This window comes from Desulfobacterales bacterium, from assembly GCA_028704555.1.
Lineage (GTDB): Bacteria > Desulfobacterota > Desulfobacteria > Desulfobacterales > JAQWFD01 > JAQWFD01.
The window spans coordinates 1-57,473 of the sequence record JAQWFD010000025.1 but is presented as its reverse complement, the minus strand read 5'-3'; the positions used below and the strand labels follow the sequence as shown (position 1 = coordinate 57,473).

Annotated in this window: 45 protein-coding genes; 30 read left to right on the top strand and 15 right to left on the bottom strand. The window is 52.5% G+C overall.

What is annotated here, in order from left to right:
• Positions 1–426: 426 nt before the first annotated feature.
• The 15 genes from PHQ97_10570 to PHQ97_10500 all read left to right on the top strand — a co-directional run bounded on the left by PHQ97_10570 (position 427) and on the right by PHQ97_10500 (position 20,837).
• The gene (locus PHQ97_10570; GenBank protein ID MDD4393177.1) at positions 427–2,661 is read left to right on the top strand and encodes a vitamin B12-dependent ribonucleotide reductase; all 2,235 of its coding nucleotides are present in this window, start codon (positions 427–429) and stop codon (positions 2,659–2,661) included.
• An 89-nt stretch (positions 2,662–2,750) separates the two neighbouring features.
• Positions 2,751–3,188, top strand: a complete 438-nt coding sequence (locus PHQ97_10565) for a DedA family protein (protein MDD4393176.1) — start codon at positions 2,751–2,753, stop codon at positions 3,186–3,188.
• Positions 3,189–3,622: 434 nt separating this feature from the next.
• Complete coding sequence (locus tag PHQ97_10560; GenBank protein MDD4393175.1) at positions 3,623–5,032, top strand: ammonium transporter; 1,410 nt, start codon at positions 3,623–3,625, stop codon at positions 5,030–5,032.
• A gap of 341 nt (positions 5,033–5,373) precedes the next feature.
• A complete protein-coding gene (locus PHQ97_10555; GenBank protein MDD4393174.1) occupies positions 5,374–7,020 on the top strand; it encodes an ATP-binding cassette domain-containing protein in 1,647 nt (548 codons plus the stop codon).
• Positions 7,021–7,456: 436 nt separating this feature from the next.
• Complete coding sequence (locus tag PHQ97_10550) at positions 7,457–8,122, top strand: hemolysin III family protein (GenBank protein MDD4393173.1); 666 nt, start codon at positions 7,457–7,459, stop codon at positions 8,120–8,122.
• Between the two features lie 116 nt (positions 8,123–8,238).
• Complete coding sequence (locus tag PHQ97_10545) at positions 8,239–8,865, top strand: hypothetical protein (GenBank protein ID MDD4393172.1); 627 nt, start codon at positions 8,239–8,241, stop codon at positions 8,863–8,865.
• Positions 8,866–8,886: 21 nt separating this feature from the next.
• Positions 8,887–11,289: a homocysteine S-methyltransferase family protein gene (locus PHQ97_10540; protein ID MDD4393171.1), complete on the top strand. Its 2,403-nt coding sequence runs from the start codon at positions 8,887–8,889 to the stop codon at positions 11,287–11,289.
• 647 nt (positions 11,290–11,936) lie between these two features.
• Positions 11,937–12,452: a YfcE family phosphodiesterase gene (locus PHQ97_10535; GenBank protein ID MDD4393170.1), complete on the top strand. Its 516-nt coding sequence runs from the start codon at positions 11,937–11,939 to the stop codon at positions 12,450–12,452.
• A 47-nt stretch (positions 12,453–12,499) separates the two neighbouring features.
• Positions 12,500–13,642, top strand: coding sequence for an MFS transporter (locus PHQ97_10530; GenBank protein MDD4393169.1), 1,143 nt, complete (start codon positions 12,500–12,502; stop codon positions 13,640–13,642).
• A 42-nt stretch (positions 13,643–13,684) separates the two neighbouring features.
• A complete protein-coding gene (locus PHQ97_10525) occupies positions 13,685–14,233 on the top strand; it encodes an HD domain-containing protein (protein MDD4393168.1) in 549 nt (182 codons plus the stop codon).
• A 327-nt stretch (positions 14,234–14,560) separates the two neighbouring features.
• On the top strand, positions 14,561–15,766 hold the full coding sequence (locus tag PHQ97_10520; protein MDD4393167.1) for an NAD(P)/FAD-dependent oxidoreductase: 1,206 nt from the start codon (positions 14,561–14,563) through the stop codon (positions 15,764–15,766).
• Positions 15,767–16,127: 361 nt separating this feature from the next.
• On the top strand, positions 16,128–16,901 hold the full coding sequence (locus PHQ97_10515) for an SDR family NAD(P)-dependent oxidoreductase (GenBank protein MDD4393166.1): 774 nt from the start codon (positions 16,128–16,130) through the stop codon (positions 16,899–16,901).
• A 624-nt stretch (positions 16,902–17,525) separates the two neighbouring features.
• Entirely contained in the window at positions 17,526–17,798 is a 273-nt protein-coding gene (locus PHQ97_10510; protein MDD4393165.1) for an RNA-binding protein, read from the top strand.
• Between the two features lie 487 nt (positions 17,799–18,285).
• Complete coding sequence (locus tag PHQ97_10505; GenBank protein ID MDD4393164.1) at positions 18,286–19,986, top strand: 2-oxoacid:acceptor oxidoreductase subunit alpha; 1,701 nt, start codon at positions 18,286–18,288, stop codon at positions 19,984–19,986.
• Positions 19,983–20,837: a thiamine pyrophosphate-dependent enzyme gene (locus PHQ97_10500; protein MDD4393163.1), complete on the top strand. Its 855-nt coding sequence runs from the start codon at positions 19,983–19,985 to the stop codon at positions 20,835–20,837. Before PHQ97_10505 ends, PHQ97_10500 begins: the two co-directional genes overlap by 4 nt.
• 11 nt (positions 20,838–20,848) lie before the next feature.
• Here PHQ97_10500 and PHQ97_10495 read toward each other — a convergent pair whose 3' ends face one another.
• From PHQ97_10495 to PHQ97_10480, 4 genes are all read right to left on the bottom strand, one after another.
• Positions 20,849–21,196 (bottom strand): response regulator, encoded by a 348-nt coding sequence (locus tag PHQ97_10495; GenBank protein MDD4393162.1) that lies wholly within the window; start codon positions 21,194–21,196, stop codon positions 20,849–20,851.
• A gap of 35 nt (positions 21,197–21,231) precedes the next feature.
• Positions 21,232–21,651, bottom strand: coding sequence for a hypothetical protein (locus PHQ97_10490; protein MDD4393161.1), 420 nt, complete (start codon positions 21,649–21,651; stop codon positions 21,232–21,234).
• 157 nt (positions 21,652–21,808) lie between these two features.
• Positions 21,809–22,540, bottom strand: a complete 732-nt coding sequence (locus tag PHQ97_10485; protein ID MDD4393160.1) for a response regulator transcription factor — start codon at positions 22,538–22,540, stop codon at positions 21,809–21,811.
• A gap of 88 nt (positions 22,541–22,628) precedes the next feature.
• A complete protein-coding gene (locus PHQ97_10480) occupies positions 22,629–23,591 on the bottom strand; it encodes a HAMP domain-containing sensor histidine kinase (protein ID MDD4393159.1) in 963 nt (320 codons plus the stop codon).
• A 383-nt stretch (positions 23,592–23,974) separates the two neighbouring features.
• Between PHQ97_10480 and PHQ97_10475 the strand changes: the two genes are divergently transcribed.
• Positions 23,975–25,873, top strand: coding sequence for a hypothetical protein (locus tag PHQ97_10475; GenBank protein ID MDD4393158.1), 1,899 nt, complete (start codon positions 23,975–23,977; stop codon positions 25,871–25,873).
• Positions 25,874–26,128: 255 nt separating this feature from the next.
• Positions 26,129–26,944 carry a lysophospholipid acyltransferase family protein gene (locus PHQ97_10470; protein ID MDD4393157.1) on the top strand — a complete coding sequence of 272 codons (816 nt, stop codon included), beginning with the start codon at positions 26,129–26,131 and terminating at the stop codon, positions 26,942–26,944.
• A gap of 32 nt (positions 26,945–26,976) precedes the next feature.
• Here PHQ97_10470 and PHQ97_10465 read toward each other — a convergent pair whose 3' ends face one another.
• Positions 26,977–27,438 (bottom strand): NUDIX hydrolase, encoded by a 462-nt coding sequence (locus PHQ97_10465; GenBank protein MDD4393156.1) that lies wholly within the window; start codon positions 27,436–27,438, stop codon positions 26,977–26,979.
• 519 nt (positions 27,439–27,957) lie between these two features.
• Here PHQ97_10465 and PHQ97_10460 point away from each other — a divergent pair.
• From PHQ97_10460 to PHQ97_10415, 10 genes are all read left to right on the top strand, one after another.
• Positions 27,958–29,439 (top strand): FAD-dependent oxidoreductase, encoded by a 1,482-nt coding sequence (locus PHQ97_10460; GenBank protein MDD4393155.1) that lies wholly within the window; start codon positions 27,958–27,960, stop codon positions 29,437–29,439.
• A 298-nt stretch (positions 29,440–29,737) separates the two neighbouring features.
• Entirely contained in the window at positions 29,738–30,661 is a 924-nt protein-coding gene (gnd, locus tag PHQ97_10455) for a decarboxylating 6-phosphogluconate dehydrogenase (GenBank protein ID MDD4393154.1), read from the top strand.
• Positions 30,662–30,849: 188 nt separating this feature from the next.
• The gene (gene zwf / locus PHQ97_10450) at positions 30,850–32,427 is read left to right on the top strand and encodes a glucose-6-phosphate dehydrogenase (GenBank protein ID MDD4393153.1); all 1,578 of its coding nucleotides are present in this window, start codon (positions 30,850–30,852) and stop codon (positions 32,425–32,427) included.
• A gap of 3 nt (positions 32,428–32,430) precedes the next feature.
• Positions 32,431–33,135, top strand: coding sequence for a TVP38/TMEM64 family protein (locus PHQ97_10445; protein MDD4393152.1), 705 nt, complete (start codon positions 32,431–32,433; stop codon positions 33,133–33,135).
• Between the two features lie 237 nt (positions 33,136–33,372).
• Entirely contained in the window at positions 33,373–34,134 is a 762-nt protein-coding gene (pgl, locus tag PHQ97_10440; GenBank protein MDD4393151.1) for a 6-phosphogluconolactonase, read from the top strand.
• A gap of 99 nt (positions 34,135–34,233) precedes the next feature.
• Positions 34,234–37,062 carry a bifunctional transaldolase/phosoglucose isomerase gene (locus tag PHQ97_10435; GenBank protein MDD4393150.1) on the top strand — a complete coding sequence of 943 codons (2,829 nt, stop codon included), beginning with the start codon at positions 34,234–34,236 and terminating at the stop codon, positions 37,060–37,062.
• Between the two features lie 66 nt (positions 37,063–37,128).
• Positions 37,129–37,833 carry a ribose-5-phosphate isomerase RpiA gene (gene rpiA / locus PHQ97_10430; protein MDD4393149.1) on the top strand — a complete coding sequence of 235 codons (705 nt, stop codon included), beginning with the start codon at positions 37,129–37,131 and terminating at the stop codon, positions 37,831–37,833.
• Positions 37,834–37,880: 47 nt separating this feature from the next.
• A complete protein-coding gene (gene glk, locus PHQ97_10425) occupies positions 37,881–38,915 on the top strand; it encodes a glucokinase (protein ID MDD4393148.1) in 1,035 nt (344 codons plus the stop codon).
• A gap of 89 nt (positions 38,916–39,004) precedes the next feature.
• Entirely contained in the window at positions 39,005–39,637 is a 633-nt protein-coding gene (locus PHQ97_10420; GenBank protein MDD4393147.1) for an NAD(P)H-dependent oxidoreductase, read from the top strand.
• A gap of 125 nt (positions 39,638–39,762) precedes the next feature.
• Positions 39,763–40,800, top strand: a complete 1,038-nt coding sequence (locus PHQ97_10415; protein ID MDD4393146.1) for a radical SAM protein — start codon at positions 39,763–39,765, stop codon at positions 40,798–40,800.
• Positions 40,801–40,956: 156 nt separating this feature from the next.
• Here PHQ97_10415 and PHQ97_10410 read toward each other — a convergent pair whose 3' ends face one another.
• From PHQ97_10410 to PHQ97_10400, 3 genes are all read right to left on the bottom strand, one after another.
• Positions 40,957–41,589 (bottom strand): TetR/AcrR family transcriptional regulator, encoded by a 633-nt coding sequence (locus PHQ97_10410; GenBank protein ID MDD4393145.1) that lies wholly within the window; start codon positions 41,587–41,589, stop codon positions 40,957–40,959.
• Positions 41,590–42,225: 636 nt separating this feature from the next.
• The gene (locus PHQ97_10405; protein MDD4393144.1) at positions 42,226–43,464 is read right to left on the bottom strand and encodes a hypothetical protein; all 1,239 of its coding nucleotides are present in this window, start codon (positions 43,462–43,464) and stop codon (positions 42,226–42,228) included.
• Positions 43,465–43,612: 148 nt separating this feature from the next.
• Positions 43,613–45,598 (bottom strand): RNB domain-containing ribonuclease, encoded by a 1,986-nt coding sequence (locus PHQ97_10400; protein MDD4393143.1) that lies wholly within the window; start codon positions 45,596–45,598, stop codon positions 43,613–43,615.
• Between the two features lie 210 nt (positions 45,599–45,808).
• Between PHQ97_10400 and PHQ97_10395 the strand changes: the two genes are divergently transcribed.
• The 3 genes from PHQ97_10395 (at position 45,809) to PHQ97_10385 (ending at position 51,709) form a co-directional block, all read left to right on the top strand.
• Complete coding sequence (locus PHQ97_10395; GenBank protein ID MDD4393142.1) at positions 45,809–47,554, top strand: ABC transporter ATP-binding protein; 1,746 nt, start codon at positions 45,809–45,811, stop codon at positions 47,552–47,554.
• Positions 47,544–49,556: an ABC transporter ATP-binding protein gene (locus tag PHQ97_10390; GenBank protein ID MDD4393141.1), complete on the top strand. Its 2,013-nt coding sequence runs from the start codon at positions 47,544–47,546 to the stop codon at positions 49,554–49,556. Before PHQ97_10395 ends, PHQ97_10390 begins: the two co-directional genes overlap by 11 nt.
• Before the next feature lie 389 nt (positions 49,557–49,945).
• Positions 49,946–51,709 (top strand): formate--tetrahydrofolate ligase, encoded by a 1,764-nt coding sequence (locus PHQ97_10385; GenBank protein ID MDD4393140.1) that lies wholly within the window; start codon positions 49,946–49,948, stop codon positions 51,707–51,709.
• Between the two features lie 11 nt (positions 51,710–51,720).
• Here the strand turns inward: PHQ97_10385 and menA are convergent, their stop codons facing one another.
• From menA to PHQ97_10350, 7 genes are all read right to left on the bottom strand, one after another.
• On the bottom strand, positions 51,721–52,629 hold the full coding sequence (gene menA, locus PHQ97_10380; protein MDD4393139.1) for a 1,4-dihydroxy-2-naphthoate octaprenyltransferase: 909 nt from the start codon (positions 52,627–52,629) through the stop codon (positions 51,721–51,723).
• Positions 52,614–53,360: an ABC transporter permease gene (locus tag PHQ97_10375; protein ID MDD4393138.1), complete on the bottom strand. Its 747-nt coding sequence runs from the start codon at positions 53,358–53,360 to the stop codon at positions 52,614–52,616. Before PHQ97_10375 ends, menA begins: the two co-directional genes overlap by 16 nt.
• Positions 53,361–54,116: an ATP-binding cassette domain-containing protein gene (locus PHQ97_10370; protein ID MDD4393137.1), complete on the bottom strand. Its 756-nt coding sequence runs from the start codon at positions 54,114–54,116 to the stop codon at positions 53,361–53,363.
• On the bottom strand, positions 54,100–55,050 hold the full coding sequence (locus PHQ97_10365) for a MetQ/NlpA family ABC transporter substrate-binding protein (protein ID MDD4393136.1): 951 nt from the start codon (positions 55,048–55,050) through the stop codon (positions 54,100–54,102). The genes PHQ97_10370 and PHQ97_10365 overlap by 17 nt, the downstream gene beginning before the upstream one ends.
• A 21-nt stretch (positions 55,051–55,071) precedes the next feature.
• Positions 55,072–55,749: a TetR/AcrR family transcriptional regulator gene (locus PHQ97_10360; protein ID MDD4393135.1), complete on the bottom strand. Its 678-nt coding sequence runs from the start codon at positions 55,747–55,749 to the stop codon at positions 55,072–55,074.
• Between the two features lie 148 nt (positions 55,750–55,897).
• Positions 55,898–56,770, bottom strand: coding sequence for an agmatinase (gene speB, locus PHQ97_10355; GenBank protein MDD4393134.1), 873 nt, complete (start codon positions 56,768–56,770; stop codon positions 55,898–55,900).
• A 102-nt stretch (positions 56,771–56,872) separates the two neighbouring features.
• The coding region (locus tag PHQ97_10350) for a hypothetical protein (protein ID MDD4393133.1) at positions 56,873–57,473 on the bottom strand (601 nt) is incomplete at its 5' end.

The following is a 57,473-nucleotide window of genomic DNA, read 5'->3' as shown; positions in this document are numbered from 1 at the left end:
TATAACCTGTTGATAAGTTATGGGGCCTGTGCAGGACGCTTTTTTCGGAAGTATGCGGTAACGCGTCGCAATGGTGTATATCAGTTGAAGAAACGGTAATTCTGATGGAAAATAAAAAAAACCGTTAAGTGGCATTGCCCTGCAGTTTCGGGTACGGGGCTGGTTCGGGCAAAAATCTTGACAATCTCCACATGGTGTGGTTTGAACAGTCTTTGTTTCCATATGTTGGGTTGAAGCTTGATTTCTTCTTCAGGCATGGGGTGAAACTATCCCCCCACCCGGCATTTTGTATTTTCAGGATTTATATGTGAGCCCAACTCCAGCTGGACAGGTTCCGGATTCCACCGGGCAGGCGCGGAAGCATCTGAAATCAATCGTTTTCTGTCAGGTATAATATACAGTAAAAAAATTCAAGAGGGTACAGGAATGACCAAAAAAGTCGGATCAGCAGATCTGCCGTTGTCAAAAAATGCAATAACCGTTCTGAATCGTCGCTATCTGAAAAAAGACAACGAGGGCAGAACTCTGGAAACGCCTGCGGACATGTTTCGGCGGGTGGCAAAAACCATCGCTTCGGCCGAGACGCTGTTGGGAACCGGACAGGATGCAGGCGGCCTTGAGGAAAAATTTTATCAGGCGATGGTCTCTCTGGCGTTTTTGCCCAATTCTCCCACGCTGATGAATGCCGGACGTGAACTCGGACAGCTTTCGGCCTGTTTTGTCCTGCCGGTCGCAGACTCCATGGAAAGTATTTTCGAGGCCATCAAGCATACCGCCTTGATTCATAAAAGCGGTGGCGGAACGGGATTTTCCTTTTCCCGCATCCGCCCGGCCAACGATGTGGTCCAATCGACCAGCGGAGTGTCATCCGGGCCCCTGTCCTTTATGAAGGTGTTTGACATCGCCACGGAAACGATCAAGCAGGGCGGCACCCGGCGGGGAGCCAATATGGGTATTTTACGTGTGGACCATCCCGACATCATGGATTTTATCATGTCCAAACGTGATCAGACGGTCCTGACCAATTTCAATATTTCCGTCGGTTTGACCGAGCAGTTCATGGAAGCGGTGGATAACGACAGTGAATACAGCCTGATCAATCCCCGCAACGGTAAAGCGGTCAAAAAGCTTTCAGCCCGAAAGGTGTTTGACAATATTATCGACATGGCCTGGTCCAACGGTGAACCGGGCATTATTTTTCTCGATCGTCTGAACCGTGATAATCCGACACCCCATGTGGGGCAGATTGAAAGCACCAATCCCTGTGGAGAGCAGCCGCTGCTGCCCTATGAATCATGTAACCTTGGTTCGATCAATCTGGCGGTGATGGTCAGTGGCAATGAAGTCGACTGGGACAGGCTGCGCGACATGGTTCGTCTGGCGGCCCGGTTTCTGGATAATGTCATTGAGGTCAATCAATACCCCCTTCCGCAGATCGACGAGATGACCCGCGCCAATCGCAAAATTGGCCTTGGCGTTATGGGATGGGCAGACATGCTCATCTGTCTTGGCATCCCCTACAACAGCCTGCAGGCGATCCAGCTTGGTGAGAAGGTTATGGCATTTATCACGGATACAGCCCGAAAAATGTCTGTGGAGCTGGCTGCCGAGCGGGGACCCTTTCCGAATTTTTCCGGCAGTATCTTTGATCAGCATAACGCCGAACCAATCCGAAACGCTACCAGTACAACCATTGCACCGACAGGTACGATCTCCATTATCGCCAATGCCTCCAGCGGTATTGAACCGTTGTTTGCCGTCTCATTTGTACGTCAGGTGCTCGACAATGACATCCTGGTCGAAGTGCATCCCTTATTTGAAAAAATTGCAAAAGAACAGGGATTTTATTCGCCTGAACTCATGAAAAAAATTGCCGAAAACGGTTCGATTGCCAACATGGATGAGCTTCCCGAGAATATCCGAAAGCTGTTTGTGACGGCCCATGACATCAGGCCGGAGGATCACATCCGCATGCAGGCCGCTTTTCAGAAATACACCGATAACGCCGTTTCCAAAACGGTTAATTTCAGAAGCGGGGCCACCCGCGAAGATGTTTCCACCGTCTACCGGCTGGCCTGTAAACTTGGCTGCAAGGGCGTCACCATCTATCGGGATGGCTCACGCAACCGGCAGGTTCTTTCTGTCAGGAAAACCGATGCGGCCGGAGCAGCGCCCGAAAAAGCCCTGCCGATGGAAGCCCATAAGGCCGGACGCAAGCGGGAACGGCCGCGGGTCCTTAAAGGGGCCACATATCAAATGGAAACGGGCTGCGGGTCTTTGTATGTCACCATCAATGAAGATGACAGAGGGCTGTTCGAGCTGTTCACTACCATGGGTAAAGCTGGCGGATGTGCCGCTTCTCAGTGCGAGGCGATGGGGCGTCTGATTTCCCTGTCCTGGCGATCAGGGGTTCAGGCGCGGCAGACGGTCAAACAGCTGATCGGCATCACCTGCCACAAGTCTGCCGGATTTGGCGATAACCGCATCACCTCCTGTGCCGATGCAGTAGCCAAGGCCATCCAGCGGCACATGCTGCCCGGGGGAGAGGCCCCGGACCGGTTTGTCTCTAACGGGGGCGCCTGCCCCGATTGCGGAGGCCCGGTCGAGTACGAAGGCGGATGCTGCGTCTGCCGTGTGTGCGGATATTCCGAATGCGCGTGAGCCGGACATTTCCGTACATCGTTCAAAGCGGCGGCATTTCAGTGAGGGCAAATTCCCTGTCCTGTCACGATGGCGGGTCAGTTTGACCTATGGATATTTTTTTCGAGTATGGATATGTCGGGCTTTTCATTTCTTCGTTTCTGGCCGCAACCCTGCTGCCGGGCAGCTCGGAAATTGTCCTCAGTCTGTTATTGCTGAACCATTCAGATCCGCTTTTCGCCGTTTGCGTGGCGACATTCGGCAATGTTCTGGGTTCGGTGGTAAACTACGGCGTTGGCTTCAGGGGAAGTTATCTGCTGTTCAGAAAATGGCTGGGGTATTCCGAAAGGGATATCCTGGCGGCTGAACAGCGGTTTGCCAGATACGGCGTGTTGGGACTGCTCCTGGCGTGGGTGCCGGTGATCGGAGATCCGCTGACGGTCGTGGCAGGGATTTTGAAAATACATTTTGGTCTGTTTCTGGCGCTGGTGACGGTTGGAAAGCTGGCGCGGTATATTGTCCTTGCCGTATCGGTGCTGTCGCTTTAGCAGGCGGTTGAAAAACAGCCTTATTCCCCTCCCTTTTTGAAAACTCACAGTGAATCCAACCCGTTTTTTATCCCTCGTTGATGATTCTCCTTTGTTTCATCTTTTGCGTCCTCCTTTGTCCGCATTTTTATCTCTTACGAAGTCATTTTACGAAACCCTCGCCCCCCCGATCTGATTTCCGGGGAGGATGCCAATCAGAGATTTTTTTTGTGACAATTTAGTCGGGCGGGTATTATGTATATACAAAAATGTAGGTTTTGATGTTCCGCCCTGAAAATCCGAATTTATAGAAAAGTCTTAAAAAACAGTCATGTATAAAAATTCGAGCTCAGTTTGGCTGTTTTGGCACCCGCATTGCAACATCAATGTGTTACAAAATTGTGAAATTTGATAAAGAGACATTGCCAAAAAAAACAATGAGGAGAAATAACGCCATGAAACGAATTTTATTGTCCTTTGCTTTGTTTGCCATCGGGGTATCCTTTTCCTGGGCAGGTGACGGTGCCCCGACACCCGAATCCAATAAAGCAGCCATCGATCTGGTTCAAAGCCATGTCGATTACGTGTGGACTCTGATTGCCGCGGCGCTGGTGTTTTTTATGCAGGCCGGATTTGCCATGGTGGAAGCCGGGCTTACGCGGGCGAAAAATGCCATCAATATCATGATGAAGAATCTGATGGATTTTTCAGTGGGGTCGATCGCATACTGGGCCCTGGGCTTCGGCCTGATGTTCGGGGTATCGAAAACCGGGTGGTTTGGGACCACGGGCTTTTTCCTGAGTGATTTCAGCATCGGGGGGGATCCCTGGGTCCTTGCGTTCTGGATGTTTCAGGTCGTTTTTGCGGCGACGGCGGCCACCATCGTGTCCGGCGCCATGGCCGAGCGGACGAAATTTACCGGATATCTGGTGTACAGCGTGGTCATCAGCGCATTGATTTATCCGATTTTCGGCAGCTGGGCATGGGGCGGGCTGTTCAACGGCGGCGGGTGGCTGGAAAAGCTCGGTTTTATTGATTTTGCCGGATCGACCGTGGTGCATTCGGTAGGTGGATGGGCGGCGCTGGCCGGTGCCATTGTGCTGGGTCCCCGGATCGGAAAATACACCAGAGATGGAAAAATCAAGCCCATACTGGGGCATAACCTGCCTCTGGCCGCCCTGGGGGTTTTTATTCTGTGGCTGGGCTGGTTCGGATTTAACCCGGGTTCGACCACCGCTGCCAATAAAGATATCGCCATGATTTTTGTGAACACGAATCTGGCGGCCGCTGCCGGCTGTATTCTGGCCATGGTGGTCTCCTGGATCAAGTTCGGAAAACCGGAAGTGGGCATGAGCCTGAACGGTGCGCTGGCAGGCCTGGTGGCCATTACCAGCCCCTGTGCAAGCGTATCTCCGCTCAGTGCGGTGGTCATCGGTGCGGTTGCCGGTATTCTGGTGGTGCTCTCGGTTCTGTTTTTTGATCATATCCGCATCGATGATCCGGTCGGGGCCATCTCGGTTCACGGCGTCAACGGCGCCTGGGGAACGCTGGCCGCCGGGCTCTTCAATATGGGTGGCACGTCTCTGCATATCATCGGCGTTCAGGTGCTGGGGATTGCCGCCTGCTTTGTGTGGGTATTTCCAACCGCGTTTCTGGTATTCAAGCTGATCCAGCACACCATCGGTCTGCGCGTTTCGGCAGAAGAAGAACTCGAAGGCCTGGATGTGGCCGAACACGGCGGTCATGCGTACCCGGATTTTGAAGTGTCCTCTCATGGCGGCATGCGGGTGTCGGAAGGAAGCCCGGGCCAGCCGGCGATCGATGCCCTTCGGCACTATAATCTCAATCCCGCCAAGCCGATATAGTAGATTGTTTGTCGTTTCCCTCCCAATAAAGGCCGTTATCAGTGATTTAAAGTTTTCCCTCCCGGCCTGTCGGATCAGCTAATCGGTCCGGCAGGCCGCCCCCCCTTTTTCCAGGGGCTCACTTAAAATTGCGAACTTGTTTCTGAGCGAACCCTAAACATAAAAATAAAAAATTCGGGGTCAGACTCAGATTTTAATCCTGTTTTTTGGCGGGCACGGGCCGTCGGTTTTCGTGAAAAAAAGGATTGTCATTGAGGGGGCAATGGTGATAAAATGCAGAACATTATGTGAGCCACAGGGATCACCCCTGTGGTTTTTTTTATAAAAAGGAAATCAGACGTATGATCAACGCAACCAACGTCACCCTCTCCTACGGCAAGAGGGTGCTTTTCAAGGACGTAAATATAAAGTTTGCTCCGGGTAACTGCTACGGGCTCATCGGCGCCAATGGCGCAGGCAAATCAACTTTTTTAAAGATACTCGCAGGCGATGTGGAGCCGGATCAAGGGGAAATTTCGATGGGTCCGGGAGAGCGGATGGCCGTACTGAGGCAGGATCATTTTGCATTCGACGAGGAGACGGTCATCAACACCGTCATTATGGGGCACAAACGCCTTCATGAATTGATGGCCGAGCGGGAGGCCATCTACGCGAAGGCCGAGTTTACTGAGGCGGACGGGATTCGCTCCGGGGAACTGGAGATGGAATTCGCGGAGTTGAACGGGTACGAGGCAGAGGCGGAAGCGGCGGTACTCCTGAAGGGTCTCGGCATCCCCGAGGCGCTTTGCCAGAAGAAAATGAAGGAACTCGAGGGCGGGGAGAAGGTCAGTGTGCTTCTTGCACAGGCCCTGTTCGGCAACCCGGACGTGCTGCTTCTGGACGAGCCGACAAACCACCTGGATTTAAAGTCCATTGGTTGGCTGGAGGAGTTTCTTTTCCGGTTTAAAAACACCGTTATCGTTGTCTCCCATGACCGGCGTTTTCTCAACCAGGTCTGTACCCACACGGCAGATATCGATTTTGGGGCGATCCGGGTCTACGCGGGAAACTATGACTTCTGGTATCAGGCAAGCCAGCTTGTCCTGAAGCAGAAGCAGAACGAAAACCGAAAGACCACGGACAAGGCAAATGAACTGAAGGCGTTCATCCAGCGTTTCAGCTCAAACGCGTCCAAGGCCAGGCAGGCAACATCGAGGAAAAAACTTCTGGAAAAGCTTACCCTGGAGGATATGCCGGTCTCTTCGAGAAAGTATCCGTTCATTGTTTTTAAGCCCGAACGTCCATGCGGAAATGTCATTCTGGAAATAGAGGGACTGTCCAGGGCAATAGACGGTGTGCCGGTTTTGAAAGATCTGGATCTGACGGTAAACAGCGGGGACAAGATCGCCTTTGTGGGTGGCAACAGTCTTGCCAAGACGACCCTTTTCCAGATTCTGGCAGGGGAACTGGAGCCGGACAGCGGAAGCTTTCGATGGGGGACGACCATCTCTTACGCCTGCTTTCCGAAAGAAAACAGCGCGTATTTTAACAACGACTTGAACCTGCTTCAGTGGCTCGGCCAGTTCATTCCGCCTACGGAGGGTGAGAGCTTTTCCAGAGGGTTTCTGGGGAGAATGCTCTTTTCTGGGGAGGAAGTGTTTAAGAAAACGAGAGTGCTTTCCGGCGGGGAGCGGGTCCGCTGCATGTTTTCCAGAATGATGCTTACGGGCGCCAATGCCCTGATCATGGATGAGCCGACCAACCACCTGGACCTGGAATCGATTACCTCTCTGAATGACGCGCTCATCTCATTTCCCGAGGTGGTGCTGTTCTGCTCGCATGACCATGAGCTGGTATCCACCGTAGCGAACCGGATTGTGGAGATCACTCCCGGCGGCGTGATAGACCGGGTGATGGGCTTTGACGAGTATCTGGAAGATGGGGATGTGGCGAGGATCAGGAATGAGCTGTGCGGCCTCACCGAAGGGGGCACCCGTTTAGCCTCTTAACGCAGTTCAAAGGCGGTGCCATTTGAGCGATGCATTGATAAACCGGAGATGGGCTGTCCCCGCAGTACATCGATGTGTGCCAATGAGTCGTTTTTGCAATCTGTCAGATACGTTCGGACACTGCCCGATGTCATTTTACAGCGGATGCCGTCAAAGGAAGAATAAACCCCTTGAAAACGTTACGATCAGATCCGGTAATCCTGCCCTTGACGAGATTTGAAAAACTTTCTATAAGTTGATTCATGGGTCACCTTCTGTGCGGTTTGATGGTGATTGTGCCTCCATCTTCAGAGGGGCTCAATGGTCAGGCATTGAAGCCATCCGGCAAAGGAGGAGGGTCAAGCCGTTCAATATGAAAGACCCTTCAAAAAAGTTGAGGTAAATTATCATAAATTCGGACGCTCAACGATGTCAGGTAAAAAAATGAGGTCAAATCATGATCGCAGAAATCAGCCGGCCCAGATACAGTCTGGGCGAGGAGATTGCCAACAGCGTGACGCACGGTGTGGGTGCCGTGCTGTCGATTGCCGGACTGGCCGTTCTGGTCACCTTCGCATGCCTTTACGGAAACGCCTGGCACATTGTCGCCTGTAGCGTGTTCGGGGCCACCCTGGTTCTTTCCTACACCGCATCTACGCTGTATCACAGCATACAGCTGCCCGGAGCCAAGCGGGTGCTTCGGATTCTGGACCATTCGGCCATTTATCTTCTGATCGCCGGAACTTATACCCCGTTCATGCTGGTAAACCTGAACGGACCCTGGGGCTGGTCCCTGTTGGGGGCCATCTGGGGACTGGCGATTCTGGGGATTGCCTTTCAGTCGACGGTGCTTTGCCGGTGGGCCTCCGTGTCGTTGGCGCTTTACGTAGCCATGGGCTGGGCGGTCGTGATCGCCATTAAACCCCTGCTGGCTTCGGTTGCTACGGGCGGACTGGTGCTCCTGATTCTGGGAGGCATGGCGTATACCGCCGGGGTCGGGTTTTATGTCTGGCGGCGGCTGCCCTATAACCACATGATCTGGCATGTTTTTGTACTGGCCGGCAGCGTCCTGCATTTTTTTGCCGTTCTTTTCTACGTTATTCCTATAGCAGGGGGTGCTTGAACGGGCCTTGCGCATGCGGCATGTCGTCCCATCAACCCGTTGTGCAACAAGTCCGTTGACCTGGGACCGGTTCCCGCTTTTCCTTCCCCCTCAGCTGTTCCAGAAAGGACCTCGCGATGGTCTCTGTCGTATATTTCAATTCAATTCCCATAAACGCGCCGAAGCGGAAAATTTACCGGCGTCTCGGATATCGGGAGGGCGTGACGCTTGTGGGTGAGCAGCGGGGTCGGGAGATAGACGGTTATATCGATGATGCCAGCCAGCTGATTGACCTGAAGGGTGCTGCGTTGAGGATTCCGGTTACAAAGCGGATTGCGTCCGAAATGACACTGGCTGATGGTACGGTCTTTCAAAGCGAACAGCTGGTAAGGGTGCTCAAAAATTGTGATGAGATCGTTGTCATGTGTGTGACCGGAGGCCGGCGGATTATTGAGGCCATCGGGAGGGATACGGAGACGGAAAACCTTTCCCGTGCCGTGGTACTTGATGCGGCAGCCAGCGAAATCGTTGATGAGGCCCTTGAATGGATCATTGAATATTGGAATCGTCAGCTCCGGAGAGAAAATAGGGGATTACCGAAAAAACGGTTTTCGGCCGGTTATGGTGATTTTTTACTGGAAAATCAGAAAATAATTTACGAGATGCTGCATCTTGACCGAATCGGGATTCTCATTACCGGAAGCTGTGTGCTTATTCCCGAAAAATCAGTTACCGCAGTTGCGGGGATCGAACAAAAATCGTGAGATGAAAAGAGGAACGGATCATTGAATAAAAAGACTGCAATCACAGAACACTTGCAACATAATATATTCATCCTTGATGGCGCCACAGGAACCGAGTTTCAGAAACGGGGGATGCCAACCGGTGTATGCCCCGAAATGTGGTGCATCGAAAATGCCCGGGTCGTTCAGGCCGTTCATTCCGATTATCTGAAAGCCGGCGCTGATATTATTTATACCAGCACCTTTGGCGCCAACAGAATAAAGCTGGGACAGTACGGGGTGACCGATATTGTCGAAGTGAACAGAAAACTGGCCGGCATTGCCAGAAAGACAGCGGGCGATGAACGATTGGTTGGCGGGGACATCGGCCCGACAGGCCGCTTTGTCGAGCCTTTCGGGGATCTTGGCTTTGAAGAGGCGGTAGATATTTTCAAGGAACAGGCCAGGGGGCTTCTTGAAGGCGGTGTGGATCTTTTTGCTATCGAAACCATGATGGATATCCAGGAGGCCCGCGCCGCATTGCTTGCCGTCCGGGAACTGACCGACGCCTTTGTCATCGTCACCATGACCTATGAAAAAGACGGACGCACCCTCAACGGGACTGATGCGCTGAGCGCGTTGATCACCCTGCAGAGCCTTGGTGCCGATGCGGTGGGGTGCAACTGTTCGACCGGGCCACTGGAAATGATCAAACTGATCGCCACCATGAAACCCTATGCCACGGTTCCCCTGGTAGCCAAGCCCAATGCCGGCATGCCGCAATTGATCAATGATCAGACCGTCTTTGGTATGAGCCCTGAAGCATTTTCCTCGTATGGCAAAAGCTTTGTGGCCGAGGGAGTGAATTTTCTGGGAGGGTGCTGCGGAACGACACCGGAGCATATCCGGGCCTTGAAACAGAAACTGGCTCAAGGCCGGCCGATCCTGCCGGTCCGGCAGTCGATCAGCGCGGTTTCATCGGCGCGCAGGACCGTGCTGCTTGAGAAAAATCGACCGGTCCGGATCGTCGGGGAGCGGATTAATCCAACCGGAAAAAAGAAATTGCAGAAAGAGCTGCTTGCCGGGAATATGAATATCGTCCGGCAGATGGCACGGGATCAGGAAAAAAGAGGGGCGGATCTGCTCGATGTCAACATGGGGGTTCCCGGGCTTAACGAGACAGCGGCGATGAAAGAGGCGATCCGCCTGTTGGCGACCGCATCGTCACTGCCGCTGGTAATCGATTCCTCGAATATTGAAACCATTGAAACCGCCCTTCGCCTATATCCCGGTCGGGCGCTGATTAATTCTATTTCCGGCGAAGAAAAAAAGATCAGGGAGCTGATTCCTGTCGCCGCCCGGTACGGGGCCATGTTTATCCTTCTTCCGCTGGCAGATAAAGGGGTACCGGAGACCGCGGAAGAGAGAATCGGGATTATCCGCCGCGTATTTCGGGAAGCTGAAAAATATGGTTTTACCAGAGAGGATGTGGTGGTCGATGGCCTGGTGATGACGGTTTCATCCGATGCCCGTGCGCCGCAGGAGACCTTGAAAACGGTTGAATGGTGCGCTCGGGAATTCGCAAGTCACACCATTTTGGGGCTTTCCAACGTATCGTTCGGAATGCCGGAAAGAAAATGGATCAATTCCGCCTTTATGGCAATGGCCGTATCCAAGGGGCTTACCATGGCAATTGCCAATCCAGAGGCCGAGGAGCTGATGCACATGAAGGCGGCCAGTGATGTCCTGGCCAACCATGATCCGGATGCCGCTGCTTACCTGGCCCGTTTTGCAGGTGTATCCAAAGAAAAAGGTTCGCACCGGTCTGTTGAAAATCTGCTGACGCCGGCTGAAAAAGTGTCTGAGGGTATTCTGGAAGGAAACCGAGAGCAGATTGAACCGGTCCTTGAAGAGGCCCTTGGCATGGGGCAGACGGCCTCGTCTCTGGTGCATGATATCATGATCCCCGCCATAACGCGGGTGGGCGATTTATATGATAAAAAAACATATTTTCTTCCCCAGCTCATTGCCAGTGCCGAGACCATGAAAAAAGGCATCGCGTTTCTCGATCCTTATCTGAAGGTAGACAACTCTTCGGAAAGCAAAAAGGCGCGTCTGATCATTGCGACCGTTGAAGGGGATATTCATGACATCGGGAAAAATATCGTGGCGCTCATGCTGAGAAATCACGGTTTTGAGGTGCTCGATCTGGGGAAAAATGTCCCGACGGAAAAAATCATAGCAGAAGCAAAGCGGTTCCGTCCGGATATTATCGGGCTTTCTGCCCTGATGACGACCACAATGGTCAATATGAAAAAAGTGATCGAACTGGCCGGTCGGGAAGGGCTTGAATGCCGGTTCATGGTCGGTGGAGCCGTTGTCACCGAAGCATACGCCGGCTCGATCGGTGCCCATTATGCCAGAGACGGCGTGGCTGCCATCCGGGTAGCAGAAAAGCTTCTTTAAGGACTCTGCCTGCCCGACGACGTCTGCCTTTTCAAATGGTGTTTTATCTTCGAAATCTCGGCTTCCGGGAGCCTGTTTCCCGGTAGCCGGGGTATTGAATTAACGCCCTTCGGGCGGATTAAAGAGCGTTATCGCTTAAAGAGCACTTTGTTTAAGAAAAAAGACAAAAAACAAGAAGCTTTTATCTTAAAATCTTCCTCAAGAACGCAAAGCTCCCGGCCTTCAAATTGGTCACGATGCATCGTGCCTCTCACCGATAGCAATCAGGTTTTTTCTTTTTAATTCTCTGTGAACGCTGTGTGCTCTGTGGTTAAAAAGAGGTTTTAAATAAAATTTCGTGTCTGAATCAGCAACAGCTCCCTTTCCTGTTTTTAACCACGAAATACACAAAAAACAAAGAACGATTCGCGCTGATCCGCGTAAATCAGCGGCAAAAAATGAAAATTCCTATACTATCAAGGTAGCCGATGCCCCCGAGAGACTCCATCGACAGGGTGATATGACGCCTGCTGGGAATCTATAATGCATTGTAGCAATCCATCGCATATTTTTCCCCTCAGCCGGTTTCAGACCGGAAATATTCGTTTATCAAACGCATGATTTTTGATAGGTATGATAGAATTTATTGACAAGGCTGGGGGAGGCACATGTCCAGATTGCTGATTACCGGTGATATTCACGGCAGTTACCACACGTGGCAGCGGTTTAAAGAGATGATCATTCCGGAGGATACCATCGTTATCACCGGGGATCTGTTTGATACCCGGTGCGGCCGCAGGCAGAATTTCGATTTTCAGCCGGAACAGATACGAGATGAATTTGCCGGTCTGGCCAATCCGAAATACATTGTATACGGCAATTGCGACGAGGAATCGTTTTATCCTCAACAAGGTTATTCCTGCTTATTTTATTTTAATGGCAAAACGATTTTGCTGCGTCATGGACATGTAAAAGACAGTTTCAGTGCTGATATCGATGTGGTGATTCAGGGCCATACGCATGTTGGCAGGCTTGAAAAAACGGGGGGTATCATATTCTTAAATCCCGGTTCCATGGCGTTTCCGAGAGATGGCGTGGCCAGTTATGCGCAAATCGATCCGGATGAAATTTGTTTGATTCGTTATAAAACCGGCGCTGTTCAGAAGCGGATGAAGCTTGCGTGAAGGGGATGAAAAACAGTTGAAATTTTAACGGTACCGGTTGAGTGTTTATGAGAGAAAAATTTCAGGCCGGCAATGTAATTCTGATCTCCATTGCCCATATGGTTCATGATATCTATTCATCGTTTCTTGCACCGATCCTTCCGCTTTTGATTGAAAAACTGGGAATGACGTATACAATGGCAGGTTTTTTATCGGTCGCCCAGAGGCTTCCGGCGTTGTTGAATCCCTTTGTCGGGGTCATTGCCGATAAAGTGGGCCCGCGGTATTTTATCATTGCGGCGCCTTCCGTAACGGCCGTTTCCATGAGTCTTATGGGGGTTGTTCCCAGTTATACCATTCTGGTGGTCCTCCTGTTTGTCATGGGGTTGAGTTCGGTTATGTTACACGTCCCCGGGCCGGTCATGATCAGAAAGGTGGCCGGAGAAAGTATCGGCAAAGGGATGAGTTTTTACATGGTGGGAGGCGAGATCGCAAGGACTCTTGGCCCGCTTGTGATCCTGGGAGCCGTTTCGTTCTGGGGGCTTGAGGGCACCTGGCGGCTGATCCCCTTCGGGCTTGCCGCGTCTGCCATATTGTATGTCAAAATCAGGAAAATCAGAATTTCGGATGAATTCAAAAGGATCGATGAAAAAAACAACGGGAAAAAAGAAACCTTCATGGCGTTTTTGCCGCTTTTTTTAAAACTCTCCGGCATAACATTTTTTGCTTCGGTGATGAAAGGCGCTCTGACCACGTTTCTTCCAACCTATATCATCTCAACGGGCGGATCATTATGGCTCGGTGGTATATCTCTTGTGGTCCTGCAGGCTGCCGGGGTGGTCGGTGCATTTTGCGCCGGCACTATGTCGGACCGGTTCGGCAGGAAAAAAGTCCTTGTGACCGTGTCTATATTATCCCCTGTGCTGATGGGGCTGTTCATGGCGGCCGATACGATTTTTGCCATGCCGCTTCTGATTCTGCTCGGTATAACGGTTATTTCCACCGGCCCGGTCATACTCGCCGCCGTCAATGAGCGGAAAAGCGACTATCCGTCCTTCATCAACGGGATTTATATGACCATCAGCTTTATGGTCAGCGCGCTTACCGTCATGCTTACCGGTTACCTGGCGGACATATACGGGCTTGAGGTGACATTCAGACTTTCCGCGGGGCTTGCCCTGATTGCCATTCCGTTTGCCGTAAAGCTGTAGTCGGATCAGGCTCATGCGCCAGCGCAGGGATAAATCAATGCTATGAAACATTCAAATATGCTGCAATTATTCCGGTGGGCGGGAAAGCTTAAAACAATCCGGCGAACCGGTTGGGTCAATAACGGTATTCGGGATGCTGAATCCGTAGCCGATCACACATTCCGGGTTGCGTTCATGGCCATGATGCTGGCCGGAGAAATGGGGCTCGATCCGCTCAAACTGGTGCAGATGAGCCTGATTCATGATCTGGCGGAAACAAAAGTCGGTGATATCACCCCGTTTTGCGGTGTCAGTAAAACGGAAAAAAGACGCCGGGAGCAAATTGCCCTGGAAGAATTGCTGAAGGATATAGACGAAGGCGTCGCCTGGTTAGCGCTGTGGAATGAATATGAGGATCAGCATACCGCCGAAGCGGTTGCGGTCAGGAATATCGACAAGCTTGAAATGGCCATTCAGGCGGTGGAATATAGTTCCGGGTACCCGGATAAAGATCTGCAGGCATTTGTCTCAGCGGCCGGAAGCCATATTTGGCTGCCGGTAATCAGCGATCTGCTTGACGATTTGATTGACTCATCCGGGAATAAAAAATAGGGCTTGATCATAACTGCGGACACAATGTCACGGGGTCCGTCCCGCCCATTGCCGGCTTCTCCAGCACGATCCGGGGGATGCCGGGCCCATGAAGCTAAAGCGCAAAAACTCGGCACGCCTCAAACAGTTTGCGCTTCTTAACGCTTCATGGCCCCGACATCTTTTCCCCGGATCGCGCATGTCGTACGCCGGCAACGGGCGGGACTCAGAGGCTACGCACGGCAAAATATGGCCGCAGTTATGATCAAGCCCAAAAAATAAAACAAATCGGGGGGATCTTCCCGGTCGGGGCATCGGTTGCCTGAATTTTTGGAAGCAGGGGGGCGTTTGATCCATTTTGATGTCATCATCGTAGGTGCAGGTGCTTCCGGCCTGATGTGTGCTCTTACTGCGGGCCGGCGGGGGCGGCGGGTGCTGGTCGTCGACAGCAGCGATACGGCGGGTAAAAAACTTCTGATGTGCGGGGGCGGACGCTGTAATTTTACGAATCGGTTCGTTGCGCCGGACGGTTATATTTCGGCCAATCCGCATTTCTGCAAATCCGCGTTAGCCCGCTATACCCAGTGGGATTTTATTGCAATGGTGGAAAAGCACGGCATCTTTTATCACGAACGGGAGCATGGCCAGCTGTTCTGCAATGATTCCGCCGGAGATATTCTTGCCATGTTACTGGCCGAATGCAGTCAGGCCGGCGTCAGTATCCGGACCCGATGCAGGATAATGTCGGTTGATGCGATTGAAAAAAAAGACAGAGGAGCGGGCCGCTTCATGCTGGCAACCGATCAGGGAAAGCTGGCCGCAGATTCTCTGGTGGTTGCAACCGGAGGCCTTTCCATTCCCGAGATCGGCGCCAGCGGCTACGGGTATGATTTGGCCAGACAGTTTGGCATGCCGGTAGTGCCAACCCGTGCAGGTCTGGTGCCGTTTACCTTCAGTGGCTCCTTCAGGGAGGTTACCGGCCGGCTGTCCGGCATTGCGCTGGAGGCTGGGTTGCGTGCGGGCAATAAGAGGTTCCGTGAAAACGTGCTGTTTACCCATCGCGGTCTGAGCGGACCGGCGGTGTTGCAGCTGTCCAGTTACTGGCAGCCCGGAGATTCCATCCTGATGGATGTATTGCCCGGAACCGATCTGGCGAAGTGGCTCAAATTGCAGAAGCAGCATCACCCGAAATCTCTGCTGCGCAATCTGCTGGCACAGCGACTGCCCAAACGCCTGACTCTGGAACTGGAGGCTTTTTTCTGGCAGCCATGGGCGGATCAGCCGATAGCCGGGCTGCCGGATTCCGTGTTGCGCCAGGTTGCACAGGGACTGAGCCGCTGGCAGTTAAAGCCGTCAGGCACGGAAGGCTACCGGACCGCCGAGGTCACGGTGGGCGGGGTGGATACCGGGGGGCTGTCCTCCAGAACCATGGAGAGCAGGACCCGGCAGGGACTTTATTTTATCGGGGAAGTCGTCGATGTCGCGGGGCATCTGGGCGGCTTTAACCTGCAGTGGGCCTGGTCATCCGGATTTGCTGCCGGGCAGTTTGTCTGAAAGGCTCAGTTGCTTAACATGTTTGCGGGCTTCGTGTGAGATAAATTTTATCACGATGTTGATTTTTTAAAATGCGATACTCATTGGTAATTATATTTTATATCAATACGTTACGACGTATGCCAGGAACGCTGAGTTTGCTGACAGCGGCCGATCGTAAATTCGTGTTGATGTGATAACCAGGGCTTGAACATAACGTCGGCCATATCTCCGTACATATAGTGGCTCCGTCCCGCCCGTTCCCGGTTTCTCCAGCGCGATCCGGGGGATGCCGGGAACAGGCGGGGCTCCGAAGTTGCATTTCAGAGCGATGGCCCAAGTTATGATCAAGCCGATAACCGTTCGAAACAAAAGGAGATTTATGATGAACAGACTGGCAGGAAAAACCGCTCTGATTACGGGCGCAAGCTCCGGGATAGGTCAGGCATGTGCCGAGTTGCTGGCAGCGGATCGCGTGAATTTGATCCTCGTGGCAAGAAGAGAGGATAGATTGATCCGCCTGAAAGAAAAGCTGCTGAAAACACACGATATAAACGTAACCCTGGTTCAGTGCGATGTGAGCCGCAAAGATGACGTCGCGCTCAAATTCAACGAGATTACCCGAAATCACACCATTGATATTCTGATCAATAATGCCGGCCTGGCTGCCGGACTGGAAAAAATGGATGAGGGGCGTATTGATGACTGGGAAGCCATGATCGATACCAATATCAAGGGGGTTTTGTATGTGGGCAAAGCCGTTATTCCTCAAATGAGAAAAAACAACAGCGGGCATATCGTCAATCTCGGCAGCATTGCCGGAGAAATGGCGTATCCGGGCGGTAATGTGTATTGCGCGACAAAAGCCGCCGTAAAAATGCTGAACGATGCATTAAACATAGATCTGGTGGGTACGAATATACGGGTATTCAATATCTGCCCCGGTGCGGTCAATACGAATTTTTCAATGGTACGATTCAAAGGGGATCAAAAACGGTCAGATGGCGTGTATGCGGGGTATGAGCCGTTGACTGCAAATGATATTGCCGATTTAATTGTGTATGTATTGAATGCGCCGGCGCATGTGAACATTCAAAGTGCCGTCATCATGCCGACGAGTCAGAGAAATTCGTATGTTCTGCACAGAAATACATAGGGGCCCCGGTTTCCCTCTTGTGGAAGTGATCCGGCATCAGGCTGTTTTTGAAACAGCAGATGTTTCGGTAACCATTGCGGCTGACGAGTGCAACTGTTTTTTGAGGCTGCTGCCATCAGACGATACGACGATGGGAGGTGTAAATCTTGCCAGGGATCGCACAGAGGAATTGAACGAAGCGGGATGGCGGAACGATAACTTCCCGGAACACAGCATTTGACAACCGTTCTTTCATGAGCTATGTTAAGGTAAGTTTTCATCGGAGGTGTTCAACCTGGCCCGGAAGTTTCAGTATTCAGACCGAAGGGCTTTTAAGTCAGCATTGGTACTGATGCGTGGCGAAAATTTGGCGACAGGTTTTTTTCACCAAACGAATCCGTTTCAGTTCTCCTTGTGGTATTGAGCAATTAACAGCCTATCTGACTTCAACATGATCCCTTGAGACATGGGCCTTTACAATTGCGTTCAGCGTTATATCCATATTATTAATATTTAATTTTTATGGCAGTCATGCGCCATATGAACTGGCCAATGGTTGGCCGTCCGCTATCGATCGACTCATCTGTACAGCCGGTTTGGTGATAGCGTCAATTCGATCGAAATATATTTTTTTGGGGGTGCGATATGAATATCTATGTTGGGAATCTGTCCTATGGCGTAACAGAAGATGACTTGAAAGAAGCGTTTTCCCGGTTTGGTGAAGTTTCCAGCGTCAGCATCATAACGGACAAATTTTCCGGTCAGTCAAAAGGATTCGGCTTTGTTGAAATGCCGGATAATTCAGAAGCCGATCAGGCGCTTAAAGCCCTGAACGGGAGCGATCTTAAAGGACGCGATATCAAAGTCAATCAGGCGGAACCGCGCACTAAACGCCCGCAGCGCAGACCGCGATATTAGATACCCGAAAAATCAGGGGCGTCCGGCAAGGGGCGTCCCTTCCATACTGTTTTTTCCGCGAATATCTCCGAAAAGCACCTTCTGCTCATCTTAAATGCCCTTGCAGTTCTATCTCCCCGGATTGCACATCTGTGTAACATCATTCAAGGATGCGATTCCCGAGCCAGGGGGTTTTTTCGGGTGTCTGTTTTTTGTTGATCGTCTCCGAATCCATCTGTTACACTATGCTGGACAACAACCGAAATCCAGCCCTATCCTCATATTCGTCCCTTCTGCCATGAAGATTTCAGGGCCCCGGCAAAAAATATACGGTCTTGCCTGTCTTTTTATCCGTTTTTTTTGCGTTGTATCTCAGCGTACATATGGCAAAAATATGCACGCTTTAATACGCCGTGAATGCCCTGTACCATTAAACGTGTCAGATCCGGTCATTATATGGGATCCTTTTTCCCTGTAACGTCCGGTATTACAATGAAAGGAAACAGCCATGGAGGTTAATATCCGCATTGCGGGAGCCGCAGGCCAGGGGATACAGACGGCTGCCGGTCTTCTGGGTAAAGCGCTGACGCGCAGCAATTTATTTGCATATGCCTATACGGATGCTGAGTCCCGGATTCGCGGCGGGTTGAATTTTACCCATATCCGCTGCAGTCGTGAACCGCTGGCCGGAGTGACAAACCGGATTGATATCCTGGTCGCCCTTTCAAAGGAGGCGCTTTCAGCATTTGAGGAATTGATGACAGAAAAAAGTCTTGTTGTTGCCCCGCAAAGCTGGCCTCATCCACACCGGGTTCCGGCGGCAATCGGTAAACTGGCTGAGCAGGCCGGTTCGGAGGCCGTCAGCGGGACAGTTTCTATCGCGACGGCCTGGAAGATTCTGGGACAGGCACCAGGGATTCTGGAGACCTTGATTCGGGAACATTTCGCATCGAAAAAAAATGTGTTAGCGCAGAATTTAAAGGCCCTTAACCTGGTATTTGATTCGAGTCAACAGATACCCGGGGCAGCGTATTTTCATCTTCCGCCTGCATCCTCAACCGGGACCGGGCGGATGTGGATCTCGGGCCATGAGGCGGTATCGCTGGGCGCAGTAGCCGGTGGCGTGACATTTGTGACCGGGTATCCCATGAGTCCGGCAACCAGTATCCTCATCAATATGGCGCAGTGGCACAGGCAGCTGGAGGTTATTGTCGAGCAGGCGGAAGATGAAATTGCCGCCATCAATATGGTGGCCGGCGCATCCTATGCCGGGGCCCGGGCCATGACGGCCACGTCCGGCGGCGGGTTTTCCCTGATGGTGGAAGGACTGTCGCTTCTCGGAATGATCGAGTATCCGGCGGTCATCGTACTGGCACAGCGACCGGGGCCGGCCACAGGGCTGCCGACGCGAACCGCTCAGGGAGATTTGAACTTTGTCAGGCATGCCGGCCATGGAAGTTTTCCCCGGGTGATCATCGCTCCGGGCAATATTTCAGAATGCTTTGACATGACGGCCCTGGCGTTTGATATCGCCGAACAATATCAGGTTCCGGTATTTGTCATGACGGACCAGCTGCTTCAGGACAGCCAGACAACGATGGCGCCTTTTGCGGTGGGACATCTTCCGAAACGTCGGCATATCATGTCTCCCGAGGCGTTAACCTCGCTGACCGGCTATCGGCGTTATGCCCGGACAGAATCCGGAGTATCTCCTCTGGCCGCACCCGGGGATTCCCGGCACGTGGTGGTGGTGGATTCAGATGAGCATGATGAAGCGGGACATATCACTGAAAGCGCCCGTATCGCTGATGAGATGGCACAAAAACGCCTGCAAAAAGGCAAAACCTTGATGGAGGCGTCGTGGAAAAACCGGCTGGTTGGACCGGTGGACGGTCGTCCCCTGGTGGTTGGCTGGGGCAGCAGCCTTGAAACGCTCAAAGAGGCTGTATCCCGATTGAATGCTGAAGGGCTGAAGGTTGCTCATTTTCACTTGAGCTGGCTGTGGCCGGTTCAGGAGCAGATGATCCGGCAGCCGGTTCAGGCCGCCTCCCGGCTGATCGTGGTGGACCACAGCGTTGACGGCGGCCTGGGGGCGTATCTGAGAGAGGTGGCATTGCGGGCGCCCGATGCCGTGATCAGCCGGCGGGATGGCCGGCCGTTTTCAGTGGATGAGCTGTACGGAAAACTCAGAGCGGAGGTTATCGAATGAGTGATATAAAGGCTTTTGATAACGATGTCGACATTGCCTGGTGTCCCGGGTGCGGGAATTTTCCGATTCTCGGCGCGGTGAAACAGGCGCTGGCCGGACTGGATCTTTTGCCGCATCAGGTGTTGATATGCACCGGCATCGGGCAGGCGCCCAAGCTGCCGCACTATATGCAGGTCAATACATTTAACGGGCTTCACGGGCGTGAGGTGGCGGTCGCGGTGGCGGCAAAGCTGGCCGCACCGGATTTAACGGTGCTGGTGCATGCCGGCGACGGCGGGGCCTATGCCGAAGGCGGGAACCATTTTCTGCACGCCATCCGCCGTAACATTGACATCACCCTGGTGGTTCATGACAATCATTATTTTGCGCTGACCAAAGCCCAGGCCTCCCCGACCACTTCTCAGGGGGTGGTTACGCGGTTTAATCCGGAAGGGGTTGCCGCCATGCCGCTGAATCCCCTGGCGCTGGCCATTTCACAGTCATGCGCATTTGTAGGGCAGGCGACTTCTGCCCGTCCGGATCATCTGGCGGATCTTCTGATGAAGGCCATCGCCCACAAGGGATTTTCCTTTATCAATGTGCTTCAGCCCTGTGTGAGCTGGGATCATGTCCGCACGTATGAGTATTACAGGGAGCGCTGCTATGAGCCGGGATCAGATTATGACGCGTCTGATCGTCTCAAAGCGATGGAGCTGGTGACGCGGGCCGAAGAAAGATATCCTGTCGGGGTGATCTACACTCAACAGCGACCGGAATATTCAGATCAGACCACATCTCACGTGACACTGCCCCTGAGACGACGGGAGGTAAATCCGGACGCCGCTGTTTCGCTGTTTTCCCGTTTTCAGTAAGGGCCGGGGCCCTAACTGCCGTTGACCACAAATGTTTCAACAATACTGAACAGGTCCTTCAGGCCGAAGGGTTTGGTAAGGAAGGCATCTGCTCCCAGTCGGCTGGCGGCTTTCTGCCTGTCTGCTGACTCCGACATGAGGATAATTTTTTTTTGAGGATATTTCGTCTTTATGGCCGTGAGCAGCTCCAACCCGTCCATGCCCGGCATATCCGTATCCGTGATGATGATATCCAGATGATTTTGACATTCAATATATGCGCAGACACTGTAACCGTCATTGAATGACAAAATTTCTCTGTTGACGCAGTACATCAATGTGGTGACGATTAAATCCCTGGTGAGCCGGTCATGATCCACTACCGCAATTTTAACATTCTCTACAATAAGTCACCTCACGCTACTTTCAGGAATTGCAGCGGATTGATCGGGCTTTCAAAGCCAATTTTTTTGCAGATATAGTCAATATTGTCTTCAATGGCTTTTGTCCTGAAAGTGCCAACCGGAAATGCTTCAGCCAGTGCGTTAGCCATTAAAGCCAGAAGATTGATCCGTTGATACAGGAAATAATCGATATATATTTCGTGATTATGGCAATGCTCGGAATGACTGGCAGAAAATTTGCCAAACCAGTTCATCGAATCCCGGGCGACATATTCAGCATTACATATCAATGCTTCTTTACGGTATTTCCCCTGAGGAAAGCTCTTTAATTCGGCACGGGTCATGATAATCAGCAGTTTGAGCCTGGCTATAAAAATGTCGTAGGGGGTCATCTTTCCTGACTGACCGGATGACGATCCAAGCAATACCATAATCGGTCCTTTTTACATAAACGAAAGCGGACTTTGGATTTTATTCAGTAAACCGGAGTAAATATAGTTATACTAGTAAATAAGTGAAAAGAATTCTGCTGTCAAGAGATTAGTTTTTGATTTTAACATCGTCAGGACAGCCGGCTGGTTTCTGTTTCTACTCATGGTCGAATATATAGCCTACAGATCGGCAGCTTTTAAAGAAGACGGGGGCCTTGGGGTCTTTTTCAAAATATTTTCTGAATCGGACGATAAAATTGTCTATGGTCCGGGTCTGGGTATTCCGGGCATATCCCCATCCGACTTCCAGCATGGCTTTTCTCGACAGCGGCTTTCCCCGGTTGGTGATAAAGAGTTTGAGAAGCTTCATTTCCTGTTCTGTCAGATCCACTTCTCCGCACTGGCAATGGGCTTTGCCCGTATCAAAATGGATACGGTTTTCTCCGAATATATAGGGGCTTGATCCGGATGCGTTCTCCGGATACCGGGCATTCTGATGCTGTCGATACCATGCGGATCTGGTCAGAAGCCGCTCCACCCGCAGCAGAAATTCCTCAAGGTTAAAGGGTTTGGACAGGTAGTCATCGACGCCGGATGCAAATCCTTTGATTTTGTCCTCCGTATCGCTTTTTGCGGATAAAATCAGAATCGGAAGCCGTTCATCTTCAAGCCGGATATTTTTCAGTACGGATATGCCATCAATACAGGGCAGCATGATATCCAGGACAATGAGATCCGGCTGCCACGATTTCCATTGCTGTAAGCCGGATACTCCGTCCGGAGCGATTGCAACCTCATACCCCTGAAGTTCCAGATTTAATTTCAAGCCATCCGCGATGTGGGCTTCATCTTCGATAACCAGTACACGGTTTGGTCTGGTATTGTTCATGCGTTTTCCTTAAGGCGGTCGTTAGACAATAAAAATCGAGAGTTGCGAGTCATGAGTTGTCAGCTTTTTTCCCGGTGGCATGGGCGCATCATGCGCATTTTTCCGGGGGGGGCAAGATCAGGGTAAATGTGGCCCCCGTTCCGGGTCCCCTGCTTTCAGCGATGATTCTGCCTTTATGAATCCGGGCAATGTGCTGTGCCAGATAAAGCCCCAGCCCGTTTCCTTTCCCCGACATGTCATCCGACTTTCCAACCTGGTAAAATTTTTTGAATATTTTTTTTAATTCCGTTTTTTCAATGCCGATGCCGTTATCGGTAAAGTGAATTGATACGTTTCGCGGATCATGCTCAATGGTAATATCCACCTCGGGGGTGTCTGACGAATTGTATTTGATCGCATTGGTCAGCAGATTCATCAGCAGCATTTCAAACAATGATGAATCGATCGGATACCACAGGGGTTGTGCGGACCGGTTGTGAATACGGATATTACAATTTGGGAAAAGGTGTTGGTTGATCCGAATAAAATGATGGATGGCTTCAATCACATCGGAGCTGACGAGCGCTGCGGTATAACTTTTGCTTTCAATTCGTGCCAGATTCAGAATGTGGTTGATATTGTTTCCCAGCCGGCTGACATCTTTGAGCATATAACCGATAAATTTGAGCTGATCGTCCCGTTTGATATTATGTTTTATAAATGTTTCCAGGTACAGTTTAAGGGATGTGACCGGTGTTTTCAGCTCATGCGTGAAGTTGTTGATAAAAGTTTGCTGGAGCCGATAGAGTTTAAGCGTTTTCTGGTGATATACGAAGATCATAAGGATGCCCATCAGGATGATTCCGACCAGCACCGACATCACCAGAATAACCACCCAGGTATGGGATTCGAAAACATTTTCCGGTTCGAGATTGAAGCGGCTGATAATGGCGTTGAGCCCGGTACGGATTTCCATGTACCAGTAGATATAGAGAAAAAGCGACAGCGACAGCGCAAGGATACAGAAAATAAAAATGAGTACCGGATGAAAATACCACTTTGAACGGGTCATGATATATTGAAAGCTTTCCTTGCTGCTTTTGATCCGGGAAGCTCAAAGACGTATCTTCGTGCCTGGATCGTGAATTTGTAAAAAAAATGTAAAAGCCAAAGCTCTTCTGTTTTTTAATCCGAGGCTATATTAAAATACTCCCGAATATAACATATAAATAATGGCATGGTGTTCATCCGGCAGCGCCGGGGGTAAACGGCAGATCGCTTCAGCCTGTTTTCTGCCACGAGGGGCTGTGCTATTTCCGGCCGTTTCGATATCCCGACATAGTAAAACAGAACAGCCGTATTTGCGAGAGAAAAGTGGTGCCTGCATTGAAATTTTCTTTTGTATTCGGGATTTTTTGACCTGCACAGGCATTGAAAAATTCGAAGAGGGGTTACATGCATACATTTCATATCCCGGTCATGGGGACAGGGTTTTCTGCGGATACGCCGATACGCGTCGCGCATTTCGGCATTTCTTCAGTCATTTCAATTATCGATGATCTGCTTCTGGAAAAAATTCGTCATTATTACTGCCGCAGGAATGATCTGCCATACCGGAGGATATCCTCAGCGGACGATGATGCACGGGCCAGAAGAATTACCGCTTATCTGGATTTGGTCAATGAGATTGTCTCCGGGAATTTTGAACGCCTTCGCAGACAGCCGTTTTTTGAAGATAATGATAAACAGAAATATTTTGAGCTGCTGCCGGAGACATCCCCTTTAAAAAAGGTCTGGCTCCGGTTGCTGAAAATGCACGAAGGGCCGGATCAAAAGGCGCTGGAAAATGAGTTGTCGCAGCGCATGGCGCCGGGCAGTATCGATGTCAATATCATGGTGAAACTGGATCTGCCCGGGACAGATTCGCATGGCAATCCACTCGGAGATGAATTCAGCGATGCCAAATCGGCCCTGAGGGGATATGCCAACAGCGGTCTCAGATCGGGCATCGTTTTTTCAGCAGGAATCAACCAGACCCTGTTTCGGTATATGAGCCGTTTCAAGGATTTTTACAGAGATGCCTCCGGGGGCATCAAGAAAAAAATCATTATAAAAGTCAGCGATTACCGGTCAGCGCTCATTCAGGGACGGTTTTTGGGTAAAATAGGGCTGGAGGTGTCTGAATTTCGAATCGAATCGGGCCTGAACTGCGGTGGCCACGCCTTTCCGGCAAACGGCAATCTGCTTCCGTGCCTGCTTCAGGAATTTAAGGAAAACCGGGATCAGCTGGCAAAGGAATTTCATCCGCTTATTCTCAGATACTACCAGAAGCAGGGATGGGCTTTTCCGGAAGCCGCGTTAAACGATCGGCCGCTGATAACCGTTCAGGGAGGGATAGGAACCAGTGGTGAAAACCTCCGGCTTCTACAGGATTTCGGGATGGACAGAACCGGATGGGCCAGTCCTTTTCTGCTGGTGCCGGAAGCCACCTGCGTGGATGCGGCCACCCGCGAGCAACTGATTCGGTCAGGTCCGCAAGATTTATATCTGAGCAACGCGTCTCCGTTGGGAGTCCCCTTCAATAACCTGCACAACTCCGGTTCGGATCGGTGGAACCGGAAAAAGGCCCGGGAGGGAAGACCCGGATCGGCCTGTCCCAGAGGATTGCTGGCCTTTGATACCGAATTTACCCGAACACCGATTTGTACGGCATCCAGCCGGTATCAGGAAATGAAGCTCAGGCAGATCGATGAAATGCAGCTTTCTGCACAGGAAAAAGAACGATTGCGGCAGGAGGTAGAAGCCAAAGAATGCCTGTGCCAGAACCTTGGCAACGCGGCGCTGATTGAACTGGGCATGGCACGTGAGGAATCCGCGCCTCAGGCCATATGCCCGGGACAGAATATCGCCTGGTTCAACCGGTCGTATTCGCTCAGGCAGATGGTTGACCATATATATGGGCGGGGTCCGAGTCTGGTTTCCCCGGATCGTCCGCACATGTTTGCTCAGGAAATCATCATGAATGTCGATTACCTGGCGAATCTTGTGGACCGGTGCAGCGACAGTCCGAAAGCATACAAATCGCTTCTGGCGTTTAAAAATAATCTTGAATCCGGAATGGATCTGTGTCTTATTATTGCTCACTGTCGGCCATATGAAGCGGAAAACCTTGCATCGATCGGTCCCGTTGTCGAACAGCAGAAAGCGCGGCTGCAGGCAATTTTTGACGAGTTCGAGATACAGCGGCTTCTTCGGGTTCCGGAGCCGCCGGATGCTGAAGCCACTGCGGCTGTAGACAATGACGCTGCGGGGGCGGGTCAATCGGATTGCAAAAAACTGTCGGCGGTAAATTGATCCGGCAAATGGCGCCTGGAATCCGAATGCCCGGATGCAGTTCAGGCCTGATACCTTAGGGCTCACTCAAAAATAACTTCCCATTTTAAGCGCCGATGCATCCTGCCAGGCTGTGTTACGAAAGCTCGGAATATGCTTGATATTCCTGCACTTTCGTGCCTTGCCAGACAGGTGCCTCAACACTTAAAATTACGAACTTATTTCTGAGCGAGCCCTTAGGCCGCGGCAAAAATGTGGAGCTTGAATGACACAGGCATGACTATGGATTCAGAACAGTTTGAGTATATTCTCCGGACAAGGTTTGGGTATCACAGCCGCCCCGGTTCTTATTTTCTGGCCCGCAATGTCCGGGGCTGGGCATCGTTCGTGTTTTATGCCCGTATTCTGAAAATGATTCTGGTCGACAGTTTCATCGCGTTTACCGGCCGATACAATGATAAACTATGGGCGGCTTCATCACGGCATACGTTCAGGATTGTCGAGTCTGCCGGGGGGGAATGCCATGTGTCCGGGCTCAGGGAACTGGCCGGATACAGAGGGCCTGTCGTCTTTATCGCCAATCACATGAGCATGCTGGATACATTTTTTCTGCCCGGTCTTTTGCTTGCGTTCAATAAAGTAACGTTTGTGGTCAAGGACAGCCTGCTTCGCTATCCGGTTTTCGGCTCAATTATGAGGGCGGTGAATCCCATTGCCGTCACCCGGAAAAATCCCAGAGAAGATCTGAAGATCGTTTTGTCCAAAGGACGGGATTATATTTCAAGAGGCTATTCGGTGGCGATTTTCCCACAGGCCACGCGAAGGGCCACTTTTGAGACGGCATCGTTTAATTCACTCGGGGTCAAACTGGCCCGAAAGGCCGGGGTGCCGGTGGTGCCGATTGCGTTAAAGACCGATTTTCAGTCAAACGGAAAGATTTTCAAAGATGTCGGACCGGTCGATCCACTCAAAACGATTCGTTTCAGATTCGGAAAGCCCATGCCGGTAGAGGGCTCCGGGCATGCAACGCATCTGAAGGTTGTGGCGTTTATCAAAGACAATCTGAAGCGCTGGGGAGCTGACGTGCGGTAGGGTGTGCCATCCACGGAACGGATGCTCTCAAATCACTGGCCGAAGTGGCAGCTTTTGTTTAACATGTCAAGCGTTGTTTCAGTGACGTGAAGCTTGCGGAGTTCGGTTTCGGATGTCCATCGCGCTTCCAGTGCATCATCTCCCGGGCGAAGTTCTCCCCTGATATAGTCAGCCGCTATATTAATAATGATATAGTGAAACCGAATCCGGTCCGCTTCGTCCCGTTCAATCAGATCGCAAACAAATACCGGCTCTCCGGCACGAACAGCCAGCCCGGTTTCTTCGAGCACTTCTCTTTCGGCAGCTGCTCTGAGCGTTTCTCCCAGTTCAACCCTCCCGCCGGGAATTGCCCACATATTTTCGGACGGCGGCTTCCGGCGCAGCACCAGCAGCACCTTTCTGTCCTTAAATACCACAGCCCCGACCGCTACCCGGGGATGCGCCGGGTAGGAGGAATCTTCGGATGGCGGACAGCTTTTCTCAGATGTTATCAATGGGCGGTATCCTTCTCGAACATGAATGGTTTTGTTCAGGGCCAGTGCAACTGATTTTTGTCGAGACCCTTATATTCTGCACAACATTTTGACATTATTCAATGAGTTTATTGACACTGCCGGGGAAAAAGTACTGCCTTCAGCCCTCAGCCCGGTCTTTTTTCAATTACCTTGACACCGCCGGCATATTTTTTTACATTGAAAGAAAACTCCATATCTCGTGTGAAACACATCTTACCTTGATTTTTTCCTGAAGCGTTTCAGATTTATTCATACCCTTTATATTTATATCCTTTTTGACGTTATGGTTTTCATGGAGTTCGTGCAGCAAGGCTGAATGCAGATCCCTCCATTATTTCGCATCGAGGAAAGCTGCCTTGAGGATGGGAGAAGAGAAAAGCCGCCTGCTTTTTGCCTCAAACGAAGTGTCCATCCAGCGATAGCGGTCCTCGGCCCGCCCGCAGGGCACTGATTCAATTGTGACGAAAGTAAACGATAAGTGACGCGGGGGAGGTGGATATGGCAGCGTTCGATTTTGATATCGGGATATTGGGCGGGGGTGCCGCCGGTCTGACCATCGCATCCGGATCTGCGCAGCTGGGCGCCAGGACCCTTCTGGTCGAGAGGCAAAGCGTGCTGGGGGGAGACTGCCTCCATTTCGGATGCGTACCCAGCAAAACCCTGATCCGGTCGGCTCAGGTATATCATCTGGTAAAGCATTCCGGGCAATTCGGTCTGCCGGTGGTCGATCCGCCGCCGGTCGATTTTCAGCAGATTGTCAGGAGAATACGGTCTGTAATCGGTGCTATTCAGAAACATGACTCGGAGGAGAGATTCTGTGGTCTCGGGGTTAAGGTGGAATTCGGCCAGGCCGTGTTTACCGATGAGCACACCGTCGAGCTGAACGGGCGAAGGATTACATCAAAACACTGGGTGATTGCTACGGGCGCTTCCCCGTCGGCTCCCCCTGTCGACGGTCTTGATCAGAGCGGATACATCACCAATCGTGACGTTTTTTTCATGGACAGGCTTCCCGGATCGATGATCATCCTTGGCGGAGGGCCCATTGCCATGGAAATGGCGCAGGCCTTTTGCCGCCTGGGATCAAAGGTATCGGTCATTCAGCGGAGCGATCAGATACTGACCCGCGAAGACAGGGATATGGCCGATGATGTAATGAAAGTGCTGCAACAGGAAGGGGTAAGATTCTTCCTGAATACATCCATTTTGGCTGTCCGAGATACCGGGGGACAAAAAGAGGTGGTGTTCCGGCAGAAGGGCCTGGAGGGATCGTTTGTCGTTGCCGCTGACAGCCTGCTGGTGGCCATGGGGCGGGAGGCCAACCTGACCGGGTTGGGGCTGGAGAATATCGGTGTGAAATTTACCCGAAAAGGCCTTTCGCTGGACGATCGGCTCAGGACGCGGCACAATCATATCTATGGGGCGGGAGATGTGACCGGGGCTTTTCAATTTACGCATGCGGCCGGATATGAAGGCGGTATCGTGATCAGCAATTCCGTATTTCATTTTCCCCGGAAAATCGATTATACGTATCTGCCCTGGTGTACCTACACCGATCCTGGCCTTGCCAGTATCGGGATGAATGAAAAAAGAGCAGGTGCGGCCGGCATTAACTATTCGGTCCGGATGGAGGCGTTTTCAGCTAATGACAGAAGCCTGGCGGAAGGAGAGGCCCGGGGCAGAATTAAACTCATTCTGGATGATAAGGGAAAGCCGATCGGGGTACAGATTTTTTCACTTTTTGCCGGGGAGCTGCTCAATGAATGGGTCGCCGTGTTTAACGGCGGGGTCAGGCTTTCAACACTGGCCGCTGCGGTTCATCCGTATCCTACGGTCGGGGAAAGCAGTAAAAAAGTGGCCGGAGCGGTCATGGCGGACAAGCTGTTTTCAGATCCCGTTAAAAAAGGCCTTAAATTTTTTTTCCACCTGAAAGGCAGAGCCTGTGAGCTGCCTGATAAACTTCCAAAGGCCGAAGACTAAAAAAAATAGGCTCGCTGCGCTTGAGGATGTTATAAAATAAAAGCTTCTTGTCTTTTGCCTCAAACGATAGCGCTCCTCAGTCCGCCCGAAGGGCGCTGTTGATAGCCGCAAAGAGTCACAAGGAACGCAAAAAAATAAGCCGCAGATTTACGCGGATGAACGCGGATGAATGCGGATGAATGCGGATGAATGCGGATAAAAAAAGAGCAGCTCAAAAGAAGTTTCGGTTATTCTTCATAAAAGAAAGATCCGCGATGATTCGCGGCAAAAGATTTTAATTAAACATACAGGGAGGTCAATGATGCAGATTGCCATAGCTGGCCTGGGGCGGATGGGGTTGAATATGGCGCGTCGCCTGTTGCGGGGCGGGCATTCGGTGGTGGCGTATAATCGCAGTCCGTGGAAAACGGACCAGCTTGTCAGCGAAGGCGCTATCGGTGCGTATGATATGTCCGAGCTGGTATCCAGACTGTCTTCTCCCCGGATCTTATGGATGATGCTGCCGGCCGGATCGGCCATCGATATGTATATCCATCAGCTGAACGAGTCGTTTTCGGAGGGGGATATCGTAATCGACGGGGCCAATACGTACTATAAGGATGATATCCGCCGGGCGGAGCTTCTTTCCCAAAAAGGCATCCGGTTTGTGGATGCGGGTGTCAGCGGGGGGATATGGGGCCTTGAGAAGGGCTACTGCCTGATGCTCGGGGGCGATCAGCAGTCCTGCCAATTTCTTGAACCTGTTTTTGAAACCCTGGCGCCTGAAAAAGGTTATCTGTACTGCGGGCCTTCCGGTGCCGGGCATTTTGTAAAGATGATCCATAACGGCATTGAATACGGGATGATGCAGGCGTATAGCGAAGGATTCCAGCTCATGGAGGCATCTGAGTACAAGCGGTCTCTGAATTACGCCGATATTGCCGGTTTGTGGAACCGGGGCAGCGTGATTCGTTCCTGGCTTCTGGAGCTTGCGGAAAAAGCATTTGCAGAGGACCCGAGGCTGCTCCGGATCAAAGGCTATGTTGATGATTCCGGAGAAGGCCGCTGGACCGTTCAGTATGCGGTCGAGTCGGGTGTGCCGGCTCCGGTGATTGCCATGTCGCTGTTTAACCGGTTCAGTTCCCGCGAAACCGATTCATTTGCCAATCGGGTTCTTGCCGCTCTGCGAAGGGAATTCGGGGGGCATGTCGCCAGAGCTGCAGGGGGGATAGTTAAGGGTTAAAGGGCTAAGGCAAATGGGGTTGATAGAGACAGCCTGCAGGGGCGCCCCCCCTTGTGTCCGCTCATCGGTACACAGGGCAGAAGAGGCTTTCAGCCCCTTAAAAAAGAGACAGGATGGCGCTTCGATTAAGCGGACAAGATTTAAACGCTTGCCTCAAAAAAGGTTAAACAAAACAGATGGACGCCTCAATGAATCTTGAAAAGGATATGCAGCTTCATACCCGGATCGAGGCGGCAGCCGAAGGCAGCCGCGTGAAACAAGTGGCCCGGGATGGCCGCAACTGTTTTGTCGAGGCGGATCTGGAGCCCTGCACTATCGTTATTCTGGGCGCTTCGGGTGATCTGACTTCGCGCAAAATTGTGCCGGCCCTGTTTCATCTATATGTCAGCGGCGGGCTGCCGCCCCGTGTCTGCATCGTCGGCTTAAGCCGTACCCGAATGACCGACGGGCAGTTCAGAAACAAGATGAAAGAGGCGGTGGTGCATGCCGGGTACATGGAGCCTGCCGGTTGGGACCGTTTTTCATCACGGATGCATTACAGGCCCATCGATTACGACGACAGGGCAACGTTTGAATCGGCAGCGGATTTTTTGAGACAGCTCGACAACCAGAGCCATACGCAGGGCAACCGGCTCTTTTATCTGGCGATACCGCCATCGCTTTATAAATCGGTGGCGCAGATGATCGGCCGGTCGGGGCTGGGAGCGGAACAGCAGGCCGGAAACGGCTGGTCACGGATTGTCGTGGAAAAACCCTTCGGCAGGGATCTGACCACCGCCGTGGATCTGGACCGTTCGCTTCACGACTATTTTCAGGAACATCAGATATTCCGGATCGATCACTACCTGGCAAAGGAGACCGTTCAGAATGTATTGATGTTCCGTTTTGCCAACGCAATCTTCGAGCCGTTGTGGAACCGGCGGTACATCGAATCGGTGAGCATCACCACGGCAGAATCCCTGGGTGTGGAGCATCGGGCCGGCTATTACGAGCAGGCCGGGGTGCTGAGGGACATGTTTCAGAATCATATGATGCAGCTGCTGTCGCTGACCGCGATGGAGCCGCCCCCTCTGTTTCAGGCCGATCATGTTCTGGATGAAAAAGTAAAGGTTTTCAGATCCCTGAGGCCATTTCCGGTTTACGACCTGAACCGGTATATCGTTCTGGGGCAGTATGGCCCCGGAGTGCTGGACGGAAAACCGGTTCCCGGATATCGGCAGGAGCCCGGTGTCAATCCCCGGTCCCTGATCCCTACGTTTGCAATGATGAAGGTATTTATCGACAACTGGCGGTGGCAGGGAATCCCCTTTTACCTGACATCCGGAAAACGGTTGAAGGAAAAGACCACACAGCTGGTGATTCAGTTCAGGGAAGTGCCTCACAGCATGTTCCGGGATATCCTCGGCGAACACATCACCACGAATCGGATCATTCTCGGAATCTATCCGGAAGAGAGAATCTCCCTGACGTTTCAGACCAAGAATCCCGGGACCCGAGTCTGCCTCAGGACGGTCAACATGGATTTTTCCTATCTGCAACAGGGCCAGGGGCCGGTTCTGGAAGCATATGAAAAAGTGCTGGTGGATTGTATCCTGGGAGACCAGATGCTGTTCTGGCGGCAGGATGGCGTGGCGCTTTGCTGGGCCTTTCTGACGCCGATTCTTCAGGAATGCGAAACCTGCGGGGAACGGGCGGAAATGCTTTATGTTTATGAAGCGGGAAGCCGGGGGCCGGATGCGGTCAGACACCTGATGAAAAAGGAGTAGGACGTGGCCGGGACGCCGTTGCCTTCATTCTCCGGGAAAAAAGCTGTTCTCAAGGCCCTGGTTTTTATTCTGTTTATCATCACTGCCATTTCTCTGGTCCGATTGACTTCGGTCACCCGGTACCTGACCCCCGAGGCCCTCGGACAATTTCTGGACAGAGCCGGGTTGTGGGCGCCGGTGGTGTTTATGCTGGTGTACGCTGCCGGCGTGTGCCTGTTTTTGCCCGGAACCCTGCTGACTGGTCTGGGCGCTGCCATTTTCGGTCCGTACCTGGGGTTTGTGTATGTATGGATGGGGGCCATGGCCGGCGCCGGTGGCGCATTCTGGATCGGACGGACCCTGGGCAGGGACTTTGCGGCATCAATGATCGGGGACCGGTTGAAAAAATATGATGACGCCATTGAACGAAACGGCTTTGCCACGGTGCTGTATCTGCGGCTGGTCTATTTTCCGTTTACGCCCATGAATTTCGGGATGGGGCTGACCAGGGTACGCTTCAGGGATTACATGTTCGGCACCGGTCTGGGTATTATGGTGGGAACCTTCGTTTTCACCTTTTTCATCGGTACCCTGAAAGATGTCTGGGTCTCCGGTAACTGGGCGGACCTGCTCTCCTTGAAAGTGTTTTTTTCGCTGGGCCTGTTCGCTTTTTCTTTTTTTATCCCCACAATTATCAAAACGATCAAGGGAGAAGCTGGTGGCCGATAGTCCCCGGAGGTTTAACCCATGCCACGCTTATCGCTTCGTGTCTGCGATACCTGAACCGGTCCCGGAAAATAGCCGTCTGTCCGCAGTGCGGTCAATCCCTGCGGGCCGGAAGACGAAAAGAAGGCTGGATTGAAAGGCTGTATCCGGGGATACCTGTAATACCATTCACGGGCGCTGCCGGCTCTGATAACCGGATGGTGGCAGGAACCCGTATCCCATAGCACAAGAGAGCGCCTTATGTTTTCAAAAGCCTCCATGATCATAGAAAAAAATCCTGACGCCATGGCCTATGCCGCTGCCAGGATATTTATCAATGCTGCCGAAGCCAATATCAAAGACCATGGCCGGTTTAATGTGGCGCTGTCTGGCGGGTCGACCCCCCGCAGGATGCATGTCCTTTTGTCCGAAAAGCCGTTCGGCCCGGCAGTGCAATGGAAGAAGATTCATATCTTCTGGGGCGATGAGCGATGTGTACCTTTGGATGATCCGGCCAGTAACTGCGGAGCGGCCCGAAACGATTTTCTGGACCGGGTTCCGATTCCGGAAGCTAACATTCATCCCATGTCCGCGGATATGGACCCGGCGGCGGCAGCCCTGTTTTATCAGAAAGCGCTTGAGAAACATTTGCCCAGGGATGCCGATGGATTTCCCGTTTTTGATCTGATTTTTCTCGGGATCGGGATCGATGGCCATATTGCCTCGCTGTTTCCGGAAGATGCGGCCCTGGATGAAACCGAGCGGTGGGTGGTTGCCGCCAGGGGTGGCGCGCCGGATGTGATGCGTTTAACGTTGACCTTTCCGGTGTTAAACCGTGCAAAACAGATTGCCTTTATGATCTCCGGAAAAAAGAAGGCAAAACTGGTTCGGACCCTGTTTGAAGAAGAAGGCCTCTTGTTCCCCGCGCAGAGAATTCAGCCCATCCGGGGAAAACTTCTGTGGATTCTGGATGCGGAAGCCGCATCACGGCTTACATCCGTGCTTTCTCATGATGCGTTTTGAGGTCAGAGGTCACAGAGGGCAGCGGACCGAAGAAATAGCGAATCAGATGATGGGCTTGTTACGAAACGATCGATATTGAGAGGGTCCAAGGGGGATATCATGACAAAACTGAATGAACTGGCAGCGTTGGGACAGTCGGTATGGGTGGATTATATCCGCCGGTCCTTTATCACTTCAGGAGAATTGACGTCTCTGATCGATCAGGGGCTTTGCGGGCTGACGTCCAATCCGGCCATTTTTGAAAAAGCCATTGCCGGCAGTGCCGACTATGATGAGGATATCCGGGAACTGGCCCGAACCCCGAAAAAGGCCGAAGAAATTTATGAAATTCTGGCGTTGAAGGATATTAAAATGGCGGCAGACCTTTTCCTGCCGGTATTCGAAAAAACCGGTGGCATGGACGGGTATGTCAGTATCGAGGTCAGCCCGGCGCTGGCCTTTGATACTGTCAAAACAGTTTCGGAAGCCAGGCGGCTGTTTTCAATGCTGCACCGGCCCAATATCATGATCAAGGTGCCGGCAACTGCGGAGGGCATTGCTGCGATCACCCATCTGATCGGATCGGGCGTCAATGTCAATGTGACGCTGCTCTTCAGCGTGAATAATTACAAAGCCGTGGCGGATGCCTACATGAAAGGGCTGGAGATGCTGGCGGCAGAAGGCCCCACGGTATCCGGCGGCCGACGGGTCGATCAGGTGGCGTCGGTGGCCTCATTTTTTGTCAGCCGGGTGGATACGGCCGTGGATATGGAGCTGGAAGCGGTCGGGAATAAGGACCTGCAGGGCAAAATCGCCATTGCCAATGCCAGGGTGGCCTATGCGGAATTCAGGGCGCTTTTCAGCGGTCCGCGGTGGGATCACCTCCGGCAGAAAGGGGCCCGGGTGCAGCGACTGCTGTGGGGAAGTACCGGTACCAAAAATCCGTTGTATCCGGATACGCTTTATGTGGACGAACTGATCGGACCGGATACGGTCAATACCATCGCCCCGGCCACACTCTTTAATTTTCTGGATCATGGCTCCGTATCTGAAACGCTCATCCGGGGGAGGGATGACGCGCGCAGGCAACTGAAACAGCTTGAACAGCTGGGCATCGATCTGGATGCCGTTACCGGCCGGCTTCAGAAAGAAGGGGTTGAGCTGTTTGCCAGACCCTTCAATGCCATGATCGACAGTATCCGGGAAAAACATCGGAGGTTGCGCAAGGGTGAAAAATCATACATGGCATGGCTGGGCAAGGATCAGATCGCGGTGGATCAGGCCCTGTCAGCCATCCGCGACACCTTTCTCGTCAATCGGATCTGGACCCGTGATGCCACGGTGTGGAAAGGAAATCCCGATGCCATCAAAAACCGTCTGGGGTGGCTGAACCGCCCGGCCGTTATGCCATCAGCCATTTCCGGCATTACCCGGTTTGTCCGCGAGGTCCTGGACGATGGTTTTACGCATGTCCTGCTGCTGGGCATGGGGGGCTCCAGCCTTGCGTCCGGGATGTTTCGGGCCATTTTCGGGGTAAAAAAGGGATTTCTGGATCTGGTGGTGCTCGATTCAACCGATCCAGGCGCTGTTCTGGCCAGTGAACACAGAATCGATCCGGATAAAACCCTGTTTATCGTATCGAGCAAATCCGGTGGCACTGTCGAGACCCTCTCCCTTATGAACTATTTTTATACCCGGCTTGCCGAGAGCGTCGGCGAGAAGGCCGCAGGGAAGCAGTTTGTGGCCATCACGGACCCGGGAAGCGGACTGGAAAAATCGGCAGCCGAACTGCATTTTCGAAAGATTTTCCTGAACGATCCCAATATCGGCGGCCGGTACTCGGCGCTGTCTTTGTCCGGCCTGGTGCCGGCAGCGTTGATCGGGATGGATTTGGACCGCCTGCTGGATCGCGCGGCTACCATGGCCGGTAACTGCGAGGGGTGCAACTGTCCGGTCGGCGGAGACAATATGGGCGCATGGATGGGAGCCGTCATGGGGACCCTGGCCGGTTCGGGACGGGATAAACTGACCCTGATCTTCTCGCCGTCCATCATGCCCTTCGGTGACTGGGTGGAGCATCTGATTGCCGAAAGCAGCGGCAAGGAGGGCAAAGGGATTCTGCCGGTCAACCGGGAAGCGGTCGCGCCTGCAGATACCTACAGCCGTGACCGGTGGTTTGTGTATATGCGGATGGACAAGGACGCCGGGTTTGACCCGGAAGTAAAGGAACTGGTCCGCTTCGGACATCCGGTTATTCAGCTGAATCTGAAAGATATCTATGATATCGGTGGGGAAATCTTCCGATGGGAAATGGCGATTGCCGTGGCGGGCAGCCTTTTGGGAATCAATCCGTTTAATCAGCCGAATGCGGAATCGGCCAGGGTGCTGACCCGGCAGATGGTCGACGATTATAAGGCGAAAGGCAAGCTGCCTGAAATTTCACTGACGGTTCAGGAAAACAGCGTTCGGGTGTATGCCGATGTATGGGCGGAGACCCTGTCCGAGGCTGTTGACCGGTTCATGTTCGGGTCAGATGCCGGCAAGGATGATATCGCCGGGCGAAGCTATATCGCCATCCAGGCTTTTTTCACGCCGACACCGGAAATCGATTGGGCCCTGCAGGACTTTCGCACACGGCTTCAGCTCAAATACCGCATGGCCACCACGGTCGGTTACGGGCCCCGGTTTCTGCATACCACCGGCCAGCTGCACAAAGGAGATGGGGGCCACGGCATGTTTATTCAGCTCACATCGGACATGCCCGATGACCTCCCGGTGCCGGATACGCCCGGCAAAACGTACTCTTTGATCAGCTTCGGGATGCTCAAGATGGCCCAGGCGCTTGGTGATCGGCAGGCCCTGCTCGATGCCGGCCGCCGCGTGATCCGGTTTCATCTCGGAAAAGATGTCGTCAACGGGCTGAAGGCTCTTGAGAAAGCCATGGGCTGATAGCGGATGGCCACTGGCCAGTAACTGTTAATCAATAACCGGTTCTCTTGACACAGGGGGAAGCCCATGCGTGATAATGCTGATCCTCAGGGACAGCTTAAACAACAGGCCGCTCAGTATGCGGTGGAATTTGTCCGGTCCGGGATGATTATCGGTCTTGGAAGCGGCTCTACGGTACGATTCGCTCTCGAACTGATTGGCCATCGGATCACGGCCGGCCGGCTGACTGATGTGCTGGGCATTGCCAGTTCAATGCAGACCGGGCAGCTTGCCGAATCGTTCGGGATTCCGTTGACGGATCTGGATTGGCATCCCCGCATCGACATGGTTCTTGACGGCGCCGATGAGGTGGACCCCCACCTGAATCTGATCAAAGGCGGTGGCGGGGCGCTGCTCCGTGAGAAGATTCTGGCGCAGGCCAGCCGGAGAAATGTCATTATCGTTGATGAAACCAAGCTGTCGCTGCAGCTGGGGACCCATTGCCGGCTGCCTGTTGAAGTGATTCCGTTCGCCCTGAAGCCCGAGTCCGAATTTATAGAAAGCGAATTGGGGGCCCAGGTTACCATCAGAAAAACGGCAGATGACAAAAGGGTGCTCACGGATCAGGGCAATGTTATCCTGGACTGCCGGTTCGGCTCCATTTCTCGTCCTGACAAGCTGGCATCCATGCTGGATCAACGGGCGGGTATTGTCGGGCACGGCCTGTTTCTGAATCTGGCCTCCGAAGTGATTGTCGGAGGTGTGAACGGCCCCGGACATCTCAAGCGGTAAAACTGTGCTTATTTAAACCCTTACGGGTCATCTGAAAGGAATCTGATATGGTGGGAAACCCATTCCCCATGGTGCTGGCATGTGATATCGGCGGAACGAAAACGGTGATCGGCGTGTTTGAAAAAAAAGACGGTCGTCTCCGGGTAAATGCCATAGAAACATGGCCTTCCCGTGAGGCATCCGGCCTGGAAGCTATTATCCGCCGGTTCATGGAACAGCACCCGCTGCCGCTATCGGCGGTCTGCATGGGCATTGCCGGACCGGTGAAGGATGGGCAGTGTAAAACCACGAATCTGCCGTGGGTGGTGTCCGAGCAATCCATAAAAGACCGGTTCGGATGGAGCCGTGTCCGCCTGATCAATGATCTGGCCGCCACCGCGCTGGCCGTGCCCCGGCTTGAAGACCGGGAAGTCGTTCTGCTGAAAGGAAAAAGATGGGCGATGCCGGGCAATATCGGGATCGTTGCACCCGGAACAGGGCTGGGTATGGCGCTTCTGATCCATGACAATGGCCGGTACGTCCCGGTTGCTTCCGAAGGCGGGCATGTTGATTTTTCTCCCCGGGATGAAAGGCAGGCCGGGTTGAGCAAATACCTTCAACAACGGTTTGGGCATGTCAGTCTGGAGCGGGTGGTATCAGGCCCCGGTCTGGTCAATATTTTTTCATGGCTGACGGATACGGGGCGCTATCATGCGCCGGAATGGCTTTTGCGGCAGCTTGAGACGATGGATCCGGCCCGGGCGATCACGGAGGCGGCAAGAGATCGTCAGGAACCCCTGTGCATGGAGACACTGGATGTATTTGTTTCCGTATTCGGCGCGGCAGCGGGAAATCTGGCTCTGACCGGCACCACAACCCGGGGACTCTATCTTGGAGGGGGGATTCCTCCCAAGGTATTGTTTAAATTGAGAGACCGTGTCTTTATGGATGCCTTTACTGACAAGGGCCGGTTCAAAGACTATCTTGATCAGATACCGGTGGGCGTTATCCTCAATGAAAGGGCTGCGTTGATTGGGGCGGCCTGGGCCGCGCTGGATATGATAGGGGAGGGGTGTGAGTCGAAAAACAGTCGTGAGTCGTGAGTCGTGAGTCGTGAGTCGAGAGTCGAGAGTCGAGAGTCGTGAGTCAAGAGTCATGACTGACGACTGTTTTCTGACAAAGGAGGAAAACCATGAGCAGACTGCTTTATATTCAGGCATCGCCGAGGGGGGAGAGATCCTATTCGCTGGCGGTGGCCAACGCGTTTGTCGGTGCTTACAGGAATTTTCATCCTGAAAGCGAAATTGTGAAGATCAATGTTTTTGAAAAAGATCTGCCCTTATTTGACGGACTGGCTGTCAAGGCAAGGTACACGATTTTGCACGGACTTGACCACACGCCGCAAGAGCGGGGCGCGTGGAAGGCCGTCGAAGCCGTTATCGATGAATTCAAATCCGCCGATAAGTATGTCATGGCAGTTCCCATGTGGAATTTTTTGATTCCGTATCGTCTCAAACACTATCTGGACGTATTGATTCAGCCGACCTATACGTTCAGTTTTTCCCCGGAAGCGGGCTACCGGGGGCTGGTTACCGGAAAGCCAATCTTTCTCGCATGCGCCCGGGGGGGAGAGTATCCGCCGGGCAGCCGCAGTGAAGCATATGATGTTCAGAGCCGGTACCTGAAGATGATTTTCGAGTTCATCGGATTTACCGATATTCGTACACTGGTGATTGAGCCCACGCTGGCCGGCGGTGCCGATATGGCCGGAACCATACGGGAGCAGGCCATTGCCAGGGCCAGAGAAATGGCCGCGCAGTTTTGAGGGCCGCTGCGATTGAGGGACGATTAAAGCTTTTTGCTTTTTATTTTTTACCTCAAACGAAGTGGTCCTAAAGCGATAGCGCTCTTTTGTCCGCCCGCAGGGCTAACAGAAAGGGAGTCAACTGCATGAGTTGGAAGATCTCACCAAAGGTGGCAGATATTCTTAAACAGGGGGCAGATTTTGAAGGAATTGACCGGACGCAGGCAACCATTCTGATGAATCTGGCGCTGCATTCAAAAGAGACCTATGCATTGATGGAAACCGCAAACCGGATGTCCCGGCAGCAATTCAAGGGGAAGGCTGAAAACCATCTTCATATCGGCATCAATATAACCCCCTGTCCGTTTAACTGCCGGTTCTGTTCGTTGACGGAGGCAGCCGGGATTTTTACCGAAACCATCGAATTTGAAGAAGAACAGCTTCTTGAATGGGTCAGGGACGCGGAACGCTGCGGGGCCGATGCCCTGAATATCATGACCACCGGGACCTATTCGTTTGAGCGTCTTCTGGAAATCGGCCGGCTGCTTTCGGCAGAAACGGCGATCCCGCTGGTCGCCAACACGCGGGATATCGATCACCGGGAAGCCGAACAGCTGCTGGCGGCCGGATTTGTCGGCGCGTATCATGCGGTCCGGCTGGGTGAAGGCAGAGATACGCCGTTTAAGGTCACCCAGCGGATCAAGACCATTTGTGCAATAAAGGATGTCGGCCTCAAATGGATGAACTGCATCGAACCGGTTGGCCCCGAGCATGCCATCGGGGAGATCGTCGGGCTGATGCTGCTGGCACGGACCTGGCAGGCCACCTACAGCGGCGTGATGCGCCGTATTAATTTTGCCGGATCACCCATGGCCCGTTTCGGGATGATCAGCGAACTGGAAATGGCAAAAATGGTAGCGGTCAGCCGGCTGGTAATGGGCGATGTCTGTCGAGCCCATTGCACGCAGGAGCCTCACAGCGCGTCACTGCTTGCCGGGGCCAATCTGTTTTTCCCTGAAGTGGGCTCAAACCCCAGGGACAGTGAAGCCGACACCTCCAGGGGAAGAGGTCAATCGGTTTTCGACTGCAGACAGATTTTCATGGAAATGGGGTGGAATCCCGATCAGCCGTCAAACTGTTTTGAATCAGAACCACCGGTCTACCTGCAAAGCAAGGTGTTATGATTCCTGTGGGAGCTGCGGTTGTGGGAGAAAATGTCTCATACGATCGTGTCTGTGGCCCATGATGTATTCGTGAGGATATTGACGTTACACTGCCCCGCCCCAGAAAAAAAGGAGAAAGTGAATTTCTCCTTTTCTGCCGAAACATATATCAACGCCTTAACGCCGGATCACTCCCTGTTTGAATATTTCAAATGCAATTTCAAGGGTTGATTTTAAAAAGTCTTTGTTTTCATTGATAACCGTCTTGCTGGCTTCCCAGAGCACAACGCCTGAGAACATCGACCAGAATATATCCGCCAGTGCGGTCGGATGCTTGTCAATAAAAATTCCTTTTTGCGTTCCTTCTCTGAAAATACTGGCGATGGCTCCAATGGCCTGGCTGGAAAGGTCTTTGACCTCTTTTAAAAAACGTGGAGAAAGATTTTTCAGGGTTTCGCTGGATTGCAGATGGAACATGTTGACGATAATCAGGGGATCAAAATCGTAAACGTCAGACATGGCCTTGATGAGGGCATCGAGTTTTTCCCCGGGGTCCTGGTCTTTCCCGTCATGAACATGTTCCAGATTGATAATCAGGTACTGGAGAATTCTCAGGGATAAGGAGGCATAAAGCTCCTCTTTGTTTTTGAAATAAAGATACAGCGTTCCGGGGCTTAACTCCGCTTCATGGGCGATATCCTCCATGGTGGCTTTGCTGAATCCCTTTTCCGAAAAAACCCGCTTGGCCGCCACAATAATCTGCTGCCGCCGTCTGTCCTTTTCTCTTTCCTTTCGTTCCTGAATTCCCATAACGTTTCAATTCCTGAATGATATTTAGTTTTCAATACAAGGTATAATTTATAGGTAATATTTGGTCAAGTAAAATATTTATTTTTTTTTTGAATTATGATCAGTGTCCATAGCGTCTTACAAAGATGCCGTTTATGGCAGATTTGGTTTTTATGTAAAATATTTCATTTTAATGACAAGCGGTTACCGTAATAATTATTTTTTGCCGGGGTATGTGTTTCCACCCGGGCGCATGGGAACGGGTAAATTACAATCGAAAGATAATGGAATATATCGAAGCATAATCGTTCGTTCGAAGCAGGCACCGAAGCGGGCAGTGTCCATCCGGATCATTTTATTGCGGACGATATGAATCCCTTGAACCGATATTTTTTGGATGCCTTTCAATTGATTTGCCAATATTCATCCCGAGCATTAAAATACTTTTTATAAACGTATTGGCTGTATGTGTAAAGATAAGAATTTGATCATTGGATGAAAAGAGAAAAATCGGGTTCATGTGGCGGAGGCGCTCTCGGAATGAGCCTCAGCGCAGACGACTGCCAATCTGTCATAAAAATGGAAAATGCCGGCTATTCGATCAAAAAGGGGGGGGCGTTGGGCCGGACGGAGCGGGGAAAAACGGGTCTTTACAGATTAAAGTCTGAAAACGATCGGTTTTTCTTCCGTGTCAATATCAATGCCGATGACATCACCGGTTTTGAAACCGATTCGTCTGATTTCCATCACGATCCGGTTGTGACGCTCCACCTGCCAGTATACGGACCAGGCAGGATTCCGGACCGTATCGATTCCGTAAGCATCATGCGTGCCCAGATTGATTCGGATTTTGTCCTTGGCGATCAGGGTATCGGCTTCGGATAAAAAATAATCAATCCGGTACTGATGCTGATGCAGGGTTTTGGAAAGCGCTTTGCGCAGATGGGGGAAATGGGTGAAAACGTGATGGACCTCCTGATACAGTTTTTCAGGTATCTGGATGGAAAGCCCTAACACGGCAAAACGTTCGTGCTTCAGTGCAAAGGCTCTGAGCTCTTTCTCATGGATTCTGATCATCTCCTCGGCATGGTTGAAACGTAATTTCGGATCTCCGGAAGAAGCGTCTGCCGGTTCGCTGCAGGAATGGAGGATCTGATTATAAAGCGCAATGTTGTTCATCACGTAAACGGGACGTTCGCGGTAGTTTCTTCTTTTCCGGAGTCTCCGGATGCCATCCATCCGGATGGAACGTTCACTTTCCTTCTGTTCGAGCGTGTCGATGCCGGAAATATCTTTAGCTTGAACAACGCATATCTGTCTGTCGGGGGAAATGATGAATTCGATCTCACACCTGAATCCCAGAAACCGCTGGATATCTTCCGAGTGCCTGAGGAGGGCTTTGTCCGGAGGGGTTTCCGTGATATACGGCTCTGTCCGAATCTTCCGGTAATTATCCCCGCCATAACCGAATTCCCATTGGTTGCCGAGCATTTTTGCCATGACGCCCATACCGTCGATAAAGGGCATCACAATAATGCCCATATCATCGATGTTGATTGCCGGGGCGCTGTTAAATTTCTGTTGCCGGATCAGTGACAGCCGTTTTGAGGTAGCGCCCGCCTGGATGATCCGGCTTCGGGCATAGACGATTCCCTCCGGATCCGCATAGGTTTCCAGAGAATCGAAGGTTCCCCCCTTCAGTCGGTGTTCGAGCGGATGGGCGCTGCGGACGATCACTTTGAAACTTTCCCGGTGTCGATTCAGAAATGCCTCGAGAGCGGTAAACCGGTGGAGATTGAAATCGGACGCTGCCAGATAAATAAAATCGGGTACGTTAAAAGCGCCTTTTTTCAATAGGGCCAGCAGCCTGGCTTTTTCAGGTAGGGTTGTTTCCATGAGTTCGTTATGGTATTTGGTTGTCTTGATTTCGGATAAAAAATAGTTGTTACGATTTGATGATGCGCCGGGCTGGACAGCAGGACCGTACGTTGTAAATAATACATCGGGGGATGCCCTGCCTGCATGGGGGCGAATGCTGTTCCGGTTATCCCAGATAAATGGAGATCGCGTCTTTACGCGCGTTAACCTGCTGAATGGTAACTTGAACCAGATCTTCAGGCTTGAGGCTGATTCCGCCAGAAACCGGCAGGTCGCATTCCAGCAAATAATCGGTCAGCAGCACAGCGAAAGACCGCCTTCGTTTCGTCAGGACAATCGCCAGTGATTTATGCCCGATCCGGCTTTCAAGGTGCTTCAACAGCCAGTAGCGGCTTCGGGTATGCTGAAGCCGTGAGACCGCCATCATGGGCTGCTCCAGAAGTTGTATGATGGTGTCGATTTCCTCAGCCGTATAGGGCTGCTCCAGGCCAAGGACAGACCGTATCTGCCGTTGCGTGACCAGGTCGACATATTTGCGGATCGGCGATGTGGCCGTGACATAGGCGTTCATACCAAGACCGGAATGAGGTGCCGATGTGGTGCATAACATGAACCGGCTCATTACTTTGCGTTGCATCCAGTTTTGAAACAGACTGCTCTCCTGGCTGCCCAGCAGGTGTTCCCTGGGTTCAGGCTGGGCCCGGAAGATTGCCGGAACCTGGTGATCGTTGAGAAAACGGGCCATCAGCCAGTTGGCCATAATCATGATTTCAGCCACCAGCATTCTGCCCGGACTTTCCCTGTCGGACAGGGTAACGGTGGGTTTTCCGTCAGGGCCAAATCCGATATTGATATCCGGAAGCGTGATGGGAATCGCTCCCTGTGCCAGTCTTCTCAGCCGGAAGGCGCCGGCTATTTTCTGCAGAATATAAAACGGACGGTTTTCACTGGCGACCAGATCCACATCGGAATAGGTCAGTTGATGCCGGATATTGACGAGGCTGGGGAATATGTCGTAATCCAGAATTTCAAAACTTTTGTTGAAGTTGATCATGACCGTGATGGCAGGACGCAGCATCCCGGCTTTCAGACTCAAGAGTCCTTCCGCCAGCGACGGCGGAAACATGGGGATCTTCAAATCCGGCATGTAAATCGAGCTTGCCCGCGAAAGGGCTTCCCGGTCCAGGATATCATCTTTTTTAATGAAGTGGGAGACATCGGCGATATGGACGCCGAGGGCATAACCGCCGTTTATTTCCTCGATGCTCAGTGCATCATCAAAATCCAGAGTGGATTGACCATCAATGGTCATCAGGGCCAGGTGGGTCAGATCCCTGCGACCGTCCTCGAACCGCTGGGTTGAGAACGCATCTGTCAGTTGCTGAGCGTGCCGGATCATATCATCTGAAAACGTTGTGGGTACCTGCTGCCGGAGCAGCTCGATATTCTCATGCGGATCCCACACCCCCAGCTTGACGAGAAGTTGAAACACCCTTTCTTCATCGTCAAACCCTGCCCGCTGGAGTATGGCTTTGGCAAGGGTGAAATCACTGTCTTCTTTACCAAACAGATAAAAGGATTTCAGAATATTGACGAGGGGGATTTTATCCTCCGGTAAAGCCGGTTTTTTATCCTCCGATATTTTTTTCAGCCATGCCCCGCCCTCTTCGATCAGGGCGTTTCTGCGTTCGGCTTCTCTGTCGCGGGAAATGATCTGGCAGACCTGTTCCTCGGAATGGGGGAAAAAAGAGTCGAAGTTGAATTTGAAATAGGTTCTGTTTACAAAAAAAGCCCTGACAACGGCAGATTCATGATCATCAGCAGGGTGGTCCGGGAAGCAGAATTCGGTCATCGACATCAGATCGATCCACTGCTGTTCGGTATGCAGAATTTCCCATAATTCCCGGATTTCAATCTGGCCCATGAGGGCTTTGCGATGACTGGAAATATTTTTCAGCGTGCCGACCAGATTGCCTCTGCCCAGGGACAGATCCAGCTGGGTCTTGCCGACATGCGACAGGCGGCTTTCTGACATGTTCACTTCCCGGTTGGTTTCGGTCAGCAGCCGCAGACGATTTTTTTTGATTTCAACCACCACCGCGCAGACGATGCTCTGGCGGTCTATATATTCGACGATTTTGCCTGATTCCATGGATCGAAATATATCAATGGACTACTCAAAAGTCAATGAGACGGAAAAATTAATAATTCGATCGCGCCCGGGTTTGACCACTGCGCTGATCTGGTATAAATATTATTTGACAGCCTGTTTATTTCTGAGCGAGCTTCTTAAGAAGCGCACGCATCAAAAATCTGACAAATCCGAATGAATGACATTTTACGGCAGGGGTACGGGGCCGGTATGAAATTTATCAGATTAATTAAACCCTATATTGTGGAAAACCGGATTTCCATCCTTTCGGGTTTGATCTGTCTGATCATCGTGGATTTTCTGCAGCTGTGGATTCCGCGGATCGTCAAGCGGGTTGTGGATGAGCTGACGGTCTTTCAGGCGGATCGAATGTCGCTGCTGTTTTTTGCGCTTTCCATTATGGCAATTGCCATATTGATCGGCGGATTTCGATACGGATGGCGGCTGTGCCTGATCGGGACCTCGAGAAGCGTGGAAGAGCGCCTTCGGCGGGATCTGTTTGATCATCTGCTGACGCTTTCAGCATCATATTTTGATACGGTCCGGACCGGAGACCTGATGGCGCATGCGACCAATGATGTCCAGCACGTGCGGATGGCCATCGGTATGGGCATTGTCGCGCTGACCGATGCCGTGGTGCTGGGCAGTGCCGCTGTCGGTTTTATGGCGTATATCCATCTGGAGCTGACCGCTCTGGTTCTGATCCCCATGCCCCTGATTGTGGTGGGTACCCGGTTTTTCAGCCGGAAAATGCACCGGATGTACCGGCAGGTTCAGGCCTCTTTTTCGGAGTTGACCGAGCAGGTCAGGGAGCGGTTTTCAGGGATCCGCATCATCAAGGCGTTTAACCGGGAAACCGAAGAGGCCTCTGAGGTGGGTAATGTCTCCAGGGAGTATGTCCGCCAGAATTTGAAGCTGGCAACCGTCATGGGGGCGTTTTTCCCGATGATGATGTTTGTTACCAACCTTAGCCTTGTCCTGGTCTTGTATCTGGGCGGTCGCCGGACCATTTTTGCTGAAATCACGCCGGGGGATTTTGTCGCTTTTATCAGCTATCTGGGGATTCTGACCTGGCCGATGATGGCCATGGGATGGGTGGCCAACCTGATTCAGCGGGGTAAAGCGTCACTGGAACGGATTTATTCGATTCTTGAAATCCGGCCGGATATCGTTGAGCGGCCGGGGGCCATCCCGGTCCGACACGTGAGCGGCCGGGTAACCTTTGAGAACGTGTCCTTCGGCTACCGTTTATCCGCCGAATCGGTGCTGCAGCATATCCGCGTCGATGTGCCGCCGGGACGCATGCTGGGTATCGTGGGTCCCCCGGGCAGCGGCAAAAGTGCCCTGCTGAATCTGATTCCAAGGGTGTATGATGCCAGTGACGGCCGGATTCTGATCGATGGAAAAGATATCCGGGATATGCGGCTTTGCGATCTGAGATCGGCCATTACCTGTATCCCTCAGGAACCCTTCCTGTTTGCCGGAACGATTCGGGACAATATTGTCCTGGGACGGCCGGATATTTCCGCGCAGCAGCTGACCGATGCAGTTAAAAAGGCGGCCCTGCATGAAGCGATCTGCTCTTTTCCGGACGGGCTTGACACGATGGTCGGCGAGAAGGGCATTATCCTTTCCGGAGGCCAGAAACAGCGGGTGGCGCTGGCCCGCGCTTTTGTCAGAGACACCCCGATACTGATTCTGGATGATCCCGTCAGTCAGGTGGATACGGAAACCGGCAGCCGCATCATCAGAGCCATTCAGGCCATGAACCGCGATAAAACCATCATTCTGGCCTCTCACCGGCTGTCTGCCGTATGCTTTGCCGATACCATTATCACCCTGTCCGAGGGGCGTATCGTGGAATCCGGAACGCATGACCAGCTGATGGCCTCCGGCGGCTATTACGCAGGCACCTTCCGGTTGCAGAAAGTCGAAGAGGCAGGTTATGCGGACTGATTATGGATATGCTGAAGAAGGGACGCTTGGAAAACCCTATGATATCCATATTCTGAAACGGCTGTATCCGTTTTCCAGACCCTACCGCAGATGGATTTTCTACGCGATCGCGATTGTCATGTGCATGACCCTGCTGGATCTGGCGCTTCCCTATCTTACGAAAATCGCGATTGACCGGTACATCGTGCCACGGTCACAAATCGGTCAGATCGGCTCACCGGGGTCAACAGATGCTGAGGTCAGACGCCTGGTTGTCGATTTGAATGATGCATCGATTCGGTCCGTTGTCGAAAAATACCCCGCACTTTTTCAGACCGATGGGGCAACCGCGTCCATTTTATTTCGGCAGCTGCCGGCGCTTTCCAGAGAGGATACGGCCAGGCTGAGAGCCCCTGACCTTTCAGGGCTTGCTATGACAGCCGCCGTGTTTCTCGGCATTGTCCTGCTCAACTTTGGCTTGAATTTTATTCAGGTGGTCATGATGGAATACGCCGGTCAGAATATGCTCCATGAACTCAGGGTCCGGCTGTTTACGCATATCCAGGACCAGCCCATGAGCTTTTTTACCCGGCATCCGGTCGGCCGGCTGGTGACGCGGGTGACCAGCGATGTCCAGAATATGCATGAGCTGTTTACATCGGTGATCGTGTTCGTGTTCAAGGACCTGTTTCTGCTGATCGGCATTGCCGCGGTTTTGATCGGACTCAACTGGAAGCTGGCGCTGGTTTCGTTTTCGGTGCTGCCACTGGTCGGATGGGCCTCGGTTTATTTTGCCCGCCATTCCCGTGACGTTTTCCGGATACTTCGGGTGAAAATCGCCGAGATCAATACCCGGTTTTCAGAAAGCATCGGAGGGCTGAAAGTGATTCAGCTGTTCATGCAGGAAAATCGGAACCGCCGCAATTTCAACCGGCTCAACCATGACTGTTTTCTGGCCGGCATGAGGCAGATCCGGCTGTTTGCCGTGCTGATGCCGGTGATCGAAATTCTGGGTTCGACGGTGCTGGCGCTGATCATCTTTTACGGCGGGACAAGCGTCCTTTCGGACCAGATCAGTCTGGGCGCGCTGGTTGCCTTTATATCCTATATGAAAATGTTTTTCCGGCCCATACGGGATATCTCCGAAAAATATAACATCATGCAAAATGCCATGGCATCGGCCGAACGAATCTTTATGATGTTCGATGCGCAGGAGGGGGCGGTCGTGGTTTCAAATGCGCCGGATGCACCGCCCGGCCTCATAACCGATATCCGGTTTGAGAACGTCACGTTTGGTTATACCCCGGATGAACCGGTGCTCAAATCCGTTACCTTTTCCATGAAAAAAGGCGATACCGTTGCCATTGTCGGATCCACCGGTTCCGGGAAGACCACGATTATTAATTTGATGGCCCGGTTTTATGAACCGGATTCAGGCCGTATCCTGATCAATGGACAGGATATCAGCGCCATGCACCCGTCCGCCGTTCGTTCGTTGATGGCGCTGGTGACACAGGACCCGGTCCTGTTTTCAGGAACCATCCGGAACAACATCCTGAAGGGAAACTGTCAGGTATCGGATTTGAAAATGAAGGAGATCCTCACTGCCGCCAGCTGTGATGCCCTGATCGATCGGCTGCCCGAAGGGCTGGATACGGTTCTGTCAGAGGGCGGGGCATCGATTTCCAGCGGTGAGCGCCAGCTGATATCCATTGCCAGGGCCTTTGCCTGTGATCCGGAACTTATCATTCTGGATGAGGCCACCTCCTACATCGATTCGGAAACCGAACAGACCATCCAGACCGCTATGGCCAACCTGATGAACCACCGCACCGCCTTAGTCGTCGCCCACCGTCTGTCCACCGTCCGTCATGCCGATACCATCCTGGTGTTAAACCATGGAACCATTGTCGAAAGCGGAACCCATGATGAGCTGATGGACCGCAAAGGGTTTTACTATGAACTTCACCAGGTATGGGGGGGCAGAGGTCAGAGGTCGGAAAGAGTAGGTCATAAGCAGTAGGCAGAAATAATAAAAACATGGGGCTGCGTCCAGAGCGTAGGGGCGGACCCCTGTGTCAGACCGGTAGTAGAGAGGCAGGAGTCAGAGGACTGAGGGCTGAGTTTTATGGCCTGGATTTTTTTTAGGACTTTATGCCGTTTATTCCAACTGCTTGCACCTTATACCTTATACCCTGAACCCCATACCTTCACAGCTTTTTTTACTCAGTCCTCAGCACTCAGTCCGTAGTCCTTCGCTCTTATCCCTTGTCAAATCCAATCCCCCATGGTAACCATTTTTTTTGCAAGTTCGGCTTAGGGTCAGGGGCGGAATTTATTCCTTCCGTGATCCTTATATGGCATGAATGTCGGATGGTTGAATTGACTTAATCCAAAAGGAAGTTAAGGCTCATGGCTTACAATGCGCTGGAAATGGAAGACTGGCAGATATCGGAAGCGGCGGAAGAACATATGCCCATGCCGGATGAGTGGCGGGACCGGCTCGGGCTGGAAAAGGATGAAATTCTGCCGATGGGGCGACTGTGCAAGCTCGATTTCATGAAGATCATCAACCGTCTCAAGGATAAACCCAACGGAAAATATATCGAGGTCACGGCCGTTACCCCCACACCGCTGGGTGAGGGAAAAAGTACCACGTCCATCGGCCTGATCGAAGGGCTGGGCAAGCGGGGCATGAACGTGGGCGGGGCATTGAGACAGCCGTCCGGCGGGCCGACCATGAATGTGAAAGGAACGGCCGCAGGCGGAGGCAATGCGCTGTTGATCCCGATGACCGATTTTTCTCTGGGGCTGACCAATGATATGAACGATATCATGAATGCCCACAATCTGGCCATGGTCGCTATGACGGCCCGGATGCAGCATGAGCGAAATTACAATGACGAGCAGCTTCAGCGGCTCACCGGCATGCGCCGGCTTAATATCGATCCGACCCGGGTGGAAATGGGCTGGGTCATCGATTATTGCGCACAGGCCCTGAGAAATGTCGTTATAGGTATCGGCGGCCGCTATGACGGGTTTACCATGCAGTCCCGGTTTGATATTGCCCCGGCTTCCGAATGCATGGCAATCCTCGCGGTGGCCAAGGATCTGGCTGATCTGAGAAAGCGTCTCGATGAGATCACGGTCGCGTTTGACAAGTCCGGAAATCCCGTGACCACCGGGGATCTGGAAGTGGGCGGCGCCATGACGGCCTGGATGAGAAAGACCATCAACCCCACCCTGATGAGTACGGTCGAATACCAGCCGTGCATGGTCCATGCCGGTCCGTTTGCCAATATCGCCATCGGACAGTCCTCGATCATCGCCGATCGGATCGGGTTGAAAATGCATGACTATCATGTGACGGAAAGCGGGTTTGCCGCTGATATCGGGTTTGAAAAATTCTGGAATGTCAAATGCCGCCTGAGCGGATTGACGCCCAATGTCTCCGTGCTCACGACAACGATCCGGGCGCTCAAAATGCACGGCGGAGGCCCTGCCGTGGTTTCCGGCCTTGCCCTGCCCGAAGCCTACGTCAGGGAAGATCTGGGCCTGCTTGAAAAAGGCCTTGAAAACATGATCCATCACATCCATACCATCCGAAAATCCGGCATCAATCCGGTGGTGTGCATCAACTGCTTTCATACCGATACGCCGGATGAAATCCGGCTGGTGAAGGATGCGGCCGAATCGGCCGGCGCCCGCTGCGCCAAATCCACCCACTGGGAGCATGGCGGAGACGGGGCCCTTGAGCTGGCCGATGCAGTGATCGATGCCTGCAATGACGGAAATGATTTCAAGTTTCTGTACCCGAAAGAGATGAAACTGCGAGACCGGGTCCAGCTGATTGCCAGGGAAATCTACGGGGCCGACGGCGTTTCCTGGAGTCCGGATGCCGAGGCCAAGGCCAGAAGCCTCGAAAGCGATTCCCGATACGATGATTACGCCACCCTGATGGTAAAAACCCATCTGAGTCTGAGCCATAATCCAAAACTCAAGGGAGTCCCCAAAGGATGGATACTGCCCATTCGCGATGTGCTCGTCTATTCGGGCGCCAGGTTCCTGTGCCCCTGCACCTGGGATATCAGCCTGATGCCGGGAACCGGCTCCAACCCGGCGTTTCGAAGAGTCGATGTGAATACGGAAACAGGAAAGGTCACGGGGCTGTTTTAATCTCCTGGCACTCAAAGCTGTTTTTTTAACAGCCCCGCAATGATGATCAAGCCATTGATCAGATATAAAATGCGGACGTATTTCCCGTGGGTATCCAGCTCGACCCAGTCATGGGTCTGACGGATGAGGCGCGTTATTTTGATCAGCAGCGGGAGGGTTGCCAGGCTGATCAGGCTGATCCGCGATACGGTGCCTGATGCGGTCAGCAGGATGATGCTGCCGTATACCGCTATCCATTGAAAGATGAGTCCCCGGCAGGCCCATTTTTTGCCCAGTCGTACGGCCAGGGTGCGTTTGCCGGCGGCGGCGTCGGTTTTCATGTCCGGCAGGCTCTGATAATATAAAATCGATGCCACCATCAACCCGACCGGAATCGAGACGATTACCGGCAGCCATGACGGGTTTTCCGAAATGACCCAGCTGGTGCCCAGCACCATGACCGGACCCATGTTCACGGCCACCGATACTTCCCCCAGCCCGTGGTACCCGTAACGCACGGGAGGGGCGACATAAAATATGCTGCTGAAAAGGGCCACCGCCATCAGCGGCAGCAGGCCCCACAGATTCCAGACCGACATGGCGTAAAGCCCGATCAGACAGGCGCTCGCATAACAGCCGATCATGGCGTTTTTCACGGCGGTGAAGGACAGCGCGCCTTCCTGAATGACCCGGGAGCCCCCGATAGAGTCTCCGTCATCGGTTCCCTGCAGGTGATCGAATACGTCATTGGCCAGGTTGGTGGCCAGATGAATCAGGAAAGATCCCAGAGCGATGAAGAAAAATCGTTCCGGATGCCAGCTGCCGCACTGCTGCTTTCCGAGAATCCAGCCGATGGCCAGGGGGATGAAGGTGGCGATGTAAAATGGCGGCCTTCCGGCCTGAATCCATGCCCTGATTTTCAGTTTCAGATTTGCTTCCATCTACAGACTCTTTTCTCCAGCAGGTCAAAAGCCTCATACAGCACGATACCGATCGCAGACAGCGAAATGATGCCAACAAACATGGCCGGATAATCGGCGATACCCCATGAATCGATGATGAAAAATCCCAGTCCACGGCGGGTACCGATCGATTCGACAAAAAATAAAACTGCAACGGCAATTCCGGTTCCGACCCGAAGCGAAGTGAAAATTCCGGGCAGACTCACCGGCCATACCACATGCCGGAAATAATGCCATCGGTTTCCACCCAGTGATTGAAAAGAATAGATCATTTCTGTTTCGATCTGGCGGGCGCTGTCGCGTGTGGTAATCAGCAGCTGGAAGAAAATGATCAGGGCAATCAGCAGTATTTTGCTCATATCCCCAAGGCCGAACAGCAGCAGAAAAACCGGCAGAAAGACGATTTTGGGAATCGGATAGGTCAGATAAATTAACGGGGAAAACCACCGGTCCAGCGTCCGGCTGCTGCCCATCATCAGGCCCAGCGGAACGGCAGTGATAAATCCGCAGGCCAGGCCCCCCATGACCCGGTAGAAGCTGGCGTGGATATGGCTCCAGAACACCGGCTGTCGGATTTCCTGTCCCAGCCGGATTGTTGTGGGGATCGGACCCGGAAGCAGGGTGTTTCCGACCAGAACTGAGGCCGCGGACCACAGAGTCAGCAATACGGCGATGGTGATCAAATAACGGATGCCGGGTATTTTTTCCATTCAGTTTTTCTTTAACAGGCGCCGGATTTCGAGCACCTTATGAAAAAAATCGGGATGTTCCCGATAATCGGGTTCGCCCATCCCCGGGTTGTCAACGATGGAATGGATTCCTTTTATGCCGGGGTCCATCAAGACAATGCGCCGGCCGAGAAATATCGCTTCTTCGATATTGTGGGTGACCAGAATGAAGCTGAATCCGCGATGTTGAAACACGGACAGCAGGTGGTTCTGCAGATGCTCACGTGTGATGGCATCGAGGGCGGCAAAGGGCTCATCGAGCATCAGAAGCCTGGGATTGAGCAGCAGAGCCCTGGCCAGGGCAACGCGCTGGCGCTGGCCGCCGCTGAGCTGGTTCGGATACAGATGATCCAGACCTTCGATCCCCAGTTCCTGTTTGAGTTCTGAAAACACGGTATCCGGCACGTCGATGTCTTGAATCCTGGCGCCGAGGAGGATATTGTCCTGTGTGGTTTTCCATGGGAACAGCCCGTACTGTTGAAATACAACACCCACATCGCGGCTGGGGCCCTTGCAGACGGTTTTATCGAGCCGGATCGTACCGCCCGAGGCCGGCATCAGGCCGGAAATCATAAGCAGCAGGGTGCTTTTCCCGCAGCCGGACGGACCCACCACTGCCAGGGAATCATGCCGGGGCAGGCTCAGCGAAACATCCTTTAAAACGGTTTTGCAGGCATCGCCGTTTGAATACGTTTTGCTCAGCTGGTCGACATCGAGCAGGTTATGGGAGATAGCCATCGGAAATGATCCGTTCACAGACGCGGGTTTCATGAATCAGCTTTTTGTCGCTCAGCCATTGGTAGACATCCTGAACCTGCCGGCTGTCCGGCAGGACGATGTCCGGAATGACGGGAACCGGATACGTTTTTTCAAGGGATTTGGGAACCCGGCAATACTGGATCATGATGGATCGAACTGATTCAGGCTCCCGGTTGATGGTGTCGGCGGCTTTGGAGATGGCCGTCATAAATTTTCTGATATCATCGGGATAGGCCGTTAATACGTCGTCCCTGAACGCCAGGATAATGGCGGAGATGCTTTTTCCGGCATCATCGGCTACCACGCGGCCTCCCTTGCTGACGGCAAGGGTGAGCAAAGGCTCTGGCAGGGTGGCTGCCGGGATCTGGCCGCTGAGCAGCATCTGGAGGCGGATGGGTATTTTTTTGGCTTCGATGAGGTTGAACGAGCGGGTATCGATGCCCTGAGATTCCAGAATCCGGGTGGTGATATAGTCGATGATCGTGTTGGATGACCCGGCAATGCCCGCGGTAGCCACCTCGTGAAGCGTCCTGAGGGAAGCGCCCGGTGCCGTTACGATGCCAAACAGTCGCTGATCGCCGGTGGCATTGAAAATGGTGGCGATGATGCGGATGGGAATGCGGTTGGCATTGAGCATCATCGCGGTCATCATATCACCGAAGTAGCCGGAAATTTCTCCGGCGGTCAGGGCCACATCCTTTTCCAGGGCGGACGAAAAGGGAACCAGGGAGACGCGAATCCCCTGTTCGGTAAAGTAGCCTTTTTCAGCCGCAACAAATACGGGGAGCGCCTTCAGAACCGGCAGGGTACCGAACCGGATTTCAGGACATGAGTCGGCCAGCGCATGACCGAATCCGGTCGCCAATATGACGATACACGCAACGATGACGGACATTTTTTGATTAAATTTCATCTCGATGCCTCGCTCCTTATCTTATGCTGTTGAGTCTGTGGAAAGAGGGGCCGCTAATCCGCGTTTAAACAGATCGATCACGTGGCGAATCCATCGGTCGGATTCGTCCGGCGGACAGCCGCAGAGGTGAAGGGACGGGTCAATAAAGTCAAGGTGATGGGCCTGAACGAACCGGTCCAGAACACATTCCAGCACAAATGCACCGATTGCCGGGTCCAGATCCTTGCGGAGCTCTGCGCGCTCGATGGCCTGTCGGACCAGCGATTCGATAAATTTCAGCGATTGGCTGTGAATGTCCTTGAGGATTTCTTTTTTATAGGGAGCATCTCCGGTATAGATGATCCGGTAGTAAATTCTCGCCAGCCCCGGATACCGGTCGATGAATCCGACCCCGGCCCGCATGATTTTTTCGAGCCGGACGAAAAAGGGGTCATCCAGGGTGCTGTCCCGGACGGTCCGGAGATAATTTTTAACCTGCGCAAGCGCCATCCGGTAGACAAAGGTAAACAATCCGGTTTTGCTGTTAAAGTATTTGAACAGGGAGCCCTTGGATATGCCGGCCTGTTTGACGACCACATTCATACTGGCCGAATCATACCCCTTTTCGGCAAATTCGTGAATGGCCGCATTCAGAATCCGTTCCTGCTTGTCCGGCTCCAGATTTAAAAACAGTTTTGTTTCACTTGATTCTATTGCCATAGCTACCCCTGTTTCGAATTGATGACCAGGTGGTCATTATAGAAGAAAAAAAATATTTATCAATACCAAAAATGGCCGGTAATCCCTTATGACGATGTTCTCATAACGGATTACCGGCTCCATCGATCATATCCTGCACATACGGATTCTATTTTCGGCAGTAAACCATGATTTTGGTGGCAATTTTTGCGGCGGTATATTCGGATACCTGTGTGCCGGGTATTTTGGCAAGCTCGTTGATGTCGGCGGCGATAACGGTTTTGTGCTTTCCGACGGCATCGATCAGGTCCAGCAGCTGCCGGTAGGAAAGCCCGCCGGGCTCGGGGGTGCCGGTACCCGGGATGACGGACGGATCCAGGCCGTCCAGGTCAATGGTCATATAGATAGTTTCGGGAAGGGCTTCGATTACCCGATCGATCCATGTGCGATCGGAAGGAGTGATCGTATGGGCGTAGAACGGTGACAGGTGCCGTTTTTTGACCAGATCGGCCTCCTCGGGTGAAAAGGAGCGAATCCCGACCTGAACAATGGGGACTTTCACATCATCGAGCACCCGCCGCATCACGCAGGCATGATTGTAGCGACTCCCGTTCCATTCATTTCTCAGGTCAAGATGTGCGTCGATCTGCAGCACGCCCATATCCGGATACACCTGTGAAGCCGCCATGATCGGGCCGATGGACACCGCGTGATCCCCGCCGAGGCTCAATAGGAATTTATGCCGGGTCAGAACCTCATGCGCAGCGGTTTTCATCTGTATCACGGCTTTTTCCGGATCCGGCGGCGGTATTACCGGTTCAAGGGTATAAATGGGATAATCCCCCCAGACCGCGAGGGTCTGCTCATCGATTCGTTCCAGCTGCTCCGATGCCTCCAGAATATAATAAGGCCCCTGCTCGCTGCCGGTGCCATAGGAGGGGGCATGCTCATAACATAAAGGCAGGACCACGATGTCCGCCTCATCATAATCAATGGGCCTGACCTCATCGCCGCCAAAGGGAATAAACCGTGGAATCGTCATATATCGTTCAGCTCCTTTAAAATATAGTCAAGAGTCAATACAGTCGAGAGTCGTGAGTCGTGAGTCGTCAGCCATAAGTTTTCAGTCCTCTGCCCCCTGTCCTCAGTCCTTTGACTCAGCACTCAGTCCTTCGCTTTTCAACTTCACATCCATTTCAAGCGTTCCGTCCGGTTGCCGTTTTTTCAGCGGCGGTTTTCTCCAGATACCCCCTTCGCTGAAACAATTCCATCCCCATTTGAGCCATTTGATGACGGACATGGCCAGCCACAGGGACCAGATGAGCATCAGCATATGGTAGATCCATTGCGGCAGAGACAGCACCCAGGGACGGGGCATGATCGCATCGATTCTGTCCCGGGTCCAGTGAAGAGTGAACTCCCGGGAATTATTGCCGGCAATCTGCATGTCCGGGATGCCCAGCAGTCCCCGTTCGATGGCAAGATAAAGTCCGAACAGGGCAGCCGTTGTCCACAGGAACAAAAGGACCTGCGTGGCGTTAAAAGCAGCCCAGTGCTCGGGGGGCGGCTGCCTTTTTCGCAGGCCAAGTGCGATCAGCCACCCGACAACAATCAGGGCTACCAGGGGGCGAACCTGCGTCAGACCAAGGCCCAGAAGCAGCCAGTGATGCATTTTGAGCGGCGTGAAGGGAACCCGGCTCAGACCGGCTGCCGCGATCAGCACGACGATCAGATAACTCCAGAAC

Excerpts from the sequence above, each read along its gene's own strand:
- PHQ97_10570 (MDD4393177.1), top strand. The coding sequence starts at position 427 with ATGACCAAAAAAGTCGGATCAGCAGATCTGCCGTTGTCAAAAAATGCA.
- PHQ97_10565 (MDD4393176.1), top strand. The coding sequence starts at position 2,751 with ATGGATATTTTTTTCGAGTATGGATATGTCGGGCTTTTCATTTCTTCG.
- PHQ97_10560 (MDD4393175.1), top strand. The coding sequence starts at position 3,623 with ATGAAACGAATTTTATTGTCCTTTGCTTTGTTTGCCATCGGGGTATCC.
- PHQ97_10555 (MDD4393174.1), top strand. The coding sequence starts at position 5,374 with ATGATCAACGCAACCAACGTCACCCTCTCCTACGGCAAGAGGGTGCTT.
- PHQ97_10550 (MDD4393173.1), top strand. The coding sequence starts at position 7,457 with ATGATCGCAGAAATCAGCCGGCCCAGATACAGTCTGGGCGAGGAGATT.
- PHQ97_10545 (MDD4393172.1), top strand. The coding sequence starts at position 8,239 with ATGGTCTCTGTCGTATATTTCAATTCAATTCCCATAAACGCGCCGAAG.
- PHQ97_10535 (MDD4393170.1), top strand. The coding sequence starts at position 11,937 with ATGTCCAGATTGCTGATTACCGGTGATATTCACGGCAGTTACCACACG.
- PHQ97_10530 (MDD4393169.1), top strand. The coding sequence starts at position 12,500 with ATGAGAGAAAAATTTCAGGCCGGCAATGTAATTCTGATCTCCATTGCC.
- PHQ97_10525 (MDD4393168.1), top strand. The coding sequence starts at position 13,685 with ATGAAACATTCAAATATGCTGCAATTATTCCGGTGGGCGGGAAAGCTT.
- PHQ97_10515 (MDD4393166.1), top strand. The coding sequence starts at position 16,128 with ATGATGAACAGACTGGCAGGAAAAACCGCTCTGATTACGGGCGCAAGC.
- PHQ97_10510 (MDD4393165.1), top strand. The coding sequence starts at position 17,526 with ATGAATATCTATGTTGGGAATCTGTCCTATGGCGTAACAGAAGATGAC.
- PHQ97_10505 (MDD4393164.1), top strand. The coding sequence starts at position 18,286 with ATGGAGGTTAATATCCGCATTGCGGGAGCCGCAGGCCAGGGGATACAG.
- PHQ97_10500 (MDD4393163.1), top strand. The coding sequence starts at position 19,983 with ATGAGTGATATAAAGGCTTTTGATAACGATGTCGACATTGCCTGGTGT.
- PHQ97_10490 (MDD4393161.1), bottom strand. The coding sequence starts at position 21,651 with ATGGTATTGCTTGGATCGTCATCCGGTCAGTCAGGAAAGATGACCCCC.
- PHQ97_10485 (MDD4393160.1), bottom strand. The coding sequence starts at position 22,540 with ATGAACAATACCAGACCAAACCGTGTACTGGTTATCGAAGATGAAGCC.
- PHQ97_10480 (MDD4393159.1), bottom strand. The coding sequence starts at position 23,591 with ATGACCCGTTCAAAGTGGTATTTTCATCCGGTACTCATTTTTATTTTC.
- PHQ97_10475 (MDD4393158.1), top strand. The coding sequence starts at position 23,975 with ATGCATACATTTCATATCCCGGTCATGGGGACAGGGTTTTCTGCGGAT.
- PHQ97_10470 (MDD4393157.1), top strand. The coding sequence starts at position 26,129 with ATGACTATGGATTCAGAACAGTTTGAGTATATTCTCCGGACAAGGTTT.
- PHQ97_10460 (MDD4393155.1), top strand. The coding sequence starts at position 27,958 with ATGGCAGCGTTCGATTTTGATATCGGGATATTGGGCGGGGGTGCCGCC.
- gnd (MDD4393154.1), top strand. The coding sequence starts at position 29,738 with ATGATGCAGATTGCCATAGCTGGCCTGGGGCGGATGGGGTTGAATATG.
- zwf (MDD4393153.1), top strand. The coding sequence starts at position 30,850 with ATGAATCTTGAAAAGGATATGCAGCTTCATACCCGGATCGAGGCGGCA.
- pgl (MDD4393151.1), top strand. The coding sequence starts at position 33,373 with ATGTTTTCAAAAGCCTCCATGATCATAGAAAAAAATCCTGACGCCATG.
- PHQ97_10435 (MDD4393150.1), top strand. The coding sequence starts at position 34,234 with ATGACAAAACTGAATGAACTGGCAGCGTTGGGACAGTCGGTATGGGTG.
- rpiA (MDD4393149.1), top strand. The coding sequence starts at position 37,129 with ATGCGTGATAATGCTGATCCTCAGGGACAGCTTAAACAACAGGCCGCT.
- glk (MDD4393148.1), top strand. The coding sequence starts at position 37,881 with ATGGTGGGAAACCCATTCCCCATGGTGCTGGCATGTGATATCGGCGGA.
- PHQ97_10420 (MDD4393147.1), top strand. The coding sequence starts at position 39,005 with ATGAGCAGACTGCTTTATATTCAGGCATCGCCGAGGGGGGAGAGATCC.
- PHQ97_10415 (MDD4393146.1), top strand. The coding sequence starts at position 39,763 with ATGAGTTGGAAGATCTCACCAAAGGTGGCAGATATTCTTAAACAGGGG.
- PHQ97_10410 (MDD4393145.1), bottom strand. The coding sequence starts at position 41,589 with ATGGGAATTCAGGAACGAAAGGAAAGAGAAAAGGACAGACGGCGGCAG.
- PHQ97_10405 (MDD4393144.1), bottom strand. The coding sequence starts at position 43,464 with ATGGAAACAACCCTACCTGAAAAAGCCAGGCTGCTGGCCCTATTGAAA.
- PHQ97_10400 (MDD4393143.1), bottom strand. The coding sequence starts at position 45,598 with ATGGAATCAGGCAAAATCGTCGAATATATAGACCGCCAGAGCATCGTC.
- PHQ97_10395 (MDD4393142.1), top strand. The coding sequence starts at position 45,809 with ATGAAATTTATCAGATTAATTAAACCCTATATTGTGGAAAACCGGATT.
- PHQ97_10390 (MDD4393141.1), top strand. The coding sequence starts at position 47,544 with ATGCGGACTGATTATGGATATGCTGAAGAAGGGACGCTTGGAAAACCC.
- PHQ97_10385 (MDD4393140.1), top strand. The coding sequence starts at position 49,946 with ATGGCTTACAATGCGCTGGAAATGGAAGACTGGCAGATATCGGAAGCG.
- menA (MDD4393139.1), bottom strand. The coding sequence starts at position 52,629 with ATGGAAGCAAATCTGAAACTGAAAATCAGGGCATGGATTCAGGCCGGA.
- PHQ97_10375 (MDD4393138.1), bottom strand. The coding sequence starts at position 53,360 with ATGGAAAAAATACCCGGCATCCGTTATTTGATCACCATCGCCGTATTG.
- PHQ97_10370 (MDD4393137.1), bottom strand. The coding sequence starts at position 54,116 with ATGGCTATCTCCCATAACCTGCTCGATGTCGACCAGCTGAGCAAAACG.
- PHQ97_10365 (MDD4393136.1), bottom strand. The coding sequence starts at position 55,050 with ATGAAATTTAATCAAAAAATGTCCGTCATCGTTGCGTGTATCGTCATA.
- PHQ97_10360 (MDD4393135.1), bottom strand. The coding sequence starts at position 55,749 with ATGGCAATAGAATCAAGTGAAACAAAACTGTTTTTAAATCTGGAGCCG.
- speB (MDD4393134.1), bottom strand. The coding sequence starts at position 56,770 with ATGACGATTCCACGGTTTATTCCCTTTGGCGGCGATGAGGTCAGGCCC.